This is a genomic window from uncultured Sphingomonas sp., assembly GCF_913062585.1.
GTDB lineage: Bacteria > Pseudomonadota > Alphaproteobacteria > Sphingomonadales > Sphingomonadaceae > Sphingomonas.
In genome coordinates, this window is the sequence record NZ_CAJXWX010000010.1 from 1 (window position 1) to 57,400 (window position 57,400).

At 66.3% G+C, this 57,400-nt stretch carries 48 protein-coding genes and 2 pseudogenes (1 of these 50 cut by a window edge); 23 read left to right on the plus strand and 27 right to left on the minus strand.

The genetic code is table 11. The annotated features are described in order from the left end of the window. Nucleotides 1–168: pseudogene (locus QZ546_RS08470) on the plus strand (IS91 family transposase); the annotation flags it as partial. Between the two features lie 403 nt (nucleotides 169–571). Here the strand turns inward: QZ546_RS08470 and QZ546_RS08475 are convergent. Further along, entirely contained in the window at nucleotides 572–2,455 is a 1,884-nt protein-coding gene (locus QZ546_RS08475) for a metallophosphoesterase (protein ID WP_294236156.1), read from the minus strand. Between the two features lie 171 nt (nucleotides 2,456–2,626). Here QZ546_RS08475 and QZ546_RS08480 point away from each other — a divergent pair, with 171 nt between their 5' ends. Then, the gene (locus tag QZ546_RS08480) at nucleotides 2,627–2,896 is read left to right on the plus strand and encodes a hypothetical protein (RefSeq protein WP_294236157.1); all 270 of its coding nucleotides are present in this window, start codon (nucleotides 2,627–2,629) and stop codon (nucleotides 2,894–2,896) included. A gap of 45 nt (nucleotides 2,897–2,941) precedes the next feature. On the opposite strand, the gene QZ546_RS08485 is transcribed toward QZ546_RS08480, so the two are convergent. After that, nucleotides 2,942–4,888: an FdhF/YdeP family oxidoreductase gene (locus QZ546_RS08485; protein ID WP_294236158.1), complete on the minus strand. Its 1,947-nt coding sequence runs from the start codon at nucleotides 4,886–4,888 to the stop codon at nucleotides 2,942–2,944. 62 nt (nucleotides 4,889–4,950) lie between these two features. On the opposite strand from QZ546_RS08485, the gene QZ546_RS08490 reads away from it, so the two are divergent. From QZ546_RS08490 to QZ546_RS08505, 4 genes are all read left to right on the plus strand, one after another. Further along, a complete protein-coding gene (locus tag QZ546_RS08490) occupies nucleotides 4,951–5,301 on the plus strand; it encodes an SRPBCC domain-containing protein (RefSeq protein ID WP_294236159.1) in 351 nt (116 codons plus the stop codon). Nucleotides 5,302–6,659: 1,358 nt separating this feature from the next. Next, nucleotides 6,660–7,508 (plus strand): CDP-alcohol phosphatidyltransferase family protein, encoded by an 849-nt coding sequence (locus QZ546_RS08495; RefSeq protein WP_294236160.1) that lies wholly within the window; start codon nucleotides 6,660–6,662, stop codon nucleotides 7,506–7,508. A gap of 6 nt (nucleotides 7,509–7,514) precedes the next feature. Beyond that, nucleotides 7,515–8,612 carry an inositol-3-phosphate synthase gene (locus tag QZ546_RS08500; protein ID WP_294236161.1) on the plus strand — a complete coding sequence of 366 codons (1,098 nt, stop codon included), beginning with the start codon at nucleotides 7,515–7,517 and terminating at the stop codon, nucleotides 8,610–8,612. Next, nucleotides 8,609–9,346 (plus strand): NTP transferase domain-containing protein, encoded by a 738-nt coding sequence (locus tag QZ546_RS08505; RefSeq protein WP_294236162.1) that lies wholly within the window; start codon nucleotides 8,609–8,611, stop codon nucleotides 9,344–9,346. Before QZ546_RS08500 ends, QZ546_RS08505 begins: the two co-directional genes overlap by 4 nt. 28 nt (nucleotides 9,347–9,374) lie before the next feature. On the opposite strand, the gene QZ546_RS08510 is transcribed toward QZ546_RS08505, so the two are convergent. Genes QZ546_RS08510 through QZ546_RS08520 form a run of 3 tightly spaced genes read right to left on the minus strand, consistent with a single transcriptional unit; the run spans nucleotide 9,375 to nucleotide 12,852 of the window. Then, entirely contained in the window at nucleotides 9,375–10,736 is a 1,362-nt protein-coding gene (locus QZ546_RS08510) for an amino acid permease (RefSeq protein ID WP_294236306.1), read from the minus strand. A gap of 2 nt (nucleotides 10,737–10,738) precedes the next feature. After that, entirely contained in the window at nucleotides 10,739–11,977 is a 1,239-nt protein-coding gene (gene kynU, locus QZ546_RS08515; RefSeq protein ID WP_294236163.1) for a kynureninase, read from the minus strand. Then, nucleotides 11,974–12,852 (minus strand): alpha/beta hydrolase, encoded by an 879-nt coding sequence (locus QZ546_RS08520; RefSeq protein ID WP_294236164.1) that lies wholly within the window; start codon nucleotides 12,850–12,852, stop codon nucleotides 11,974–11,976. The genes kynU and QZ546_RS08520 overlap by 4 nt, the downstream gene beginning before the upstream one ends. 184 nt (nucleotides 12,853–13,036) lie before the next feature. On the opposite strand from QZ546_RS08520, the gene QZ546_RS08525 reads away from it, so the two are divergent. From QZ546_RS08525 to QZ546_RS08555, 7 genes are all read left to right on the plus strand, one after another. After that, complete coding sequence (locus QZ546_RS08525; RefSeq protein WP_294236165.1) at nucleotides 13,037–13,843, plus strand: transporter; 807 nt, start codon at nucleotides 13,037–13,039, stop codon at nucleotides 13,841–13,843. A gap of 94 nt (nucleotides 13,844–13,937) precedes the next feature. Continuing rightward, entirely contained in the window at nucleotides 13,938–14,144 is a 207-nt protein-coding gene (locus QZ546_RS08530) for a hypothetical protein (protein WP_294236166.1), read from the plus strand. A gap of 819 nt (nucleotides 14,145–14,963) precedes the next feature. Continuing rightward, the gene (locus QZ546_RS08535) at nucleotides 14,964–15,863 is read left to right on the plus strand and encodes a hypothetical protein (RefSeq protein WP_294236167.1); all 900 of its coding nucleotides are present in this window, start codon (nucleotides 14,964–14,966) and stop codon (nucleotides 15,861–15,863) included. Beyond that, nucleotides 15,851–17,734, plus strand: a complete 1,884-nt coding sequence (locus QZ546_RS08540) for a glycosyltransferase family 2 protein (protein WP_294236168.1) — start codon at nucleotides 15,851–15,853, stop codon at nucleotides 17,732–17,734. Before QZ546_RS08535 ends, QZ546_RS08540 begins: the two co-directional genes overlap by 13 nt. Further along, a complete protein-coding gene (locus QZ546_RS08545) occupies nucleotides 17,731–19,233 on the plus strand; it encodes a hypothetical protein (protein WP_294236169.1) in 1,503 nt (500 codons plus the stop codon). The genes QZ546_RS08540 and QZ546_RS08545 overlap by 4 nt, the downstream gene beginning before the upstream one ends. Then, the gene (locus QZ546_RS08550) at nucleotides 19,230–20,183 is read left to right on the plus strand and encodes a response regulator (RefSeq protein WP_294236170.1); all 954 of its coding nucleotides are present in this window, start codon (nucleotides 19,230–19,232) and stop codon (nucleotides 20,181–20,183) included. Before QZ546_RS08545 ends, QZ546_RS08550 begins: the two co-directional genes overlap by 4 nt. After that, the gene (locus tag QZ546_RS08555; RefSeq protein WP_294236171.1) at nucleotides 20,183–20,986 is read left to right on the plus strand and encodes a hypothetical protein; all 804 of its coding nucleotides are present in this window, start codon (nucleotides 20,183–20,185) and stop codon (nucleotides 20,984–20,986) included. Before QZ546_RS08550 ends, QZ546_RS08555 begins: the two co-directional genes overlap by 1 nt. 121 nt (nucleotides 20,987–21,107) lie before the next feature. Here QZ546_RS08555 and QZ546_RS08560 read toward each other — a convergent pair whose 3' ends face one another. From QZ546_RS08560 to QZ546_RS08570, 3 genes are all read right to left on the minus strand, one after another. Further along, entirely contained in the window at nucleotides 21,108–22,256 is a 1,149-nt protein-coding gene (locus tag QZ546_RS08560; RefSeq protein WP_294236172.1) for a glutathionylspermidine synthase family protein, read from the minus strand. After that, nucleotides 22,253–22,630 (minus strand): hypothetical protein, encoded by a 378-nt coding sequence (locus QZ546_RS08565; RefSeq protein ID WP_294236173.1) that lies wholly within the window; start codon nucleotides 22,628–22,630, stop codon nucleotides 22,253–22,255. The genes QZ546_RS08560 and QZ546_RS08565 overlap by 4 nt, the downstream gene beginning before the upstream one ends. A 104-nt stretch (nucleotides 22,631–22,734) precedes the next feature. Further along, nucleotides 22,735–23,103: a glycine zipper 2TM domain-containing protein gene (locus QZ546_RS08570; RefSeq protein ID WP_294236174.1), complete on the minus strand. Its 369-nt coding sequence runs from the start codon at nucleotides 23,101–23,103 to the stop codon at nucleotides 22,735–22,737. A 114-nt stretch (nucleotides 23,104–23,217) separates the two neighbouring features. Between QZ546_RS08570 and QZ546_RS08575 the strand changes: the two genes are divergently transcribed. Further along, nucleotides 23,218–23,637, plus strand: coding sequence for a secondary thiamine-phosphate synthase enzyme YjbQ (locus QZ546_RS08575; protein ID WP_294236175.1), 420 nt, complete (start codon nucleotides 23,218–23,220; stop codon nucleotides 23,635–23,637). Nucleotides 23,638–23,762: 125 nt separating this feature from the next. Beyond that, nucleotides 23,763–24,344, plus strand: a complete 582-nt coding sequence (locus QZ546_RS08580; RefSeq protein WP_294236176.1) for a hypothetical protein — start codon at nucleotides 23,763–23,765, stop codon at nucleotides 24,342–24,344. A gap of 65 nt (nucleotides 24,345–24,409) precedes the next feature. Here the strand turns inward: QZ546_RS08580 and QZ546_RS08585 are convergent, their stop codons facing one another. The 4 genes from QZ546_RS08585 to QZ546_RS08600 all read right to left on the minus strand — a co-directional run bounded on the left by QZ546_RS08585 (nucleotide 24,410) and on the right by QZ546_RS08600 (nucleotide 28,997). Next, nucleotides 24,410–24,760 (minus strand): hypothetical protein, encoded by a 351-nt coding sequence (locus tag QZ546_RS08585; protein ID WP_294236177.1) that lies wholly within the window; start codon nucleotides 24,758–24,760, stop codon nucleotides 24,410–24,412. Nucleotides 24,761–24,983: 223 nt separating this feature from the next. Continuing rightward, entirely contained in the window at nucleotides 24,984–27,728 is a 2,745-nt protein-coding gene (gene secA, locus QZ546_RS08590; RefSeq protein WP_294236178.1) for a preprotein translocase subunit SecA, read from the minus strand. Nucleotides 27,729–27,837: 109 nt separating this feature from the next. Further along, on the minus strand, nucleotides 27,838–28,098 hold the full coding sequence (locus tag QZ546_RS08595) for a hypothetical protein (RefSeq protein ID WP_294236179.1): 261 nt from the start codon (nucleotides 28,096–28,098) through the stop codon (nucleotides 27,838–27,840). 56 nt (nucleotides 28,099–28,154) lie between these two features. Next, nucleotides 28,155–28,997: an energy transducer TonB gene (locus tag QZ546_RS08600; protein ID WP_294236180.1), complete on the minus strand. Its 843-nt coding sequence runs from the start codon at nucleotides 28,995–28,997 to the stop codon at nucleotides 28,155–28,157. A 79-nt stretch (nucleotides 28,998–29,076) separates the two neighbouring features. Between QZ546_RS08600 and argJ the strand changes: the two genes are divergently transcribed. Both argJ and QZ546_RS08610 read left to right on the plus strand, forming a co-directional pair. Continuing rightward, on the plus strand, nucleotides 29,077–30,303 hold the full coding sequence (argJ, locus tag QZ546_RS08605; protein WP_294236181.1) for a bifunctional glutamate N-acetyltransferase/amino-acid acetyltransferase ArgJ: 1,227 nt from the start codon (nucleotides 29,077–29,079) through the stop codon (nucleotides 30,301–30,303). 5 nt (nucleotides 30,304–30,308) lie between these two features. Beyond that, on the plus strand, nucleotides 30,309–30,920 hold the full coding sequence (locus QZ546_RS08610; protein WP_294236182.1) for a glutathione S-transferase family protein: 612 nt from the start codon (nucleotides 30,309–30,311) through the stop codon (nucleotides 30,918–30,920). A gap of 219 nt (nucleotides 30,921–31,139) precedes the next feature. Here QZ546_RS08610 and trxA read toward each other — a convergent pair whose 3' ends face one another. From trxA to QZ546_RS08655, 9 genes are all read right to left on the minus strand, one after another. Next, complete coding sequence (gene trxA / locus QZ546_RS08615; protein ID WP_007404159.1) at nucleotides 31,140–31,460, minus strand: thioredoxin; 321 nt, start codon at nucleotides 31,458–31,460, stop codon at nucleotides 31,140–31,142. A gap of 52 nt (nucleotides 31,461–31,512) precedes the next feature. Then, entirely contained in the window at nucleotides 31,513–34,968 is a 3,456-nt protein-coding gene (gene addA / locus QZ546_RS08620) for a double-strand break repair helicase AddA (RefSeq protein WP_294236183.1), read from the minus strand. A gap of 138 nt (nucleotides 34,969–35,106) precedes the next feature. After that, nucleotides 35,107–38,061 (minus strand): double-strand break repair protein AddB, encoded by a 2,955-nt coding sequence (gene addB / locus QZ546_RS08625; protein ID WP_294236184.1) that lies wholly within the window; start codon nucleotides 38,059–38,061, stop codon nucleotides 35,107–35,109. Further along, on the minus strand, nucleotides 38,054–38,809 hold the full coding sequence (locus QZ546_RS08630; protein WP_294236185.1) for a nucleotidyltransferase family protein: 756 nt from the start codon (nucleotides 38,807–38,809) through the stop codon (nucleotides 38,054–38,056). The genes addB and QZ546_RS08630 overlap by 8 nt, the downstream gene beginning before the upstream one ends. Next, nucleotides 38,806–39,774 carry a phosphotransferase gene (locus tag QZ546_RS08635; protein WP_294236307.1) on the minus strand — a complete coding sequence of 323 codons (969 nt, stop codon included), beginning with the start codon at nucleotides 39,772–39,774 and terminating at the stop codon, nucleotides 38,806–38,808. Before QZ546_RS08635 ends, QZ546_RS08630 begins: the two co-directional genes overlap by 4 nt. After that, nucleotides 39,771–40,217, minus strand: a complete 447-nt coding sequence (gene tsaE, locus QZ546_RS08640) for a tRNA (adenosine(37)-N6)-threonylcarbamoyltransferase complex ATPase subunit type 1 TsaE (RefSeq protein WP_294236186.1) — start codon at nucleotides 40,215–40,217, stop codon at nucleotides 39,771–39,773. Before tsaE ends, QZ546_RS08635 begins: the two co-directional genes overlap by 4 nt. Continuing rightward, nucleotides 40,214–42,601, minus strand: coding sequence for a PAS domain-containing sensor histidine kinase (locus QZ546_RS08645; RefSeq protein ID WP_294236187.1), 2,388 nt, complete (start codon nucleotides 42,599–42,601; stop codon nucleotides 40,214–40,216). The genes tsaE and QZ546_RS08645 overlap by 4 nt, the downstream gene beginning before the upstream one ends. Nucleotides 42,602–42,759: 158 nt before the next feature. Next, nucleotides 42,760–44,178, minus strand: coding sequence for an adenosylhomocysteinase (gene ahcY / locus QZ546_RS08650; RefSeq protein WP_294236188.1), 1,419 nt, complete (start codon nucleotides 44,176–44,178; stop codon nucleotides 42,760–42,762). A gap of 298 nt (nucleotides 44,179–44,476) precedes the next feature. Then, the gene (locus QZ546_RS08655) at nucleotides 44,477–45,040 is read right to left on the minus strand and encodes a YqgE/AlgH family protein (RefSeq protein ID WP_294236189.1); all 564 of its coding nucleotides are present in this window, start codon (nucleotides 45,038–45,040) and stop codon (nucleotides 44,477–44,479) included. Nucleotides 45,041–45,161: 121 nt separating this feature from the next. Here QZ546_RS08655 and QZ546_RS08660 point away from each other — a divergent pair, with 121 nt between their 5' ends. The 4 genes from QZ546_RS08660 to QZ546_RS08675 all read left to right on the plus strand — a co-directional run bounded on the left by QZ546_RS08660 (nucleotide 45,162) and on the right by QZ546_RS08675 (nucleotide 48,148). Next, a complete protein-coding gene (locus QZ546_RS08660; protein ID WP_294236190.1) occupies nucleotides 45,162–45,641 on the plus strand; it encodes a peroxiredoxin in 480 nt (159 codons plus the stop codon). 100 nt (nucleotides 45,642–45,741) lie between these two features. Continuing rightward, complete coding sequence (locus QZ546_RS08665; RefSeq protein ID WP_294236191.1) at nucleotides 45,742–45,963, plus strand: hypothetical protein; 222 nt, start codon at nucleotides 45,742–45,744, stop codon at nucleotides 45,961–45,963. 235 nt (nucleotides 45,964–46,198) lie between these two features. After that, nucleotides 46,199–47,635 (plus strand): AMP nucleosidase, encoded by a 1,437-nt coding sequence (locus QZ546_RS08670; RefSeq protein WP_294236192.1) that lies wholly within the window; start codon nucleotides 46,199–46,201, stop codon nucleotides 47,633–47,635. A 60-nt stretch (nucleotides 47,636–47,695) separates the two neighbouring features. Next, nucleotides 47,696–48,148, plus strand: a complete 453-nt coding sequence (locus QZ546_RS08675) for a hypothetical protein (protein ID WP_294236193.1) — start codon at nucleotides 47,696–47,698, stop codon at nucleotides 48,146–48,148. A gap of 276 nt (nucleotides 48,149–48,424) precedes the next feature. On the opposite strand, the gene QZ546_RS08680 is transcribed toward QZ546_RS08675, so the two are convergent. The 4 genes and pseudogenes from QZ546_RS08680 to QZ546_RS08695 form a co-directional block, all read right to left on the minus strand. Next, nucleotides 48,425–50,254 (minus strand): M2 family metallopeptidase, encoded by a 1,830-nt coding sequence (locus QZ546_RS08680; protein WP_294236194.1) that lies wholly within the window; start codon nucleotides 50,252–50,254, stop codon nucleotides 48,425–48,427. 76 nt (nucleotides 50,255–50,330) lie between these two features. Next, entirely contained in the window at nucleotides 50,331–51,092 is a 762-nt protein-coding gene (locus tag QZ546_RS08685) for an alpha/beta fold hydrolase (RefSeq protein ID WP_294236195.1), read from the minus strand. 383 nt (nucleotides 51,093–51,475) lie between these two features. Next, a pseudogene (locus tag QZ546_RS08690) lies at nucleotides 51,476–52,686 on the minus strand (IS701 family transposase). Nucleotides 52,687–52,996: 310 nt separating this feature from the next. Beyond that, the gene (locus QZ546_RS08695) at nucleotides 52,997–53,770 is read right to left on the minus strand and encodes a DUF4019 domain-containing protein (RefSeq protein WP_294236196.1); all 774 of its coding nucleotides are present in this window, start codon (nucleotides 53,768–53,770) and stop codon (nucleotides 52,997–52,999) included. A 195-nt stretch (nucleotides 53,771–53,965) separates the two neighbouring features. On the opposite strand from QZ546_RS08695, the gene QZ546_RS08700 reads away from it, so the two are divergent. Then, entirely contained in the window at nucleotides 53,966–54,499 is a 534-nt protein-coding gene (locus tag QZ546_RS08700; protein WP_294236197.1) for a hypothetical protein, read from the plus strand. A gap of 101 nt (nucleotides 54,500–54,600) precedes the next feature. After that, entirely contained in the window at nucleotides 54,601–55,242 is a 642-nt protein-coding gene (locus QZ546_RS08705) for a YitT family protein (RefSeq protein ID WP_294236198.1), read from the plus strand. 9 nt (nucleotides 55,243–55,251) lie between these two features. Here the strand turns inward: QZ546_RS08705 and QZ546_RS08710 are convergent, their stop codons facing one another. Together QZ546_RS08710 and QZ546_RS08715 are read right to left on the minus strand one after the other, a co-directional pair. Then, entirely contained in the window at nucleotides 55,252–56,160 is a 909-nt protein-coding gene (locus tag QZ546_RS08710; RefSeq protein ID WP_294236199.1) for an SGNH/GDSL hydrolase family protein, read from the minus strand. A 395-nt stretch (nucleotides 56,161–56,555) separates the two neighbouring features. After that, a protein-coding gene (locus tag QZ546_RS08715; RefSeq protein ID WP_294236200.1) for an aspartate-semialdehyde dehydrogenase crosses the window boundary here: on the minus strand, nucleotides 56,556–57,400 show its 3' portion. It continues 184 nt past the right edge of the window; only the last 845 of its 1,029 coding nucleotides appear in the window; its start codon lies beyond the right edge, outside the window; its stop codon occupies nucleotides 56,556–56,558.

Sequence of the window (57,400 nt, forward strand, 5' to 3'; positions counted from 1 at the left end):
GTCGCGCCATTGCCAGTCGATGCTCCGCCGACCAGCGAACTCGATGACGCCCGCCCGCCATGCCCATGCTGCGGCGGTCACATGGTCGTCATCGAAACCTTCGAACGCTGGCGACAACCCCGTGCACCGCCGCATGGCACCAGCGCGACCGGGAACACGACGCCATGACCCGGCATGGCCCGGACACATCCCGCCACGCGATTACCGCGCTTCCGGCGTTCAGGCCGCTCGCGCCGGCAGCATCGCCAGCCACATCGACGCGCGGCCAGACCGCCGGTCTTGCCCGACATCCATGGCCAAGGTTCTTCCCGAGTGCCGCATCGCGGTCCGATACGGCGCATCCCGCCCGACAGCACAGCGACCGGCCGACCACCCGAAAACCGCTTTCCCCATAGGCCATCGCCCGCGGCCCGCGGCTTCCTGCTTTGAAGGATATCGTACACCTGCCGGTGCCTGATTTCCTTCGCACTATTGGCCGTTTAGCGCGCACCGACCAGCGCCCGGAAGCCGACATCGCTTTAGGCCGAGGCGAAGGGTTACTCGCCACTCTATCGCGGCCGCTTTCATATCGTCACGTCAGGCCGAACTCGTCGAACTTGATCGGATCACGTGCCGGATAGCGCGTATCGAAGGCGTAGCTGCTGACGGTGCCGATGCCGGTGTCGAGGATGCTGAACGCGGTGATGTCGTTGCTCGATACAAACGGCACCGCCGTGGGTGCCCCCGCCAGTTCGACCATCGGTTGGCGCAGCGTGGGGATCACCGCCGGCCGGTCGTGCGGATCGTCCTCACGTGGATAGTCCTGCTGGTCCCAGGTGAAGCCGGTGCGCGAGGACAGCGCGCCGGCCGCCGGTAAGGCGGAGCCGCGCGGCGATTGCGTTCCGAAATAGGCACCGTAGGTGTTCCCGACGTTCGACGTCTCGAGATAATTCAGCGTGCCCACCTTCGAACGGCACCACAGATGCGAGTGGCCGACATGGACGAGTTGCACGCCGGCGCCGATCAGGAGCGGCTCGATGTCGCTCCGCCACAGGTCCTGCGACAGGGGATAATCGTACTTCACGAACCGCATGCGCCCGGCGTCGATGATCGGCTGGATCTGCCCGTTCCATGTCGCGGCATCGATCGGGAAGGCGAGCGGCCCCAGCGTCTGCACCGCACCCGCCGCGTCGGTATATTCGAAGCTCGCCTGCGTCTGTGCCATCACCGGGACGGCGTTGTCGCCCAGCCCGAACACGGACTGGTGGAACATCACGACCTTGTACTTGGCCGACCGGAATGCCTGGCTCGCCAGCACCTCTTGCAGCCAGGCGTATTGGCGTGACCCCTTGGCAAAGGGATGAAACTGGAAGTCGCCGAAGCCCCATTCCGCCGACTTGTTCATCGATCCGGGCGCTTCGCTGAGCTTGCCCTTGCCCGCAGCGCTCCAACTGCGCCAGATGCGATTGCCGTCCATCGCGATCAGGAACAGGTCGCCGATCCGTTGCGCGTAGTAGCGTCCACCCTCCGGACCCTGCGGCAACGTGAAGATCTCGTTGTACGAAACGATCTCGAAGGAATTGTCTTGGATCCAGCGCTCCCGGATCGCGGCGTCGCCGGAGGGGTTCACCGTCGCCTTGACCTTCTCGTACGCGATCTCGGCATACCAGCGCGGCTGCGGGTCGTTGAACATGGTGTTCAGGGTGTTGGCCGGGTTCCAGCGGCCGGAATATTCATGATTGCCCAGGATCGGATAGATCCAGCCGTTCTGGAGCAGCGCTCCGCCCGTATAGGTGGACTGCGGCTGCCATTTGCGCATCGTTCCCTGCAAGGCAGCGAAGAACGGTGGCAGGTTCAGCGCGCCATTGTCGAACCATTCGGACGCGCGATTGGGGACGTTGACGAGGTCGCCCGCGAAGAAGATGCCGTCGATCGGCGCCTGCGTTTCGAACACGCGCTCGTAATTGGCGGACGCCATCTTCTTGAGTTGCAGATCGGAGGTCAGCAGGATGCGGGTCTTCTGGCCGACGGCGGGCAGGGGCTGGAGGGTCGCCTCGACGCTGCGCATCGTTTTCGTGCCGTCGTTGCTGACCGCGACATAAGGCACCCGCTCGCCTGCTTTCAGCCCGGTGACCACGGCCTCGTGCTTCCACACGTCGCGTTGCGTGAGACCCGTGTAGCTGCGCCCGCCGACGGTGGAGGCGGCATCCTCGTACATCCGCGACAGCGGCGTCGAGGTCGCGCCGACCTGCATCGTGAAACCGGCACCGTAGCGAACGGCGTGATCGCGGCCCTTGAACTCGGTAAACCACACGACACGAACCGAGTCCGTTGTCGGCAACTGAAGAAAGGGTTCGCTCAGCACCAGCGGCTCGCTGAAAAACATCGCGCTCGGCAGTGCGGCGACGGTGGGCGTGGGGCTCGGAATGGGCGCCGGCGCCAGTCCTTCGCCGTCACGGTCGCACGCCGCCAACATGCCGCTTCCCGCAGTCGCGATCGCAAGAAGGCTCGCGCGCCGCGTAAACTCTCGTCTGTCCATATCACCACCCCGCTGACGCGTGGGTCGATGGACCATCATCTTTACGACACCGTGAAGAATTGATGTCCGCCGCAAGTCAGCGGATGGGAAGGGTCCACTATCGTCGACATGTTACGTTTCGCGACCCGACGTTGGCGGAGTTGCGCGAGATGCTGGCCGGTCTGCGATCATGGCCTCACCGGCGTTGGTATCGCTCGGATCGGCACGTTCTCGGTGATGGACGAAGTTGCCGACGGCCGCCTGATCCCGTTACTCGAACGTTTCAATCCGCAGGACCGCGAGCCGCTCCATCTCCTCTTCGTCGGCGGATCGACCATGCCGGCCCGCGTGCGCGCCCTGATCGATTTTCTCGCCGACCGACTGGGCGGTGGCCAGTGAGGTCGACGGCGCGCCAATTCCGACCGCGAGCGGAGTAGAGGGTGATCATGGATGGGCGGATGCCACGCGGCGTAACGTGACCGGCACCGATTTATAGGCCGGCGTGCCACTGTCCCGGTCGTGATCTTCCAGCGCGATCAGGTGATTGGCCTCGGGATAATAAGCCGCGACCGATCCGCGTGCGATGCTATGCGCAACCGCGACCTGACCGGCGAGGATCCGGTCCGGTCCGGCCACGACATCGACCATGTCGCCATGTCGCAGTCCGGCCTCGGCAAGGTCATCGGCATTGACGAAGACCACGTCCCGCCTCCCCGTGATGCCACGATAGCGGTCATTCTGGCCGTAGATGGTCGTGTTGTACTGATCATGGCTCCGGATCGTCGTCAGCACGAGAGGCGCATCGGCATTGCCGCCCGCCCCGTCGGCATCGGGATGGACGATGAAATGCGCCTTACCATCCGACGTGTTCCAGACGCGGTTCGAAGGGCCAACGGTCAGACGAAAGCCATGCTTCTGCCGGACCCGTGCGTTGAAGTCGGCAAAGTCGGGAAACACCTCCGCGATCTTGTCGCGGATGCGGTCGTAATCGGCGACCATCGCGCCCCAGTCGATCGCGGCCTCGCCCAGCGTCGCCCTAGCCAGTCCCGCTACGATTGCGGGTTCGGACAGCAGACCATCCGCCGCGGGCTTCAACCGCCCGCGTGAGGCATGGACCATCGACATGGAGTCCTCGACCGTCACGAACTGCGCGCCGCTTGCCTGCATGTCCTGCTCGGTGCGCCCAAGGCAAGGGATGACCAGAGTCTCGCGCGCCTGGAGCAGGCAGGTGCGATTGAACTTGGTCACGATCGTGACCGACAGGTCCATCTTGCGGAACGCCGCGAAACACGCCTCGGGGTCGGGCATCGCCACCGCCAGGTTGCCGCCCAGCGACAGGATCGCGCGCGAGCGCCCATCGCGCATCGCCTTCAGTGCCTCGACCGCATTATGGCCGTGACGGCGCGGGCTGCGGATGCCGAAGGCCTTGTCCAGCCGCGCGAGGAACGCCTCGGTCGGCAGTTCGGTGATCCCGACCGTCCGGTCGCCCTGCACATTGCTATGCCCTCGCAGCGGACAGATGCCCGCGCCCGGACGCCCGAAATTGCCGCGCAGGAGCAGCAGGTTGGCGATCTGCTGCACGTTGCGCGTGCCATGGCGATGCTGGGTGATGCCCATGCCATAGCAGATGATCACCCGCTCGGCCCGCGCATAGATATCCGCCATGCTCTCGATCTCGGCGCGAGGCAGACCGGAGCGGCGTTCGATCTCCGCCCAGTCGGTCGCGGCGATATCGGCGGCCAGCGCGTCGAAGCCGGTGGTGTGCTCGGCGATGAATTCGCGGTCGAGCCCCCCTGCCCCGCCCGCCGCCAGATCGGCGGCATCCATCGCGAACAGGGCCTTCATCATGCCCTTCAGCATCGCCATGTCGCCACCGACCCGGACCTGATGATAGGCGGAGGCGAGCGGAACGCCCCCCGGCCGGATCATGTCGCCGACATGCTGGGGCGACTGGAACCGCTCCAGCCCGCGTTCCTTTATCGGATTGGCGACGATGATCGCCGCGCCGCGCTTCGCCGCATCGCGCAGCGACGACAACATGCGCGGATGGTTGGTGCCGGGATTGTGCCCGATGCAGAAGATCGCATCGGCCTGCTCGAAATCCTCGAGCGTCACGGTCCCCTTGCCGATGCCGATCGACTGGGGCAGCCCGGTGCTGGTCGCCTCGTGGCACATGTTCGAACAATCGGGGAAATTGTTGGTCCCGAAGGCACGGACATAGAGCTGCCACAGGAACGCCGCCTCGTTGGAGGTGCGCCCCGAGGCATAGAATTCCGCCTGATCGGGATGGTCGAGCCGGTTGAGCGCCTCACCCGCCCGACGAAAGGCCTCGTCATAGCCGATCACCTCATAATGATCGGTCGCCGGATTGTAGCGCAGCGGATCGGTCACGGGCCATCTATCGTGCCTTCCTCGATCCCGAGACCGTCATGTCCTGGCGGCCGCCGAAGGGCATGACCGCAAAAATCTTCCACTTCGATCCACGGCCAGGCGGCGGCTACCGAATGGCATTCATCTACGAAGATGCCGATGCCGGCGAAGGCAACTCGAGCGCTGACGCGGACATCCTAGAGGGGCGGTTCATCGAGTTGGTTCCGGAAGAGAAGATTGTCGAGGCGGTCACTTTCGAGAGCGAGGATCCTTCGCTCGGCAGCACGATGACGATCACGACCCGCCTCACGCCGGTGCACGATGGAACGAAGGTAACCTTCGTCGCCGAAAATGTGCCTCCCGGGATCAGCCCGGTCGATCACAAGACCGGCATGGAGTCGACGCTGAAGAACCTCGCCAATCTCCTTGAGTGAAGCCGGCGTGGTGGCGGCGTTCTCCTCACTTGCTGGTGCTCCTCGATCTTGAGCATCGTTGCTCCGCTAGTGCGACGGCACGTTCGCAAGAAGGACCGGACCCAGTAGGCTGGAATTGGCCTATTTGTGCTCATTTGCGCCGAATCGGCACTCCAGTGCCCTACCCCTTGCGGAACGAATCGCGTCACTGCATGAAGATATCGGATCAGATGTAGAGACCGGATCGTGCTACAGAACCCTCGTGGTTTTGAACTGCCGGTCTAGCCAGATGGTTCATTTTTTGAGCGCGTTCGGGCTCAGGGTCGGCTCTTTGAACGAGTGAGGAGGGTGAACGACCAAGGCATTCGCCTGCGGATCGTGAACGGATGTGCCACAGGCTCTCTTGGATGTCCTGAACTGCCGTTCTCTCTGTCAGGCGGCTGCTCAAGCCGGATCGTGCTACAGGGCCTTTGTAGACCCTGAACTGCCGGATTTGCGCGGATAAATGCGTGTTTGATGTTGCTGCGCCGGGCTGGCCAAGGCTCCATGTGTCATTTCACCCGCGACTTCAGCCGAAATGGCGCATCGCGTAGGATGCGACGCGCCGATTCGATGCCAGATTTATTCTGTCAGGACGCTGCATTCAAAAATGCGGCGCGATATCGCGCGACCAACTGCCTCGACTCGACCGTTGGAAACCGGAAAAAGTTCGAAATGTCTCCTACTAGCGGAGCCACCGGCGCTTTTTTTATATGGAGCCCCCTTCAGCGGGCACCCTCACTTACATCAGACAGCGCAATTTTTACCGTTAAGCCGAATGGCTTGCGGAAATTTGCTTTGCGTTCGACATCTGCGCATGAGCCGTTCGACAGCACGAGATTGAGAGCCTTGCGCTCCGGTGATGTGTCTAGCGGGCAAAGTCGACCAGAGCTCCGGGCGGCGCGCTTTGAACTTCGCGCCGTGTCGTCGTGAACCTAAGCGCGATCTTTCCAGCTTCCAGTTGGATGCGTTCGCCTAGCGATGAGTGAAACGCTGCTCGACGGGTCGGATCTTCCAGACGAACAAACGCGTCGAGCGCGTGTCGGGCCGCCTCAAGGTCAACCCGGCCATCGCTATCCGCTACGGCCAGTGGGCGAGCCGTTTCCGCCGCGTGGCTCACCTCGCCATCGCCGCATACCGGTTCAAATTGCCCACGCCGCCCAGGCGGCAACGCCCTCGATTTCCGGCTTATTCGTCATCAAAATCCGCCCCCTACCCCATTGCTTCAACGGACCTCGCCGGATGCAAGCCCGCCATGGCCACCGGCCTGGCGCGACGCGTGACAAGCCTTTTGCAAATCGCTTGCTAATCCGAGAGCTTAGTCCATAGATTACAATTTAATGACGATTACCATCCCCGACATGTCACGGGACCGCCGGATAGAAGATCCGACAAATCTCTGGATCATTCATCCAGCGGCGCGCTTTCTGCTGCCCTGGTTCATCGCGCGTGGAATCTCGGCCAATGCCGTTTCCCTGGCCGGGCTGGCTTTGGGCACGGCAGCGGCGCTGGCCTACACCCAGTGGGAAATGTGGCCGTTCAGCTTCGTCGGCTTGCTGCTGTCGGTCGGCTGGCTTGTCGCCGATGGCTTGGACGGGATGATCGCGCGGGCCACCGGCACCGCCAGTCCGCTGGGGCGCGTGCTGGATGGGTTGTGCGACCATGGTGTTTTCTTCCTGATCTATGTTTCGCTGGCCTTATCCATCGGCACGTTGGAAGCTTGGGCGCTGGCGGTGGCTGCGGGCATCGCACATGCGGTCCAATCCAATATGTACGAGAGCGAGCGAGCCCGCTTTCACCGTCGTCGCGGTGCAGTGGCGACGATCGCCCCCCCTGCCCCCAGCCGCAATCCGCTTGTCCGACTCTATGACTATTGCGGGGGAATGTTGGACCGCGTCGCCGCGCGGTTCGATCACGCGCTGGGGCAGCACCCTGCGCCCTCCCAGTTTGCGGCAAGATATGCCGCCCTGGCCGTCAGGCCCATGCGGCTGATGAGCCTCTTGTCCGCCAATGTGCGAGTCTACGCCATTTTCCTTACCTGTCTTTTCGGCAATCCACGCCTGTTCTGGTGGTTTGAGCTCATCCCCCTGAACATCGTCCTCGTCTTCGGACTTTTCCAGCACCGCATCGTCGAAAATCGCCTGAGAACAGTGCCGGGAGATCCTTTTCCATCAAATAAGAGGAAATGAGAAGTAATGTCGGCCATCAACATCGCTATCGTCGGGATAGGAAACTGTGCCAGCTCTCTCGTCCAGGGTCTTTCCTATTATCGCGAGGGTGCAAACGAGACGATCGGGCTCATGCACTGGGACCTTGGCGGGTATAAGCCGACCGATATCCGCGTCGTCGCGGCGTGGGATGTCGATCAACGCAAAGTCGGCAAGGACGTATCGGAGGCGATTTTCGCCAAGCCCAATTGCACCACCGTCTTTTGCGAAACCGTGCCCCCCACGGGGACCAAGGTCCAGATGGGGCGTATCCTGGACGGCGTCGCCGAACATATGGCGGACTATGACGATCATCGGACCTTCCTGCCCGCGCAAGAGCAGGAGGCATCCAAGGCGGACGTGGTTGCCGCGCTGCGCGAGACCAAGACCGATGTGCTGATGAACTATCTGCCGGTGGGTTCGCAGGCCGCCAGCGAGTTCTACGCCGAATGCGCGCTCGAGGCGGGTGTGGCGTTCGTGAACAATATTCCGGTGTTCATCGCGAGCGACCCGGCGTGGGCGGAACGCTTCACCCAGGCTGGCGTGCCGATCATCGGCGACGACATCAAGGCGCAACTCGGCGCCACCATCGTTCACCGGGTACTGACCGATCTGTTCGCCAAGCGGGGCGTGAAACTGGAGCGGACCTATCAGCTCAACACCGGTGGCAATACCGACTTCCTCAACATGTCCAATCATCGCCGTCTCGCCTCCAAGAAAATCTCGAAGACCGAGGCGGTGCAGTCGGTCGCGGCCACGCGCCTGGACCATGAGAATATTCATATCGGCCCGTCCGACTATGTGCCCTGGCAAAATGACAACAAGATCTGCTTCCTGCGGATGGAAGGAACGATGTTCGGCGGCGTGCCGATGAACCTCGAATTGCGACTGTCCGTCGAGGACAGCCCCAATAGTGCCGGCGTGGCCATCGACATGATCCGGTGTGCCAAGCTGGCGAAGGATCGCGGTCTGGCGGGTCCGATCGACGCGGCGTCGGCCTATTTCTGCAAGCATCCGCGCTTCCAAATGACCGATGATCTTGCGGCGCAGGCGGTCGACGAGTTCATTGCCGTAGCGGCGGAATGATCGAGACCGGTATCGTTCTCGCGGCAGGCGAAGGCTCGCGCCTTCGCCCTTTCGCCCCGCTCAAGCCCCTCTGCCGCGTCGACGGGCGGACACTGCTTGCCCATGCCGTGCACGGTATGGCGCAGGCAGGGCTGGCGCGAACGGTCGTGGTCGTCGGCTATGAGGCGGAGACGATCGAAGCCTATGTCGCGGCGGAAGACTGGCCGATCGACGTCGAAACAGTGCAGGTAAAAGATCACCGGCACCCCAATGGTTCGTCGTTGCTCGCAGCGGAAGCGCTGCTGTGCGGTGAAGAGGCGATACTTGCGATGTGCGACCATCTGGTCGAACCGGCATTCTATCGGCGAATGGCCGACGCCGATACGGGCGGCGGCGCATCGCTGGGGATCGACCGGCGGCTTGATAGCGATTGGATCGATCTCGACGACGTGACCTGCGTTCAGACGAATGGCGACCGCGTGGTCGGCATCGGCAAGGGCCTGGCCGTTTATGATTGCTTCGATACGGGGGTGTTCAAGGTCGGCAGGGGCCTCTTCGACGCGCTCCGCAGCTTGGACACACCCTCTCTCACCGAGGGCATGCGGCGCCTGGCATCCGACCGGGCCGCTGGCATCAGGGATTGCAGCGATCTTGAATGGATCGATGTGGACGACGAGCGGGCATGGCGCATTGCGGAAACGTGGCTCGCATCACGTCGTCGTAGCGCGAGTGACGCTTACCATCGGCACCGATAGCGGTGAGGAGGATGCCGAGAGCGCACATTCATTCCCGTCGGAAGTTGCGGGGACCCGATCGCCTGACGAGAAGGTAGCTCAGCGACAGTAGAAGAAGAAACGGCACGCCATAGAGCAAGGTCGATGCGAACGGACCGGTGAAGGGCGTAGTGAGCAGGATGGCGGCCATCGCGGTCGCCCCGGCCACACTCGTCAACGGATAACCCCACATGCGAAACGCCTGCGCGCGCGGGCCTGAGCGCGCACGGAAAGCCAGATGCGTCAGGAAGATCATCATCCAGGCGAACATCGCGCCGAATGCCGAGATGCCGATCATCACCCCGAATGCCTGCTGCGGCTGGTACAGGTACAGCAATGTCGCCGGCGCTATCCCCAATGCGGATGCCAGCAAGGCCATTAGCGGCACCCCGTTGGCACTCAACCGACCCAGCGACCTTGGTGCCTGCCCCGCCCGCGCGAGGCTGTAGAGCATACGGGTCGCCGTGTAGAGCTGGCTGTTCATCGCCGACAGCGCGGCGATCAGCACCACGGCGTTGAGCACCCCCGCCCCGCCCGGGATGCCGATCGCCAGCATGACCGCCACGAACGGGCTCGACGCCGTCCCGGCCTCGGTCCACGGGACGATCGCGAGCATCAGCGCCAGCGTGCCGAGATAGAAGATCGCCAGCCGCAGCATCGTGGCCCGAAACGCCCGCACGATCGCCCGCTCGGGATCGACCGCCTCGCCCGCCGCGACCGCGATCATCTCGATGCCGAGATAGCTGAAGATGGAGACGATCACCGCGCTCCAGAGGCCGCCCGATCCATGCGGGAAAAAGCCGCCATGCGACACGTAATTCGCCAGGCCGATCGCAGAACCGGCAGGCGCCCGGGCGACCACCAGCGAACCGAGTAGCAAAAAGCCCAGGATCGCAACGATCTTGATCGCGGAAAAGGCATATTCGATGCGACCGAACAGGCCCACGCTTGCCGCATTGACCAGCAGCAATGCGACGCCGAAGAACAGCATCCAGATCCAGCCCGGCACCGTCGGCAGCCAGAACTGCATATAGATCGCGACCGCGGTCAACTCGGTCCCGACCGCCAGCACCAGCGCCGACCAATAGGCATAGCGCACCACGAACCCGGCCCAGGAACCAAGGTAAAGCTCGGCTAGGTCGCCAAAGGCACCGCTGGTCGGGTGCGCAACGGTCATCTCGGCGAGGCACCCCATCAGCAACAACGCGATGACCCCGCCGATCGCATAGCTGATCAGCACGGCGGGCCCGGCGAGGCCGATCGCCAGGCCGCTGCCCAGGAACAGGCCCGTGCCGATCGCCCCGCCGATCGCGATCATCGCGAGTTGCCCGGAACTCAACCGGCGATGCAGGGCGCCCCCGTCCGGTGCCATGGTCACGTCACCACCTCGCGTTGCTGAAGCCTTTCGTCTTTCCAGGCGCTGGTAGTCATCACGTCGCGGATGATCTCGACCGCGTCCCAGATATCGACGAACCGCGTGTAGAGCGGCGTGAAGCCCATGCGGAGCAGATCGGGTGCGCGGAAATCGCCGACGACACCGCGCTCGATCAGCGCGCGGCAGATCGGATAGGCGTGATCATGCGCAAAGCAGACGTGACTGCCACGCTCGCTCGCCTGGCGCGGAGAAGCCAGTGTGAAGCCGTGCCCCGCGCAGCGCGCCTCCATCAGCCGGATGAAGAAATCCGCCAGCGCCTGGCCCTTGGCGAACAGGTCCGGCAGAGCGACACCGTCGAACTGGGCCAGCCCCGCCTCGAGCGCCGCCATCGCCAGGATCGGCGGCGTCCCGCACAGGAACCGCGCCAGACCCGTGGCCGGTCGGTAGTCCTGATCGAACGCAAAGGGCCGGGCATGGCCCATCCAGCCGGACAGGACCGATGGCAGCGCGTCCTGCAACGCGCGCGCGACGAACAGGAAGGCGGGCGCGCCCGGGCCGCCGTTCAGATATTTATAGCCGCAGCCGACCGCCAGATCGGCCCCGCAAGCGACCAGATCGACCGGCACGGCACCGGCACTATGGCTCAAGTCCCACAGGATCAGCGCACCCATCCGGTGAGCGGCCTCGGTCACGGCGGCCATGTCCAGCCGGTTGCTGGAGCGGTAATCGACATGGGTCAGCACCACCAGCGCGACATCGCCGTCGATCTCGCTTTCGATCGCCTCGCGCGGCGCCGCGCGGACGGTCCAGCCGACGAGCGCCGCCACCGCGTCCGCCATGTAGCGATCGGTGGGAAAACCATCTGCCTCGATCAGGATCGTCCGCCTATCCGGGCGCAGGGCTGCGGCACCGGCGATCAGCTTGAACAGGTTCACCGATGTGGAATCGCACACGATGACCTCTTCAGGCCGCGCCCCGATCAGCGGCGCGATCATCCCGCCCAGCCGCTTCGGAAAGCCGATCCAGTCGTGGCGGTTCCAGCTCGTGATAAGGTCGCGCCCCCATTGGCCCGTCACGACGTCGGCCAGGTGCGACGCCGTCATGCGGGGCAGCGCACCGAGCGAATTGCCATCGAGGTAGATCACCCCCTCGGGGAGCGCGAACCGGTCGCGCATCGGCGCAAGCGGGTCGGCGGCATCGAGGGACAGCGCATCCTGTCGGGTGAATGGCACCGTCATCCTTGAGCGTCCTGCTCTTGAATCGCCAACAGGCGCAACGCCTCGGCAATGGCGGCATCGGCCGCCGGTCGGCCTGGGGTGATCAGCTCGAAATGCCCCTGGTCAGCGATTGTCAGCTTTTGCACCCTATCCCCCTGCTCCTGCATCTTGGCCGCATAATGATCGGCGAAGCAAGGCGGCGCGATCGTGTCGAGGTCGCCCGAGACCAGCACCTGCGCCACGCCGAGCGGCGCCAACGACACAGGCGACGTATCGTTATAAGGATCCGGGTGGGCCATCGTCGCGGGGCCGACAAGCCGATCCACCGTATCGGCGCCGCACGCCTCGGCCGCTGCGTGGCGCACCTCGGCCAGGTCGAGCAGACCGCCCAGGCTGACGACGCCGCTTAAGGCAAGCGGTCGATCCATCCAAAGGACGCTGCCTGCGGGAATGGCATGGCGCCCGGCCAGCCATGCTGCCAGATGCCCGCCCGCCGAATGGCCGACCGCCACGACGCGGGTCGGGTCCAGGCCCATGGCGAAACCGCAATCGCGCAGCAGGTCGGCCGCCGCCGCCACGTCCTGAAACGTGCCCGGATAGCCGCCCCCCGGCACGTCGATCCCGCGATATTCGACATTCCAGACCGCGACGCCCTTATCGACGAACGCCGCAGCCAATCGTCCCATGATGCCCGCCTTGGCGACCGACGTCTGCCAGCAGCCGCCGTGGATCAGCAATATGACCGGAAAGGGGCCCGCCGCTTCCGGCTTCCAGAGTTCGACATGCTGCAACGGATCGCTGCCATAGCTGAACGCGGCCGGAGGCTCGGGCTGCGATAGCTGCTGAAAATCCGCATAGCTCATGACCTGCGGCGTGACCGTGGAATCGAAACACATTGGCAATGGACTATGGCACCGCAGCCAACGGGCGCCAGCCCATTTCTGATGCCCTTGCAGCGCGAACGGCGGTCCATTTCGCGCGCAGAAGCGCCTCGATCGAAAGGCATCGGCCGCTTTACCGTTGCATCGCGCCGACAAACCGATGCAAGGCTTGTAGATCAAAGCGTTACGGGTGTCGGAGATGATGAAGGCGTGGGATTGGCTTCTGGGCGCTGCGATACTGACGATCGGCGCGCCTGCCCTTGCCGACGACGAACCCCGCTTCTGCCCCACCCGGCCGAACCTCGGCGGATCGAGCTGCACGACCGAGCCGGGGCGGGTCCATTTCGAAATATCCGCGCTGGACTGGCAGCGTGACGACCAACCGGACCAGCGCGAAGACCGTATCGTCACCGCCGACATTCTGACCCGGATAGGCATGGGCAAGAACACCGAGCTTCAGTTCGACTGGGTCGGCTATGGCCGGGACCGGACGCGCGACAAGGCCGCGGCTATGGTCGACACCGCAACGGGCACCGGCGATATGACCTTCGCGGTCCGCCAGCATCTGGCCGGCCAGAAGGGAAAGCCGTTCTCGGCAGGTGTGCAGGCCTTCGTGACCGCCGCGACGGGGCGCTATCCGATCGGGGCCGGAACCTGGTCGACCGGCATCATCGTCCCGGTCCAATATGAGCTTACGGAAAAGGTCGCAATTGCGGTGACCGGGGAAGCCGATGCGGCGGCGAACCGGTCCGGCAGCGGGCGGCACCTGGCCTATAGCGAAATCACCGGCCTGCGTTACAAATTCACCGATCAGGTGACCGCCACGGCCGAAGTGTCGCTGGAGCGCGACGACGAACCCGATCAGCATGAGACGTTGGCCATGGCCGCCCTGTCGGCGGCCTGGCGGCCGACAAAAGTCCTTCAGTTCGACATTCTCGCGGCGACGGGCCTCAACGCGGCTGCGCCCGATCTACGGGTCGTCACGGGTGGCGCCATTCTATTTTGATCGGATGCTGATGCAATTACGCAATCGAGACGGTCGCGGGTTCGCCCCGTGCATGATCGTCGGCGAGCGACGCGAAAGCGTCTGAATTCACGGCATGGCGCTGCACTTTGTGGGATTTCGCGGCGACGAATATGGCCGCGCGGTACGGGTCTTCGGCCAGCCGGACTATATTCACATCGGCTGGGACCGCTGGGCGAAATTGGAGATCATGCCCGGCGACCTGGCGGTATTTGCAACCGGGGCGGCAGAGGACGAACCATCCTTCCATAGTTTTCCGGACATTCGGGAAGGATGCTCATAGGATCAGAGGCCATGGCGCGGCCGTTCGCAGATGTGTCGTGCGACGACGTTCCACCGGCTTTTGCAACGCACCGTCACCAGTCGCCAGGACGGGCCCGTTAGATCCAGGAAGCGCTGCCAGGGTGCGGCTTTATGCTCCGGCCAATCTTCAATGGGTGTTTCGTTCGGGCTTGCGCTTGTCGGCTTAGTGGGATGATTAGGGGCGGACGAGGCTGTACCGCAAATCGTTGGCAATCAGGTCCGTCGGTTCGCCCCCTAAAATTCGATCCGTTACGAGAAAGAGGGGCAAGGTGTTCCCCCCAACTTCACGACCGTCTTCGGGCTGCCCCCCAGCCCCTGGGCCCAGCGTCGTGGGCCGATCTTGGCGCGCCGTATCGCTGCTTGGGCGGCGTGCATTTTCGTGTCCCCCCAGAAACGAACCCGTCGCGCGCGCACACTCCAACATTTCATCGAAAGCATCGTTCCTAAGACCATGGAATCACACGCCTGATGATAAAGAAAATTCCTTATAGCCAAGCATTTGGCGATTACGAAATAGCCAGATGCGCGCGCTTACGGAAAGGACAACGCAATAAGTAGAATTTAACTAACATATGACATTGACACGCATATGGTTTCCGCATCGCCATCTCACGACGCGAGTATTGCCCCGACCCGCGCCGGATCGGGCGAACTCCCCGCGCCCGTTCGCCCGCGGCCTTGATCGAAACCCATGTGGACCGTTCTCCATCTTGCGCTGCTGGCAGGTGCCGCCACGCCGTCTGGGGCGACCGAGTCCGCGCGCACGATAATTCGGCGCGACGTGATTGATCTGCGGGACTTGCCCGCACGCTCCCGATTGTCGGCCCTGACCGTCGATCTTCATGGTCGAACGGGCAGCGACGCCCGGCAACCCTGGGTGTCGCTGGCCGTCAACGGCGTCGTGATCGCGCGGACATGGCTGGGTCGTCAGGAGAGCGTCACGCTGCGCGCCGATGTCGACGAACGCCTGTTGTCGATGCGCAGCCTGGTCGAAGTGGCCGCCTATGTGCCGCAATGCGAGACGCCCTATTGCCGCGCCCTTGCCGCATCGGTGCGCGTCGTCGGTCCCGTACGCCAGCACTATGATGCCGCCCGCGCCGACGCCACCTTCGCGCATCTTGCCAGCCGCTATCGGGCCGGCCTGACCCTTTTACAGGGACCGGACGTCGATCCGGCCTTTGCTGCCCTGATCCGCGATGCCCTGGCGCCCAGAACCCGTCCGCTCGCGCAAGGCGGGGGGCTGGTCTATGTCTCGCGACAGCAGCCGCCCGATTTCATCGCGCCGATACGCTTCGATCTCGGCCCGGTGGGCCTCGTCCGTCAGGATGGCGTCCCGGTCGTCCCGCCGGACATGCTGGACAGGCTGACCGTGGTGCAGGTGCTGCGGACCGGCGACCATCCCGTCATCTGGGTACGCCCCGGCCGGGACGTGCCGCGCAAGCTGGATCTGGATAGCGGCGACATCGGTATTTTCGGACGCGGCGGAAGGCTGATGGCCTTTTCCTATTCCAGCGACGCACGGACCCTCCATCCCGCTTACGGCCCCGGCGTCGATGCCGACGGATCGCAGCGAGCGAGACGGATCTGGCGCTGGCTCCTCCTGATCGGCTGGGGAGCGGCCAGTGCCGGCCTGGGCTTGGTCTATCGCCGCCTGCCCCGGCGCGTGACGGCAACGGAGGCATCGGCATGGGCCGCCTGACGATCGGCGATTCCTGGACCGCCGACTTCCTGGTCGAAAACGGCTTCCTGTCGCTCGATCAGTTCGACGAAGCGCTCGATCTGATGGAGCAATGGGACCGTTCGCTGTCGGACGTGGTCATGTCGCGTCGCTGGATGACGCCGCAGGATTTTCATCGCGCGGCCGCGCGGCGCTTCGGCATGACCTTCGTCAACCTTCAGACCGATCCGCCCGACGAGACGCTGCTGATCGAGGCGGAAGTCGACGATTACATGCGCGAACTGACGATGCCGTGGCGGATGCAGGATGGGCGCATGGTCGTCGTGACCGCCCATCTGGGACCGGAATCGGTCCTATACGCGCGCCGCCGCTGGGGTTCCAAGATCGACATGGTCGTTACGGCCAAATTCGACGTCCTATGGTCCCTGCAAAAGGTCTTCAGCGCCCGCCATTCGCACCGGGCGGTTCACGAACTGGCGGATGCCGACCCGGAAATGTCGGCCCGCACGGTGTTCACCCGGGCGCAGTTGCTGGTCGCCTGGGCCGGGCTGACCCTGTTGTGCCTGGGACTGGGTTTTGCGCCCACCCCGACCCTGATCGTCGTCAACACGATCACCAGCGTCTTCTATCTGGGCAATTTCGTGTTCCGCGGCGTCCTAGTCTGGGCGGGCGGGCGGCGCAGCCAGGATCGCCACCGCGCGGTGGCGATGGAGGCGCGACTGCTGCGCGACGAGGATCTGCCGGTCTATACCGTGCTCGTCCCCATGTTCCGCGAGCCGGAAGTCCTGCCGATCCTGGCCGGCGCGCTGCGCAAGCTCGACTATCCGCTGGGCAAGCTCGACATCAAGATCGTTCTGGAAGAGGGCGACGACGAGACGATCGACGCCGCCAAGCGACTGGGCCTGGAGGGAATTTTTGAGATCGTGCGGGTGCCGCCGTCACAGCCGCAGACCAAGCCCAAGGCGTGCAACTATGCGCTGCGCTTCGCGCGCGGCGAATATCTGGTCATCTTCGATGCCGAGGACAAGCCGGAACCCGACCAGTTGCGCAAGGTTGTCGCGGCGTTTCGCCGGTCCCCTCCCGACGTCGCGTGCATCCAGTGCCGACTCAGCTATTTCAACGCGTCGGAAAACTGGCTGACGCGGATGTTCACGCTCGACTATTCCCTGTGGTTCGACCTGATGCTGCCCGGGCTCGAGCGGCTGGGCATCCCGATCCCGCTCGGCGGCACGTCGAACCATTTCAAGATCAAGGTCCTGCGCGAGCTTCACGCATGGGATCCGTTCAACGTCACCGAAGATGCCGATCTGGGTATCCGCATGACCCAGAAGGGGTACCGGGTCGGCCTGGTCGATTCGACCACCTATGAAGAAGCCAATGTCTCGCACGCCAATTGGGTGCGGCAGCGCTCGCGCTGGATGAAGGGCTATATGCAGACGTGCCTGGTTCATACCCGGCGCCCGCTGCACCTGATGAAGACGGTCGGTCCGCTGGGGACGCTCGGCTTTGTCAGCTTTCTGGGCGGAACGGTCCTTTCCGGCCTGCTCAATCCCATTTTCTGGGCGGTCTTCCTCTTCTGGGCCGTGACCCAGACGGGGGGCTTCGACATCGTCTTCCCGCCGATGCTGCTCTACACCAGCATGCTGAACCTGCTGATCGGGAACGGCATGTTCATCTATCTGATGATGCTCGCGCCGTTCCGGCGACGCTGGGTCGAACTGGCGCCCTATGCGCTGACGGTCATGTGGTATTGGGTGCTGCTGTCCGTCGCCGCCTGGAAAGGCGCGTGGCAGCTCGTCACCCGGCCATTCTACTGGGAGAAGACCCAGCACGGTCTGTCGAAATTCACCGCGGCCGAAGTCTCCAGCGCATTGGAGGAACAGGCGGCATGAGCGGCGTTCCGTTCCCCGGCGCCGCGACGCGCGGCTGGCGTCGGCGACTGGCGATGCCCGCCGGCATCGGCATTGCGCCGTCGACGCTCCTCGCCATTCTGGTCGCCGTGGCGGGCTATCGCCTGGCCGCGCGGATCAGCGAACTGGGACTGTGGCACGACGGCACCGCGCAACGGGCGGGGCGGGCGATCCTGTCGGCCGCGGGCCAGTCCGACCCCACCGCCCTTCTCACCAGCTATCCGCCCCTGCCCTATATGCTGCTCGTGATCGGCGAGATGCTGGGGCGGCCACTCGGCCTGGATCCGGTCGCGCTGGTCGATGCGGCACTGCTGGGTGGCCTGGCAGCGCGATACGGGGGATCGCTGGCAGAAAGGGGGGCGTCGACCGGCATCGTCATGCTCCTCGTCCTGCTGCTGGCGCTGCACCCGCTGTCGATCACCGCCATCACCCGGGGGCCGCAGGGCTTGCTGATGCTGTGGGGCAGCTGGGTGCTGGGGCGGAGCATGATGGACACCCGCACGGTCACCGGCATCAACGAGACGATCGCGCTGTCGCTGGCGCTGCCGATGCTCGCCATGACCGGCGCTCAGGGCGCGGCGATCGCGGTCGGGGCCATCCCCTTTCTGATCTTCGCGGTGCCCCGCGACCTGGCGGAGCGGCACTATCTCGGCACCTATCTGGTACTGCTGTTCCCGCTGGTCCTGTCCGGTCTGTCGCTGTTCGCGCTGTTCGTCATCATCCTCCATACCCCGCTGACGGTCATCATCGGGGATGTCTATCATGCAGTGCGTAGCGGCACGCCCCCTGGCTGGGCGATCGTGACGCTGGCCCCGATCGCCACGGCCGGCGTGGCGGTCATCGCCGTCCTGCTGTCGACGATGCGGACCGCGCCGCGTGCCTTGCGGGAAAGCGTCGCGGCCGGACTGGCGAGCCTGATGCTCGCGTCGGTCCTTGTCGTGGCGACCGGGATCGCCCGTCATCCTGGGGAACTCCTGGTCCCTGCCCTGGGCTTTGCCGCCGGGGTCTCGACCCGCTGGCCGGTGGAGAAGCTGGGGCAGGCAGGCCTGTCGATCCTCGTCGGGGCGCTGGTCGCGGCTCCGGTGATTCTGGGCACCGACGCCAAGGCGAACGGGCTCGTCATGCAGCTGATGGCGGAGCGGACCGGCGCTGTCTCGCCCGATCGTGCGGTCGGCCGCTATCTGGTGGGGCATCGGGGCGTCATGATCGACGCCCTGGCTCACCCGGCCGTGGTGGCCGAGCGCGGCAGCGCCGCCGACCTGCTGACCGACCGATCCCCCGTATTCGGCGTCTCGGTGCTTGCGCACCGCGTCTTCACGCCCGCCGTGGCGGTTCGCGCGCATCGCCCCGGCGAAAGCGACGACGCCATCAGCCGCAGTATGCCCAAATTGTTCGAGCAGGGTCCGCCCGGCTACCGGCTCGTCTTCGATCGGGACGGCTGGCGGGTATGGGCGCGCACAGAAAGGTCGAAAATCCCGTGAACAGCGCACGCATTCTACTGGTCGACGACAGCGCCGAGGCCCGTGACGCGGGCATCCTCGCGCTGGCCACGGGGGGATTTGCGCAGGTGGAGGGCGCCAGCGACGCGGATCACGCCTATGACCTGCTGGGCATTCAGGATGGTCCCGCGCCCCCTGCCTTCGACTGCATCCTGCTCGACATCCTGATGCCGGGCGTCGACGGCATAGAGGCCTGCGCCGCCATCCGGTCGTCGGGCCGGTATCGCGACGTGCCGATCATCATGGTCAGCGGCCAGAACGACGTGTCGTCGCTCAACCAGTCCTTTGTCGCCGGGGCGAACGACTATGTCACCAAGCCGTTCAGGCCGATCGACCTTCTCGCCCGGACCCGCGCCGCGCTGCGTTTCAAGCGGGAGATCGATCGCCGGCGCGCACGGGAAAAGGCCCTGCGCGACAAGACGACGGCGCAGGAGGAATCGCGCGGCTTTCTCCCCGACCTGTTGATCGCCAGCCGATCGCTCCTCGATGCCGAACTCCGTCTGGCCGCCGACAATGGCGTGGATACGACGCTATGTGCGCTGCAGGTTCGCGCGCTCGAGCCCTATCGCCTGGAGCATGGTGCCGCCGCGGCGACACGGCTGATGCGCCAATTGTCGATGGCATTGTGCGACGTGCCCGCACCAATGGGTGCGGTGCTCGGCCTGTTCGACGACGGGCTGTTCCTGTCCATCGCCCCCAATGTCGATCCCATGGGCATGGTGGCATTTGGCGAGGCCGCGCTGGCGCGGATCGACGCGCTGAAGCTCCCCCATGGCGCATCGGCACGCGACCTCCATGTCGCGCTGGATGCCGTCGTCGACATGGCCGGCGGCGACCGGCTGCTGCTGCTGCCCGGCGAGATGATCACGCTGCTCGAACAACAGCAGCGGCGCAGGCCCTCCCTTCCCCTCCCCGATATGGACGCCCTCTGATGAAACACGCCACCCGCTCCATCCTGGCCGTCGCCATCGCCTCGGCCGCGCTCGTCCATGCCACGGCGGCCGAGGCGTCGGCCTGGACGTTGCCCAAGGGCAAGGGACAGGTCCTGGTGACCGGCGTCTATTCGCACAGCGACCGGGGCTTCGACGCGAACGGCCGAACCATCGACATCCCCGATTATGACAAGCAGGAAGTCTATGTGCTGGGCGAATATGGCGTCACCGACGACCTGACGCTGATCGCCGCGCCGAGTTTCCGCCACGTCGGCATACAGGGGGCGACGGACGACACCACCGGGTTGGGCTATACGGAACTGGGGGGGCGTTACCGTCTCACCAGCGGATCCCGCTGGGTCGGCTCGCTGCAGGCGACGGCGCGGATCCCGGGAACGCGGCGCCGCGACGCCCTGGCGCAGGTGGGCAGCACCGACGCCGAATATGACGTGCGGGCGCTGGGCGGCGCGAGTTTCGTGATCGGGCGCATGGCCGGCTTCGTCGATCTGGAGGGCGGCTATCGCGTGCGGGCGGGGGATCCCCCCAACGAGTTCCGGGCCGACGCGACCCTGGGCATCCGTCCGGCCAAGCGCGTTCTGCTCTATACGTCCGTATCGAACAGCTGGTCCGACGGTGCCGGCAAGGGCGTCTTCAAGGCGTATCGCTATCACAATGCCTTTCTGAACGCCGCCTATGATCTGAACGATCGCTGGTCGCTTCAGCTGGGCGGGCTGGCGACGGTCGGCGGGGAAAATGCCCTGCGCGAGCGCGGCGGCACGGGAGGCCTGTGGTTCCGGTTCTGAACGCCGTGCTAGGATTTGGACGTCCGACCCGGATCGGTTCATCGTCGACCCGGTCCACCAGATACCGGGCCTGACCGCCACCGGCGCTGTCTTCACCCCGGACAGCGCCAGCCACCACGGATCACCCGTCGATCACATGCGGCACGAACCGGGCGGTGTTGGAGGTGATCAGCCCGTCCTCGCGGATGCCCATTCCCGCCGCCGCGCCGTCCACCACCCAGCTGCCCAGCACCGGAAAACACCCCGGCACCGCCTCGGGCAGACGGTAGAGCGACTGGTAGATATAGCCCTCTTCGCCATATTCCCCCGCCGTCTCCGCCACGATGGCCCCGGCGCGGCGGATCGAGACGTTGGCGCCCTCGCGCGACAATAAGGGCTTGGCGACGGCATCGCCGGCCGGCACCGTGAAGCTGGCGGGCAGAAGGTTCGGATGGCCGGGAAACAGGTCCCACAGCACGGGCAGGATCGCCTTGTTCGACCAGATCATCTTCCACACCGGCTCGATCCAGGTCAGGTCGCCACGCGCCAGATTGTGGAGCAGCGGGGTCGCGAATTCTTCCCGGACCAGCCATTCCCAGGGATAGAGCTTGAACATCGCCTCGATGCGCAAATCGGCTTCGTCGACGAAACACAGCGCATCATGATCCCAGCCGATCCGGTCCATCAGGATCGGCACGGTGGTAATCCCTGCAGCCTCGGCCGTATCGCGGATATAGGCGGCGGTGACCGCATCCTCGCCCGCCAGGTCCGCCACATGCGCAACGTGCAGCGTGGCGGGAAGATCGGGCGCGATCTCGGCCCAGCGGGCGACCAGCGCCTCGTGCAGGCTGTTGAACTGGTCGAGCGCGGGAAAGCATTCCTCCTTCCACGCCCATTGCACCACCGCCGCCTCGAGCAGCGAGGTCGGCGTGTCGCAATTGAACTCGAACAGCTTGGGCGGCCCCGATCCGTCATAGCCCAGATCGAACCGCCCGAAATTCAGCGCGGGCGGCTCCGCCTCCCAGGCTTCGCGGATGGGGTCGTGAAAGGCGGCGGGAATGGCGAAGCGGTCGAGCAGCCGGGGATCGCTGACCACCGCCTCGCCCGCCGCCAGGAACAGGCGATACAGCTCGACGGTCGCCCGCTCGATCGTGTCGACCTGTCCCGCCGTGAAGCGATAATAGGCGCTTTCGTCCCAATAGGGCCGCTCGCCCCCGTCATGCCAGATCAGGCCGAGCGCCTCGACCTTCGCGCGCCAGTCGGGACGTGGCGTCAACTTCTGACGGATCATGCGTGGATACTGCCGAAGCGCGCGGCGGAGGAGCCGAACCCACCCCGGCTGACCGCCGCCGACCGCGTCATCGCGCTGCCGGACGGTGCTGCGGCATAGCGCGCACCGGGTGCGGCCCGGAAGCTGCCGCCCGTCGCGCGCTCTCCGTAAAAGGGAATGGCACGCCCCCGCCCCAGGAAGTACCAGAAGGCTCCGCCGCCGCCGCCGACCCGCGTCTGGCGGCAGCGATCATCGGGCAGTCGCTTGCCCTGCGCATCGGTGCAGATGGCGGTATCCTGATCGGCGGTCCAGTTATCGTCCGCCTTGGCCCGGTTGCATCCGCTTGCCAGCAAGGCTGCGGCCATCGCAGTCGTCCATTTGAGATTCAAAGCCATTTCGTCCCTCCCCTTTATATCATGGGCCAGGACGCGGCATGTTGGCTAGGGGGACGCAAGAAGGGGCGCCGATGCCGGACATCGGCACCCCTCCGCTACGAAGCTTAGCGGCAGCGGACCTTGCCGCGATCGATGGAGCGGCCCAGCAGGGCGCCGCCACCCGCGCCCAGCAGCGTGCCGAGCGTGCCACCGCCGATCACATTGCCCAGCACGCCGCCACCGACCGCACCAATCACTAGGCCGGTGGTGCCGTCATTGCGCTTGCAATAGGTACGACCATCGCGGCCACGAAAAATCTGGTCATCGCGGGTCAGGCGACGCTCGCGATAATTGCCACGGCGATAATCGCGCGATGCATCCCAGTTGTCACGATCGCCGTGCCAGCGATAGTCGCGATCCTGCGCGACGGCGGGCGTGGCGGCGATCGGGGCGGCAACGGTAACGACGGCCAAAGCGGCGAGCAGGGCTTTCATGGCAGGTCTCCTTATCCTCAAGCCCGCACAACGCTTACCGAATGAACCCGTTCAATTCACTTCGTCCGATCACCCGGGCTGGCACCGATCCCTCCGCTCGGGCATTGAGCGGTCATGCGCCAAGCCACCACGATCCTGTCGGTCGACACCCATGGTCAGGGCCTGACCGAAATCACCCGCCCCGTTACCGCCTGGGTCCGCGAACAGGGGATGGAGGAGGGTCTGCTGACCCTGTTCTGTCGTCACACCTCGGCATCGCTCATTATTCAGGAAAATGCCGCGCCCGAGGTGAAGACCGATATCCTTGCCTATTTCGCCCGACTCGCGCCCGAAGATGCCCACGCTTATGCCCATGATGACGAAGGGCCCGACGACATGCCCGCGCATCTGCGTACCATTCTGACCGGCGTCCACCTGTCGATCCCGCTGATCGGCGGACGGCTGGCGCTGGGGACTTGGCAGGGCATCTATCTGTTCGAGCATCGCCGCGCGGCGCATCATCGGCAAATTGCAATCCATATGGCCGGCATGTGACGCACTATTCATCGCGGGAGCCAAACCGTTCATCGACCGTTCTGGCGAGATAGGCTAAACGGGCATCAGCTACAGGGCTGTTGCCGTCCGGCCTGGTCGGGCGGCAAGGAAAGGAAGAAGTGTCCATGCAATTCGGTCGGAAGATCGCGCTCGCGCTGCTCGGCGCCAGCACCCTGATGGTCGCGGGATGCGCGACCGAAACCACCTATCGCCCGGCAACGGGCACGGGCTTCTACCGCACCGGCTATTCGGACCAGCAGCTGGAGCCCGGCCGCTTCATCGTCAGCTTTGCGGGCAACACCGTGACGTCTCGCGATACGGTCGAACGATACCTGCTGTTCCGCGCCGCGGAACTGACGCTGGCCAATGGCTATGACTATTTCGTGATGGCAGACCGCGACACCCAGCTGCGTTCGCGCACCTATTCGACCCCCGGCGCCTTCGGCCCTGGTTTCGGCGGCTGGGGCGGCGGCTGGTGGGGTCCTTCGTGGCGCTATTATGGTCGCGGTTTCGGTTGGCGCAGCTGGGATCCCTTCTGGGGCGATCCCTTCTTCGGCAACAACATGGATATCAACACCATCGACCGCTACGAAGCGACGGCCGAGGTCGTGATGCGCAAGGGCCCGATCCCGCGCGACAATCTCCGCGCCTTCGATGCCCGTGCGATCGTCAACACGATCGGGCCGACGGTCGTCATGCCGAAATAATCGGGCTCCATCACCGAGCCATCGGGGCGGTCACCCATTGCGGTGGCCGCCCTTTTTCTTTGGGGTCAGGGCTGCCCACCGCGCACCCGGCGCGCATTGACCAGGCCGCGCAGTGCCTCGGTCCGGTTCTGCAACTCGGCCTGTTCCGATGGCGACAGGCCATCCGAGCCGAAACGGTCCTGAAGCGACCCGATCGCCGCATTCTCCCGCCGGAAGGACCGCGTCTCCTCACGCGTGATGTCGCCGCTGCGCTGCCCCTCACGGATCGCCCGGCGGATGGCGCGGCGGTCGGCATCGACACTGGGCTGGCCGGGCATGGCGAGAATATCGGCCGGCGGCCCGGCACTGACGAACTGCGCGGGAGCGGTGGTGGGCAGTGCGGCTGTCATGACGCCCAGAATCACATAGCGCTTCATGCGTGTTCCTCCCTCTCGATGGAGGATCGCGCCACTTGGCTGAACGGAGGCTGTCTATTCCTCCCCTGCAAGGGGAGATGGCGACGGCGGGGTGTCCATGCTCGTCGGAGCGCCCCTCCACCACCGCTTCGCGGCGGTCCCCCTCCCCATCGGAGATGGGGAGGAATGAAAAGGGCGGCGAACCGAAGCCCGCCGCCCTCCTATCCTGCCTATTCCAAAACGATCAGGCCGTCACCGCCCCGTGGCAATGCTTGTACTTCAGCCCCGAGCCGCAGGGGCACGGCGCGTTGCGGTTGACGCGGCCTTCCCACTGGGCGGGATCGGTGCCCAGGTCCATGCCCTCGGGCTGGGGGATCTGCATCGGCGGCATCTGCGGCTGGAGCAGCCCACGCGCGGCGGCATCCCAGTCGTTCGTATTGTCCTCGCCGGTGAACGGATCGAAGTGCGAGGTGATGAAGTCCGGCAGCGGCGGCAGCTCCGGCGGCGCCTGGATCTGGAACTGGGCATAGGCGATGGTGCGCGTCACATCCTCGCGGATATTGTCGAGCATCCGCTGGAACAGCGAAAACGCCTCGTGCTTATATTCGTTGATCGGTGTCTTCTGCGCATAGGCGCGCAGGTGGACGACCTGGCGCAGCGCGTCGAGCGTCGCCAGATGCTCCTTCCAGTGATGGTCGAGATTCTGGAGCAGGATCGACTTTTCGACGCTGGTCCAGGTATCGGGCTCCAGCTCCTTGGCCTTGGCCTCGACCGCTGCATCGGCCTCGGCGTTCACACGCTCCAGCACGATTTCGGCGTCGATCGCTTCCTCGGTCAGCCAGTCGTCGACCGGCGGCTCCAGGTTCAGCAGGTCCTTCAGCTGCTGCTTCATGCCCGCCACATCCCATTGCTCGGGATAGCTATTAGGCGGGCAGGCGGCGCCGACGATCGCGTTCACGGTTTCGGCACGCATGTCGGCGACGACATCGCCCACCGTCTCGGCATCCATGATGTCGGCGCGCTGTTCGTAGATGACCTTGCGCTGGTCGTTCATCACGTCATCATATTCGACGACCTGCTTGCGGATGTCGTAGTTGCGCGCCTCGACCTTCTTCTGCGCGGTCTCGATCGCCTTGGTCAGCCACTTGCTGCCGATCGCCTCGCCATCCTCGATATTGTTGCGCATCATCTTGGCGAACAGCGTGTCCGGGCCGAAGATACGCAGCAGATCGTCGTCGAGGCTGAGGTAGAAGCGCGACAGGCCCGGATCGCCCTGACGCCCCGAACGGCCGCGCAGCTGGTTGTCGATGCGGCGGCTCTCGTGCCGCTCGGTGCCGAGCACGAACAGGCCGCCCGCCTCCAGCACTTTCTGCTTTTCGGCGATGATCTCGGCGCGGATGCGAGTCGCCGCTTCCTCATATTCGGGCGTGCCCTCGACCAGCTCGGGATGCTCGTCGAGCATACGGAATTCGAGGTTGCCGCCCAGCTGAATGTCCGTGCCGCGACCCGCCATGTTGGTCGCGATCGTCACCGCGCTCAACCGCCCCGCCTGCGCCACGATATGCGCCTCCATCTCGTGATAGCGCGCGTTCAGCACCTTGTGCGGCACGGCTTCCTGGGTGAGGAATTCGCTGAGCAGTTCGGACTTTTCGATCGACACGGTGCCGACCAGCACCGGCTGCCCCTTGGCGGCATGGTCGCGGATCTTCTTGGCGATCGCCAGGAACTTGTCCTGGGTGTTCTTGTAGAACTCATCCTCCTCATCGACGCGCGCGATCGGCAGGTTGGTCGGGATGGTGACGACGTTGATCTTGTAGATGTCGTAAAATTCGCCCGCCTCGGTCGCGGCGGTGCCGGTCATGCCCGAAATCTTCGGGTACATGCGGAAATAATTCTGGAAGGTGATCGAGGCCATGGTCTGGTTCTCGGGCTCGATATTGACGCCCTCCTTCGCCTCGACCGCCTGGTGCAGACCTTCCGACCAGCGACGCCCGTCCATCATGCGGCCGGTGAACTCGTCGATGATGATGACCTTGCCGTCCTTCACGATGTAATCGGTGTCGCGCTTGAACATCATGTTCGCACGCAGCGCCTGGTTCAGATGGTGGACGACCTGGGTATTCTCGAAATCGTAGAGATTCTCGCCCTGGAGCAGCCCGGCCGCCTCCAACAGGCGCTCGGCGCGCTCGGTGCCGTCCTCGGTCAGGATGATCGACTTCTGCTTCTCGTCCTTCTCGTAATCGTCGGCGGTCAGCTGCTTCACGATCGCATCGACGCCGATATACAGCTCCGACTTGTCGTCGGTGGGCCCCGAGATGATCAGCGGCGTGCGAGCCTCGTCGATCAGGATCGAGTCGACCTCGTCGACGATCGCGTAGTGGAAGGGGCGCTGCACCATCGACGAGCGCTCATACTTCATATTGTCGCGCAAATAGTCGAAGCCGAACTCGTTGTTCGTGCCATAGGTGATATCGGCCTCATAGGCCGCACGACGCTGCGCATCGTCCAGATTGGGGATGATGGTGCCGGTCGTCATGCCCAGGAAGCCATAGATTCGGCCCATCGTCGCCGCATCGCGGCTGGCGAGATAGTCGTTGACGGTGACGACGTGCACGCCCTTGCCGGGCAGTGCGTTCAGATAGGTGGCGAGCGTCGCGACCAGCGTCTTGCCCTCGCCCGTGCGCATCTCGGCGATCTCGCCCCGATGCAGCACGATACCGCCGATCATCTGCACGTCATAGTGACGCTGGCCCAGCACGCGCTTGGCCGCCTCGCGCACGGTGGCGAAGGCCTCGGGCAGCAGGCTGTCGAGCGTCGCGCCCTGGTCCAGCTGCTCGCGGAACTTGACCGTTTGCGCGGCGAGCTGCGCGTCGGTCATCGCCTCCATCTGCGCCTCGAAATCGGCGATCTTGGCGATCATGGGCTTGAGCGACTTGACGTAACGGTCGTTGGACGAACCGAACAGGGACTTGGCGAGGCCGCCGAACATAAGCGATTTCCTGACTGAAATATCGTGAGATGGGCGCAGCGCCGCAAAACGGCCGGGCGCGCGCGACTGCCATGGCAGGGAAGGAGGTCGGCCGAAGCCGACACCGGGGCTATTCGCGCCGACGGCCCATGAAGATCGCGGCGACGGGCCGGGGCGTGGTCGCCCGGAACGCACCCGTCAGCCGAATGCTATCGACCAGCGTGGCAAGCGCCTGCACCGGTCGGGTCGCGGCGCGGGCGACAGCGGCCTGCTTGGCGGCCGTCACGATGCAACGCTCGGCAACGACCCCGCGCGCTTCCTGCCCACGCGCGCTCGCACCCACGCCGGTCAGCGCGGACAAAAGAGCGGAAAGGAGCAGAAGCAGGTTCATGCGAGACTTGTCTTAGGCAGATACGCGCGGCGCGTCCATCCGTTGCATCACCACCTTCAGGGGCGGGGCGGCAGGATCTGATAGGCAATCTGAACATAGTCATAACCCGATTTGGGCATGTTCGGTTCGATCGCGAAAAGCTGATCGCGCTGACAGAGTGTCGGGATATGCTCTGTATCGACTGGCCCCACGCTGACCGTCCATCGGCAATCCACCGCCTTGCCGGTCGCGTCGATCGTGAAATCGACCCGAAATCGCTGGAGGACGGTCATGTCTTTCGGGATCGGGCCGCTGAGCAACGGCCCGTCGCCAAAGATGCGTTCGGCGATGGCGAAGTAACGGAAGCGCGGCGGCGTGGTCGCCCCGCTGCGTTGCATAACCGCCGCCTGCAGACCTTCAGTCGATGACGGGCAAGGTGGATTGGTGACCGCGAAATTGACCGGCAGCGTGTGAACCTGGCACTCGGTCGGATGGCCATCGACATCGACGATCATCTCGGAAAGGGTCGCCCCCGAATGGGCGACTTCCGTCCCATTGGGGGCATCTTCGGGAATCTGCCACCGGATACGCAATGTATGATGACTGGCAACCGCCCTGCCGCCGCGATCCCTGGCAGCGCGGAACAATCCTGGCGTGGAAACGACGATGTGACAGGTCTGTTCGTCCAGCGAAGCCGATGCGGATTGGCTGATCGTGCAGCCGGTCACGCGACCTTGGGCGTCAACGGTGAGGTCGGCGATTACCAGCCCCTCTTCATGCGCACGCTGGGCCGCCGGCGGATAATTATCCGGGCCGAACGCCGCCGCCATGTCACCGACGATTTCAGGCTTGGGCAGCTTCTCGACCTGCACCGGCGTTCGCAGCTCCATCGCCATCTGCCCGAGCGCCAGCATCGTCATATTGATTCCCCCACCAAAATCGGCGACCTCACCATCAACCCGTTGCAGCGCGCGCGCGCAAGCGGCAAAGCATCGCCCCATGAGCACCGCCACCTCGCCCCTCGCCCAGCCCTTTCCCGCTTTGCCCGCGATCGACGGCGTGACGCTGCGCGTCGCCCGCGCGCAGTATAAGAAATGGGACCGCTGCGACCTGACCTTCGTGACGCTGCCCGAAGGGACCAGCGTGGCGGGCGTGTTGACCACCAGCAAATGCCCGTCGCCGGAAGTGGAATGGTGCCGCAAGGCGCTGGTCCTGGGTCAGGCCCGCGCGCTGGTCGTCAATGCGGGCAACTCGAACGCCTTTACCGGCCACCGGGGCCGCGCCGCCGTCGAGGCGATCGCCGCGCGCACCGCCGCGGCGATGGACTGCCAGCCTTCGGACGTGTTCGTCGCGTCGACGGGCGTGATCGGCGTGCCGCTGCCCATCGACAAGGCCGAGGCAGGCTTGGACGCCGCCTTCACCGCCGCACCCTGCGGCTGGGAAGACGCCGCCGCGACGATCATGACCACCGACACCTTCGCCAAGGGCGCGACCACCACCGCCGTGGTCGATGGTCGCACGGTGACGCTGGCCGGGATCATCAAGGGATCGGGCATGATCGCGCCCGACATGGCGACGATGCTGGGCTTCATCTTCACCGATGCCGCCGTGTCGCCCGAGTTCCTCCAGTCCGCGCTGAGCGCCGCCAATGGCCGCAGCTTTTCGTGCATCACGGTCGACGGCGACACCTCGACCAGCGACACCGTCCTCGCCTTCGCGACGGGCAAGGCGGGCAATGCGCCGCTGACCGATGACGAGAGCGACGGGTCCGATGCCTTCCGCGCAGCGCTCGCCGATCTGTGTCACCAGCTTGCCCTGCTGGTCGTCCGCGATGGCGAAGGCGCGAGCAAGCTGATCGGGATCCGGGTCGAGGGCGCCGAGAGCGACCGTTCGGCGCACCGTATCGCCATGTCGATCGCCAACTCGCCGCTGGTGAAGACCGCCATCGCGGGCGAGGACGCCAATTGGGGCCGCGTCGTCATGGCGGTCGGCAAGGCGGGCGAACCGGCCGAGCGCGACAAGCTGTCGATCCGCTTCGGCGAGACGTTGGTGGCGAAGGAAGGCCTGGCGGTCGAAGGCTATGACGAAGCCCCCGTCGCCGCGCATCTGAAGGGACAGGAGATCGCGGTCGGCGTCGACCTGGGCCTGGGCGAGGGCGTCGCGACGGTTTGGACCTGCGACCTGACGCACGGCTATATCTCGATCAACGCCGACTATCGGAGCTGAGGCCGATGCTGACCATCTGGGGCCGGATCAACTCGCACAACGTCAAGAAGGTCGTCTGGCTGGCCGAGGAAATGCGGCTGGCCTATGACCGGCGCGATGTCGGCGGACCGTTCGGGATGGATGCGGCGTACCGGGCGCTAAACCCCAATGCGCTGATCCCGACGATCGAGGATGACGGCTTTGTCCTGTGGGAGTCGAACGCCATCCTGCGCTATCTGGCGGCGAACCATGGCGGCGAGGCTTTCTATCGGGTCGAGCCGAAGGCCCGCGCCTCCGCCGAGCGGTGGATGGACTGGGGCTTCACCTGGGCCGATGCGATCCGGCCGATCTTCTTCCAGATGGTCCGCACGGCCCCCGACGCGCGCGACATCGCGCTGATCGAGCGGAGCGTGGCGCGGGCGGCGGGGCTGTCGGCGATCCTGGACGATGTTCTGGGGCGGCAGGAATGGCTGTCGGGAGATTCGTACGGGATCGGGGATATTCCGGTCGCGGCCTATGCGAATACGTGGTTCCAGCTGCCGGTCGAGCGGCCTTCGCGGCCTAATCTGGAGCGCTGGTATGCAGCGTTGCAGGACCGTGCGCCGTTTCGCGATGTGGTGATGATCCCGCTGAGTTGATCGGCGGCGAGCGGTGGTCTCGGTGAGACCCCAGGCCCTCCCCCATCCCCTCCCGCTTGCGGAAGGGGCGTGCCTTCCGAGACGCGCCGGACAAAAAAGCCCCTCCCGCAGACGGGAGGGGTTTGGGGAGGGGAGTGCCGCGAGCTTAGGTCTCGGTGAGACTTCCTACCCTCCCCCATCCCCTCCCGCCTGCGGGAGGGGCGTGCTTCCTCGAAAAGCTTACAGCGCGCCTTCCAGCCACGCCTTGATCCGGCCCTTGGGCTCGGCGCCGACCTTGGTCGCCGCCGCCGCGCCGCCCTTGAACAGGATCATCGTCGGGATGCCACGCACGCCATAACGGCCGGGCGCGTCGGGATTATCGTCGATGTTCAGCTTGGCGATCGTCACCTGCTCGCCCAGTTCCTCGGACAGTTCCTCCAGCGACGGGCCGATCATCTTGCACGGTCCGCACCATTCAGCCCAGAAATCGACCAGCACCGGCTTGTCGGAGTTCAGGACGTCCGCCTCGAAGCTGGCGTCGGTGATCTGCTTGGTTGCCATAGTCTCAATACTCCTTGGATTGTCATCCATCTAGGATGCGGGCGACGGTCGCTCAACCTCCCAGCGCCAAGCTTTGCTCCCGATCGCGATAGCCGGGCTTGTGCGCGGCCAGCAACGCGTCGGGCACGGTGATGAGGCGTGGCCCCGCCGTGTAGAGCAGCGCCACCGACACCCGCCGCCCGGGAAAGATGACCTCCAGCGCGGCGGCATAGCCCGCCATCTGCGCCAGGTGGAACGCCGGCACATCGTCGATCCCGCCAGGCGCGCGCCGCCCGGTCTTATAGTCGATCAGCCGCACCTCCTCCGCACCGATCAGCAGCCGGTCGACCCGCCCCGACACGACCAAGCCATTGGCCAGCGTGGCCGCGATCGGCGCCTCGGCCAGCGATCCGGGCCCGAAGAGCGGCGCATAGGCCGGATCGTCGAGGATCGCGAAGACCGCCGCCGTAACATCGGCGCGTAGGGCCGCATCCGTGACCCCCGCCGCCTGGACCAGCCAGCGCTCGGCCGCCTCTCGCCGCGTATCGGGCGCGACCGGCGGCAGGCGTTCGAGGAGACAGTGGATCAACCGCCCTCGCTCCGCCGCCGCGCGCATCGCGGGCGTGGGGGGCGGGTCGGCGACCATGTCCTCGCCCAGCTGCGACGGCGCGAGCGGACGGGGCGGGCGCGACTCCTGCGACGCAGGTTGATGGACCCAGTCGGGCAGCGCGACATGCTCGTGCGCATTTGCGACGGCCGCACCGGGGCGCGGCGCGACCGGCGCCTGCGGCATCCGCCCAAGGAACGTCCGCGACTGTCCGTCGCCCGGCTCGACCTCGGGCACGCCGAGCGCGGTCATTGCCCGCGCGCAGGTGGCGTACCAGCTGTGCATCGGCGGCACCCCCGCCGCCCGCTTGCCCAGCGCGCCCGCGACGACCAGCTGCTCCTCCGCCCGCGTCGCCGCGACGTAGAAGAGCCGCCAATGCTCGGCCAGCTCGCGCGCGGCGATCTCGGCCGCGACGGCATCGAGCGGCCCGCCCCGCTCCTCGGCACGCGGCGGGAAGACCGGGATCGGCAACGCACCCGGCTCGGGCGTCCAGCGCAGGATCGGCCGTGGGCTCGCGGTCGGATCGGCGGTCGCGTCAGCCAGGATGACCAAAGGCGCCTGCAGCCCCTTCGATCCATGCGCGGTCATCACCCGCACCGCGTCGAGCGGCGCCGAGGGATCGCGCACGATCTCGACATCGCCGCGATCAAACCAGTCGAGGAAACGCTGGAGCGAGGGCGTCGTCGTACTCTCGAAGGTCAGCGCGGCGTTGAGCAGCTCCTCGATCGGATCGCGCGCCTCGGTACCCAGCCGCCGGATCAGCTTGCGCCGACCATCGAGCGGGCCCGACAGCAATTCCTCCAGAAACTGGTAGGGCGTCGAAACGTCGGCCCGCGCGAGCATCTGGCGAAGCGGGGCGAGGTCCTCAGGCGGCAGGGTCCGCGTCAGATGCGCCCAGAGCGATCCTCGCTCCCGGTGCCCCGCCGCCATCAACCGCTCCTGCGACCAGCCGATCAGCGGCGATACCAGCAGCGACGCCAGCGACAAATCATCCTCGGGCTGGAGTGCGAAGCGCACCGTAGCGAGCAGATCCTGCACCGCCAGCGGCGCGTTCAGCCGCAGCCGGTCGACGCCCGCCACCGGCACCCCCTCGGCATAAAGCCGCGCGACGATCAGCGAGGCGAGGTCGCCGCGCCTTTTGACCAGGATCATGATGTCCTGCGGCTCCAGACGACGGCCCTTGCTCTCCAGCATGGCGCCGTCGTCCAGCCAGCGACGGACCGCCCGCGCGATGTCGGTCGCGACCTTGCGCACCGCATCGTCGATCCAGCCTTCTTCGTCCTCGTCGCTGCCGCCAGCTACGACCGGCGGCCAGAGCGTGACGCGGCCGGGGCCCTTCACCTCGCTGGCATGGCGCTCGACCGCGTGGCCCATCCCCATGCCGGGCTCGCCCAACGCCTCGATCGCGGCGTCGACGAATTCCAGGATCGGCGTGGTCGAGCGGAAGCTGTGGGTCAGCGACAGCTGGTTGAACGGCAGGCCGCGCTCGTCCTCGGGCCAGTCGTCGTCGCCGGCAACCTCGTCGGCGCGGCGCGAGAAATGCAACTCGGCCGCCTGGAAGTTGATCGGATCGGTGCCCTGGAACCCGAAGATCGCCTGTTTGTGATCGCCGACCGTGAACAAAGTCCGCGTCGAGGGCGCATAGAGCCCGCGCCCGACAAAGAATTCGTCGGCCAGCGCACGGACGATCCGCCACTGATGCGCATTGGTGTCCTGCGCCTCGTCGATCAGGACATGCTCGGTCACCTGGTCGAGCTTGTAGCGGACCCATTCGCCGATGCCGGGCCGCTCCAGCAGCTCGACGGTGGTGCGGATCAGGTCGTCGAAATCCACCGCGCCGATCGCACGCTTGGACAGGGTATAGGCACGCGCATAGTCGCGCCCGACGGTCAGCGCGTCCGCGAGCAGATCGGCATGACGCGCCCGCGCCGCCAGGCCCAGCAGATAGCGGCACGCCTCGCCCAGCTCGCGCGCCATATCCTCATAATCGGGATCGGCGTCGGTCAGTTTCTTGGAGGCCTTGCGCGGCTCGCCCTTGGCGGTGAAGACCGTGCCCATCAGATCCTCAAGCAGGGCGACCCGCCCCGCCCGGTCGCTACCGATCCAGCGCTCGAGCGTCGCCGCCGCCTTGTCGCCGGTCGCTGTGCCCCAGGCACGGTTCGCGCCCGCCAGCCGGATGACGGCGTCCTCGTCGATGTCCTCGACCCCGTCCGCAATGGCCTCGTCGATGTCGCCCGAGGGCAGATCGAGCGCACGGCGCAGCCAGGGCTGGATGCCGGTGGGCAACGCCTCGAGCGCGCCGGGCGCGCGGGCGCAGGCGGCGAGAAACGCTTCCGCACCGCCCTCGCCCAGCCGCAGCGACAGCGCACCGACCGTCTCGACCGGGCCGACCCGGCCTTCGCGTTCGGCGGTCTCCAGCATCCGCGCCAACGCCTCGCGCGCCAGCACCGCCTCCTCGCGCGCTTCCAGCGGACGGAAGCCGGGGGCGAGCCCCGCCTCGACCGGGAAGGCCGCGAGCAGACCCTGGCAGAAGCCGTGGATGGTCTGGATGCGAAGCCCGCCGCCCGGCGCGTCAAGCACGCGGGCGAACAGCGTCCGCGCGCGGTCGCGCAAGGCAGGGGTCGGCGTCTCGCCCAGCGCCTTCAGGTCGCGGAACAGCTCGGTCTCGGGCATCCGCACCCAGGCGGCGAGGCGGCCGTTGATCCGCTGCGCCATCTCGGCGGCACCCGCCTTGGTGAAGGTCAGGCACAGGATCGCCTCGGGCGCGACGCCGCGTAGGAGGAGGCGGAACACGCGCGCGGCGAGCACCTGCGTCTTGCCGGTCCCCGCCGAGGCGGACAGCCAGACATGCGCCGCCGGATCGCTGGCGGCGGCCTGGTCGCCCTTCAGCGGGGGAAGGTTCGCCATGGGGCGGGCGCTCATGCGGCGTACTCCCGGCCACGGGAGTCCCGTGCGCTTCGACGTCGCTCAGCGCGAACGGCGGTAGGAACAAAGCCCCCGCTCCGTTCAGCCTGAGCGAAGTCGAAGGCCACGCCATCACGCACGAACGGAACCAAGGATTTACCGATCACGGCCATACCATTCATCCCGCCGCATCAGTTGGTCATATTCCGCATAGGGCGCATATTCGGGCACCAGCTTGGCAGTGAACGGCGCATCGCCGGTCAGCCATTGCCCTGCCGCATCCGCAAAGTTTGCCGCCGCAATGGACACGAACTCGTCGGTGCGGATCCGCTCGCGCTTCCCATCGGGGTCGACCGGCGTGGCGATATAGCCCAGCCCCTCGCGTCCGCGTCCCAGCGACCAATATTCGAAACCGCCCGCCTTGCCGGACACCCCCTCGAACCCGCCGCGCTCGGCGATCAGGCCGAGGAGACCCAGCTGCAAGCTGAAGCCCTCGCGCACCGCCGTCGTGGAGGGCGGCTTGCCGGTCTTATAGTCGATCACCACCAGCGCGCCGTCCGGCGCCTTGTCGATCCGGTCGAACCGGCCGCTCAGCGTCACGCCCGCCAGCTTGGCCTCGCCCTTGCCTTCCGCGCTCAGGACATGGCGGCCCTCCCCGGCCTTGACCGCGACCTCGGCGGCGATCCAGTCGATCGCCTCGATCAAACGGGGCTGCCACAGCGCGCGCATCATCGGATGGGTATTCTGGTCGCGCAGCATCGCCAGCGCACGGGGGCGCAGCGCATCGACGGCGCAGCGATCCTCCTTCCACCACATCTCCAGTATGTCGTGGACGGCGGTGCCGCGCCAGGCGGCGCTGGGGTCCGCATCGACCGGGTCGAGCGGCGAAAGGCGCAGCACGCGGCGGGCATAGAAGGCGTAAGGATCGGCCTTCAGCCGGTCGACTTCCGTCACCGAGATCGCAGTGGGGCGCAGGGCGGCGGGGGGCTTGGGCGCGGGTCGGTCAGCCGGAATATAGTCCTCCGGCTTATCCAGTTCGACCGCCCAGGCCGCGAGACTGGGATGCGCCTCGAACCGCTCGCCCGCCATCGCCTGAAGCCGCAACCAGAAGCGCGACGCCAGGGTCGGCCCGCTCGCATCGCGGCGTGCTCGGGTCAGGATCGCGCGCGGCGCGCCCATCGCCTGCGCCAGATCATGCGCGGCGATGCCGATCCGCTGCTCCAGCCCCACCAGCCCCAGCAAGGAACGGATGCGAGGTGCCAGCCAGGGGTCAGGCGCGGGCCGCCCCGGCCAGACGCCTTCGTTCAAGCCGCCCGCGATCATCAGGTCGGCGGTCTGGAGACGCGCTTCGATCGGGCCGTAAATGGCGAGGCGGGGATGCTGGCCTTCGCGCGGGATGGCGCGGATGGCGATCTCGTCGAACAGGCTGCGCATCAGCGCGGGCAACTCGGCCGGGTCGACGCGGGCGGGACCGTGATCGGCCTCTTCCTCATAACCCGCCAGGAATTCCGCCGCCGCGCGCCCCTGCGGCCCGGTCCATAGCGCATCGCCGCACAGTGTCTGCCCGCATTCGCGCAGACAGGCGAGCAGGCCCCGCAAACTCTGCGGCCCGTCGCCAAAGGTCCGCCCCACCGCCTCCAGCATCGGCGCGGCCTTGGCCCAGAAGGCCGACGCGGTCGGCTTGTCGGCGAGATGCGCGGCGATTCCGTCCAGCCCCGGCGCCGGACGCGGCCCCCGCAGCGCCCGGTCGAGCGCGCGAACCCCGTCGAGCCATTCCACCCGCTCCATCTCGCCCCGGATCAGCGGATGCTTGAGCAGCGCAAGCAGCGGCAACGGCGCGAAATGCTGCGCCGCCGCCTCGGCCAGTTGGAGGAGGAAGGTGCCGGGCAACAGGATCGACAGCGGCCGTCCCGCCGTGTCGTCGATCAGGATATTCCAGCGCCGACAATGCGCCGCCACTCGCCGCGCCAGCGCGCGGTCGGGGGTGACGAGCGCAGCGGTGCGGCCCGGCTCCTCGATCGCCTCGCGCAGCGCCAGCGCGATGGCCTGCGCCTCTTCGGCGGGTGTGGCGAGTTCGAGGGTCGAGACGCCCGACAGCCGCCGGTCCTCGGCGGGCAGGTCGGTCCATTTGCCAGTGAAGTCGGCGGGCGCCATGGCATTGGCGATCGCCCGCCCGCGCGCCGCGCCCGCATCATAATCGCCGCCGCCGCGCCACACCGTCACCTCGTCGCGACCGACGCCCATACGGTCGAGCAACAGCTTCAGTGCATATTGGGGATGGGTCTCGATCGCGCGACGAGTGCGGCCCGTATCCGGATCGGGCTTATGGGGGCCGAGCGCGTCCCATTCCGCGTCCGGCATGGTCAGGTCCAGCCCGGCGAACACCACCGAGCCGCCCGGCATCTCCGACACGCAGCGCAGCAGCCGCGCGACCGCGGGCGCGGTATCGGTGACGCCCGCCGCGCAGACGAACCCGGCGGGCTGCGCCTGGGCCCAGCGCTTCGCGGTCCGGTCGAGCAGCAGGGTACGCCGCTTCGCCGCGTCGATCCGCCCCATCCGCGCCAGCACGGCGGGCCAGCGGTCGAGCACGACCGAGAAGGTCGCCAGCGCCGACTGCCAATGCTCGGTCAGGTCCGGCCCCAGGTCGAGTGCGGCGAGTGCGGCCGGATCGACCTCCTCGACCAGCATCTGGTCGAGCGTGCGGGCGAGGTCGCCCGCCAACCGCACCGCTTCGGCCGCCGTCACCGGCTGTCCGGCGCGCTGTCGTTCCTGCTCGACCAGCCGCGCCAGGATCATCCGGCGCGCCGACGGCGCGATGGCGGGCGGCGGGGGCGCGTCGGCATCGGCGGGATCGAGCGCGGAACCCGCCGCCTCGCCCAGTTCGGGATCGCCCAGCGCCACCATACGCGGCAGGATCAGGCCGCCGCCGCTCGCGCGCACAAAGGCCTCGGTCACCGCACGGACACCGCGATTGGTCGGCAGCAGGATCATCCCCTGCGCCAGCGTCAGCGGATCGCCGCCAGCGCGCCGCATCAGCCCGGCGACCAGCGCATCGGCGAAACCGCGATGCGCCGGGATGGTGTGCAGTCGGGGCCGACGCAGCTCAGCCATCCGCGAGGATCAGCTCCGTCTGCGGAATGGCGCGCGGCGTGCCGACGTCGAACCACAGGCCCTGGTGCACCTGGCCATAAGCGCGTCCCGCTTGGATCGCACGGTCCCAGAACAGGTTGGTCGAAAAGGCACCCTCGGGCGCATCGGCGATCAGGCGCGGATGCAATATCTGGATGCCGGTATAGGAAAAGGGCGCGACTCGGCCGCGCTGACGCCGGGCGGTGATCCGTCCATCGGGGCCGAGATGGAAATCCCCCCGCCCCTGATGGTTATGCGCACGCGCCAGCGGCACCATCAGCAGCAGCGCATCCATGACGCCCGCGTCCCAGCGCGAGGCGAGCAGGCGGATCGCATCGACCGGGCCGTCGATCCACAGATTGTCGCTGTTCACCACCAGGATCGGATCGTCGCCCAGCAAGGGCTTGGCCTTCACCAGACCACCGCCGGTTTCCAGCAGCTGGTCCCGCTCGTCGGAGATGATGACCTCGATCCCCGGAAAGCGGTCCTTCAAATGCGCTTCCAGCTGGTCGGCGAGATAATGGACATTCACCACCGCCCGCTCGACGCCCGCCGCGACCAGCCGGTCGAAGACATGGTCGATCAGCGGCTTGCCCGCCACCGATACCAGCGGCTTGGGGCGCGTCGCGGTCAGCGGGCGCATCCGCTTGCCGATGCCCGCCGCCATCACCATCGCGGTGCGCGGGACCTGGCCCGAGGGGGTCGGGCGGAGCGAGAGCTGGCGGGTCATCGAGACAGCACCTTCGGATCGCCGCGCAGTTCGGGCGGCACATTGTCGTCGAACCAGGCCGCGACCGGCGCCAGCACCGGCTGCGACAGGTCGCGCTCCAGATAGGCCCAGACGCGCGGACAGAGCGCAGCGTAACGCGGCTTGCCGTCGCGCTTCCACAGCCGGGTGAAGATGCCCAGGATCTTCGCGTTCCGCTGCGCGCCCAGCACATGATAGGCGTTCAGGAAGGCGTCGCCCTCGCCCGTCGCGGCCAGATAGCGCGCCAGCATCGCCTGCTCGATCGAGGGCTCGACATCGCGCCGCGCGTCCTGAAGCAGCGAGACGAGGTCATAGGCGGCGTGCCCCGCCAGCGCATCCTGGAAGTCGAGCAGGCCGAGCGTCCGCATCGGCCCGACCAGCATCAGATTCTCGACATGATAGTCCCGCAGCACGGTGACGGGATTGTCGGCGATGGCATGGGCGAACACCCGGTCCCAAGCGGCGCGATAGCCCTCGACATCGACGTCCAGTCCGACGGCGGGCGTGTACCATTCGGGGAACAGCCCGGCCTCGCGATGGAGGACGGCGGCGTCATAGGGGGCCAGGCCCTCGGGCGCATGGCCACGCAGGGCCGCCAGCAGGTCGACCGCGTCGCCATAGAGCTTCGCCGTCGCATCGGGATCGGCCTCGATCGCCTCGCGCATCCGGTCGTCGCCGAAATCCTCGATCAGGACCAGCCCGCGCACCTCGTCCGCGCCCAGGATGGCGGGCGCGGCAAAGCCCCGGCCGACCAGCCAGCGCGCGATCGCGATGAAGGGACGCGGGTCCTCATGCGGCGGCGGCGCATCCATCAGGACGGCGCTGCGCCCCCGAAGCGTCACCCGGAAATAGCGGCGGAACGAAGCATCACCGGCAAGCGGGGCGATCACCGCCCCCTCCCATCCCAGCGTCGTCAGAAAGGCGGCGGCATCCGCCGGCGGGGTCATATCGGCCATCGGCCTTCCCAGCCCGAGGGCACCTGCGCTGTCAAGATACGTCCGCCGTCCGGATCCATCTCCAGGGTCAACGCCAGCGCCTGGGGCCAGGCCCCCGCACCCGCCCGGTCGGGCCATTCGACGATCAACGCGGAGTCCCACAAGGCCTCGTCCAGGCCGAGTTCGTCCATCTGCTCGGGCCCGTCGAGCCGGTAGAGATCGACATGCAGCACCGGGATCGCCGTCTCGGGCGGGGCATAGGGCTGGACGATCGCGAAGCTGGGGGACGGCGCTTCGCCGGGCAGGCCGAGTGCGGCGAGCAGCCCGCGTGCCAGGCTCGTTTTCCCTGCGCCCAGCGTGCCGGTCAGCGTCACCACGTCGCCCGGTCGGACATACGCGGCCAGGCGGCGGCCGAATTCCTCGGTGGCGGCGGCATCGGCCAGCCGGATCGTCATGACTTGTCCTTTTCCGCGACGCGCCGAGGCAGTTCGACCGTCACCAGCGTCCCCGCGCCCGGTTCGGACAATAGGGTGACAGTGCCGCCATGCGCCTCGACAAATTGTTTGGCCAGCGGCAACCCCAGGCCGAGCGCCCGCTCGCCGGTCGCCATGATCCCCGGCTCGGCGAACCGGTCGAAGGCGCGGGCGACCGCCTGTTCGTCCATGCCCTGCCCGTCATCGGACACGATGATCCGCGCCCGTGCCGAATCGCCGTCCGCATGGAGCAGGATACGCCCGCCCTCCGGCGTCTGTTCGACCGCGTGGCGCAGCAGATGCTCGATCACTTCCTGCAAGCGGCGACGGTCGCCGGTGACGCGGCCCAGCGAACGCTGGATCTCGACCGCGAAGTCGAGCTTGCGCCGTCCCGCGATCGGCCGGATCGTATCCGCCGCCGCGCGCGCGACACGCGCGAGTTCGACATCCTCACGCGCGATTTCCGCGTCCACCTGGCTCCGGGTCAGGTCGAGCACATCGTCGACCAGCAGCCCCAGCCGCTCGGTCGATTCGAGGATCGCTTCGACATAGCCGGTCGCGGTGTCGGGCAGCGGCCCGGCAAAGCCGCCATGCAGCATCTCGGCAAAGCCGCTGATCGAGGTCAGCGGGGTGCGCAGCTCATAGCTCATATTGGCGACGAAGGCGGTCTTGACCTTGTCCGCCGCCTCCAGCGCATCGGCGCGGTCGCGCAGCGCCTGCTCGGCCCGCCGGCTGTCGGTGATGTCGAGCAGGGTGAACAGCGCATTGCCATCGGGCAGCGGCACGCCCGCAAATTCGAAATGGCGCCCATCGGCAAAGGCCACACGCCCACCGCGCTGTTGCCGTTCCAGCGTGGCGGAGCGGACCAGGTCGACGATCAGGCCCGACCGCCCCGGCGTCGCGAGCTTTCCGGCGATCCGCTCGGCGAACGCGTCGACGCGCGGATGGCTGGACAGGAACTCCTCCTCCAGCCCCCAGAGCGCCCGGAAACGGTTGTTCCACAACTGCAGCCGGCCGTCGGCGGCGAAGACGCCCAGCGCCTCGAACAGATTGTCGAAGGTGGCGGTGCGGACCCGCAGCAGCGTGTCGCGCGCGGAGGCGAGTTGCACCTCCTCGGTCCGATCCTCGAAGATCAGCAGCAGCCCGCCGTCGGGCAAGGGCTGCGCCACGACGCGCAGGTGCGTGCCGCCGGGCAGATGCCATGCCTCCTCGATGCCGCCGCCCGCCTGGCGGAACCACTCGATCCGCTCGGCCTTCCAGCCGGGGAAGTCGCGGACCTCCGGGCTGCGATTGGCTTCGCGCATCCGCTCCAGGATACGGTCGAATTCGGGGTGATCGGCCAGCCATTCGGTGCGCATCGCGAACATGCGCCGGAACGGCTGGTTGCAGAAGACGAGCCCGCGATCGGGGCCGAAATGGGCGACCGCCGCCGACAGCCGGTCGAGCATCGCGCGCTGCGCCTCGGCAAAGCGCTTGGCGCCTGCGCGCGACTGTTCCAGATCCTCGATATCGACCGCGAAGCCCGCAATGCCCCCCGTCGGCAAAGGCACGTCATAGATGCGCAGCGCCCGCCGCGCGCCGTCGATGGTGGCGGGCAGCACCTGCTCGTGCGGGCGTCCCTGATCGCGCGCCGCCGCCGCGCCCGCCAGCGGCCCGCCGCGCCCCGATCCCTCGACCAGTTCCAGTCCGCGCCCGACCACGTCCGACGCATCGCGCCCCTCGACCGCCTCGACATAGGCGGTGTTGACCATGGCGAGGCGCAGATCGGCGCCGCGATACCACATGGGCAAAGGCGCGGCCTCGATCAGGCCGGTCAGCGCCTGGAACGCATCGCTCAGCCGCCGCGCCTCGGCATCCAGCCGGGTGATCTCGTCCTGCGCCTCGGTCATGTCGAAGACCCAGATCACGACCTCGCCCGCCGCGCCCTGATCGGCGGGGGCCCGTGCGCCGTCGAACAACAGGGTCCGTGGCGAACCCTGGGGCCGGACGATCCGGCGGAAGCGGCGTCCGGTCTTCTGCGCGGCGTTGAGATCGGCGGCCAGCAACGCGCTATCCTCCGCGCCCAGCCCCGCATCGTCGCTCGACAATTCCTCCAGGAAACGCGCCGCGTCGACCAGCCCCAGCCAGTCGGCGAGGCGAGCGGGCATATCCACCCGGCCATCGGTGCGGATCACCATGGCCTGCGCCGGGCCGGCCCGCAGCAGCGCGTCGAGCCGATCGCGCTCCGATCGCACGGACGAGGCGTCCGCACGCGCCCGAATACCCAGGAACAGCAACACCATGCCCAGGACGATCAGGCCACACGCGCCTGCGCCCAGCAGAACCGCCTCGACGCTACCGATCGTGATCGTCCGGGACAGGATCATCGAAAAAGGTCTGGGCCAGGACGCTGCATCCGTCCATCTCTAGCGCGATCGGCAGGCGATACGCCATATCGAAGACGCCCCCACGGCGTGGTCCCACGAAAAAGGGGCCGCCCTTTCGGACGGCCCCTGATCTTCCTGGCGAATGCCGGGACGCTGGATCAGTAGCGATAGTGATCCGGCTTGAACGGACCCTCGACCGGCACGCCGATATAGGCGGCCTGCTTCTCGCTCAGCTTCGACAGCTGGACGCCCAGCTTTTCGAGATGGAGCGCGGCGACCTTCTCGTCGAGGTGCTTCGGCAGCACATAGACTTCGTTCTTGTAGTTCTCGCCCTTGGTCCACAGCTCGATCTGGGCGAGCGTCTGGTTGGTGAACGAGGCCGACATCACGAAGCTGGGGTGGCCGGTCGCGCAGCCCAGGTTCACCAGGCGGCCCTTGGCCAGCACGATGATCTGCTTGCCGTCCGGGAACTCGACCAGGTCGGTGCCGGGCTTCACTTCGGTCCACTTGTAGTTCGACAGCGCCGCGATCTGGATCTCGGAGTCGAAGTGGCCGATGTTGCAGACGATCGACATCGGCTTCATCGCCTTCATGTGATCGGCGGTGATGACGTCGGCGTTGCCGGTGGCGGTGACGAAGATGTCGGCCCGCTTCACGGCCTCATCCATGGTCACGACCTCGAAGCCCTCCATCGCCGCCTGCAGCGCGCAGATCGGGTCGATTTCGGTCACGAGCACGCGTGCGCCGCCGTTGCGGAGCGACTGGGCCGAGCCCTTGCCCACGTCGCCGAAACCGGCGACCGCGGCGACCTTGCCCGCCAGCATGACGTCGGTGGCGCGACGGATCGCGTCGACCAGCGATTCCTTGCAGCCGTACAGATTGTCGAACTTCGACTTGGTCACCGAGTCGTTGACGTTGATCGCGGGGAAAGGCAGCTCGCCCTTCTTCGCGATCTCGTACAAGCGGTGAACGCCGGTGGTCGTCTCTTCCGACACGCCCTTCAGGTTCTTGACGGTCTGGGTCAGATAGCCCGGCTTCTTGGCGATGAATGCCTTGACCGAACGCTGGAACTCGACCTCTTCCTCATTCTCCGGCTCGCCGAAGGTCTGACCGGCTTCCAGCTTGGCGCCCCACAGCGCGAACATGGTCGCGTCGCCGCCATCGTCCAGGATGATGTTGGCGGTGGTGCCGTCACCGGCCTTGTCCCAGTCGAAGATGTCGCCGACATAGTCCCAATATTCGGCCAGCGTCTCGCCCTTCACGGCGAAGACGGGGATGCCCGCAGCGGCGATCGCGGCGGCGGCATGGTCCTGGGTCGAGAAGATGTTGCAGGTGGCCCAGCGCACATCGGCGCCCAGCGCGGTCAGCGTCTCGATCAGCACGGCGGTCTGGATCGTCATGTGCAGCGAGCCGGTGATGCGCGCGCCCTTGAGCGGCTGCGCCGCGCCGAATTCCTGACGCAGGGCCATGAGGCCGGGCATCTCGGTCTCGGCGATCTTGATCTCGGCGCGGCCGAAATCAGCCAGGCTGATGTCCTTGATGACGTAATCGTTCTTGGTGGCGGCAGTCGTGGACACGACGAAACTCCGTGCAAAATGGGGCCGACCAAGACGTGGCGCGCACGCCGATCGGCACGGCGCCCGCCTTAGCGGCGATCGCCTTAGGGATCAAATATAAAGATATCTTTATATGCTTGAGTGTTCGTTGGCAGGAGGCATGAGTGCATCCCATTCCTCCCCTTGCAGGGGAGGTGGCAGGCCGAAGGCCTGACGGAGGGGTATCGCGCTATCGAAAGGGGGACACCCCTCCACCAGCTTCGCTGGTTCCCCTCCCCTTGCAGGGGAGGAATTTTCGCGGTGCCCACCAGTCATCGGCTCAGGCCGTGCCGCCGCCCGTCACCAGCAGGCGGGGGTCGATGCCCGCCGTGCCGAATGCGGACTGCCAGCGATCCTCGGCCGCCACATCGTACAGCACGTCGCGCTTGCCGCCGACCGTGAACCAGCAGCCCGGCTCGCGCAGTTCCTCCTCCAGCTGGCCCGCATCCCATCCGGCATAGCCCAGCGCGACGACCCAACGCGCCGGCCCCTGCCCCTCGGCAATGGCGCGCAGCACGTCGACGGTGCTCGACAACACCCATCGACCGCCGACATCGACGCTGTCGCGCCCCTGCCAGTCATGGCTGTGGAGGACGAAGCCGCGACGCGGTTCGACCGGGCCGCCATAATGGACCGGTGCGTCGGGCGCGTCGCCATGCGCGATCTCGAACTGGTCTAGCAGCGTGTGAAAGCCGATGCCGTCGATCGTCGCGCCGAGCCCGATGCCGAGCGCCCCGCCCTCGTCATGCGCGCACATGGCGATGACCGCGTGGTCGAACCGGGGGTCGGCCATGCCCGGCATGGCGAGCAGGAATTGGCCGGAAAGATAGGTCAGTTGATGCACGCCCCGACTATAGGGATCACGGCCGCACCTCGCCATGCTTGAAATCATGGCGCATTCGGCCCCATGAACGCGCCTCGAAGGCCCGGCACTCCGCCGGGAGGTTTCCTGCAGGATGAGCATCATGACGATCAAGGTCGGCGACCGCCTCCCCAACACCACGCTGGTCAAGGTAACGCCCGAAGGGCCCGAACAGGTGACGACGACGGATTTCTTCGCCGGCAAGCGCGTCGCGCTGTTCGCGGTGCCGGGTGCCTTCACCCCCACCTGCTCGGCCCAGCACCTGCCCGGCTTCATCGCGCAGGCCGATGCGTTGAAGGCCAAGGGCGTGGACGAGATCGCCTGCACCTCGGTCAACGACGCCTTCGTCATGAAGGCCTGGGGCCAGACCAACGCCGCAAGCGCGATCACCATGCTGGCGGACGGCAATGCCGACTTCGCCAAGGCGATCGACCTGACGATGGACGGGTCGAAATTCGGCATGGGCACGCGCAGCCAGCGCTACACGATGCTGGTCAACGACGGCGTGGTCGAACAGCTGTTCGTCGAGGCCCCCGGCGAGTTCAAGGTAAGCTCGGCCGAGCATCTGCTCGAAGCCCTCTGATCCGGCGAAACGCAGGCCCCAACGGATCGGGGGTGGAACAGTGCTGGCCGGCGCGACGTTTTTGCGACGTACACGTGAAGGCACGAAAGGAGTACCGGCCATGACCACCTATGTCCCCCCCGAGAAGCAGACGGCGACGGCCAAGAGCTTCACCGAAAAGGCGCAGGGCGCGGCCAAGGTCGCTGGCGACAAGGTCAAGGAACACCCCTACGCCGCCGCCGGGATCGCAGCCGGCGTCGCAGCGGCGGTCGCGGGTGCCGCGTTCGGCGCATCGAAGCTGCGCGGCACGTCCGATGACGAGAATTCGTCGCAGGGCGCCTGAGCGAGCACAATCTGGAGGGCTTGCCCCTCCACCATCCTGTGGATGGTCCCCCTCCCCAAGCCGAGCTCGGGGAGGAATTGGGGAATAGATCGCGCGTACCCCATCCCATCGCCCGTTCAGCCTGAGCGAAGTCGAAGGCCACGGGATTGATTTTCTACCCAGTCCGAGCGGCGGCGCTCGCTGCGCTGCAACGCTCCGGCTTGCCAGGGCCGCCAACCCGGCTAAGCTCCCGGCGATGACTCACGCTGTTTCCATCGTCGAAGAGCTCGACCGCCTCTACACCGCCTCCGTCACGCGTCTGAAGGATGCGCTGACCCTCTATCTGCGCGATGGCACCGCGCCCACGCTCGAAGATCGCGCGCATGGCTGTTTCGCCTATCCCGAAATCCGCCTGATCTTTCGCGGTGACGGGGGACGCCCGACTCCGATGCGCTCCTTCGGCCGCCTGGTGTCGCCCGGCGACTATCGGATCAGCGTCACCAAGCCCGCTTTGTTCAAGGACTATCTGGTCGAACAGCTGACCCTGCTGATCGAGGATTATGACGTCACCGTCGAGGCGGTGGCGGGGCGGCAGGAAATCCCCTTCCCCTATGTGCTCGACCCCGGTCACGCGCTGAGCCTGGACACGGTGTCGGCGGCCGAGCTAGCGCGGTTCTTCCCGGCGACCGAGTTGGCGCATATCGGCGACGAGATTGCCGACGGGCTGTGGATGACGGCCGACGGCAACCGGCCGCTGGCGCTGTTCGACGGGTTGCGCACCGATTTTTCGCTCGCCCGTCTGCGCCACTATACCGGCACGCCGCCCGAGCATTGCCAGCGCTTCGTGCTGTTCACCAACTATCACCGCTATGTCGACGAGTTCGTCCGCTGGGGCGCGTCGCAGCTGGGGGACGGCTCGCGCTTCACGGCCCTGTCGGGCGCGGGCGGCATCGTGATCGAGCGGCCGGAGGATGTCGACAAGATCGTCACCGACAGCGCGTGGCGGCGGCACCAGATGCCCGCCTATCACCTGGTCGCAAAGGATGGCACCGGCATCACGCTCGTCAATATCGGCGTCGGCCCGTCCAATGCCAAGACGATCTGCGATCACCTGGCGGTCATGCGGCCCGAGGCGTGGCTGATGATCGGGCATTGCGGCGGGCTTCGTCCCAGCCAGCGGATCGGCGACTATGTGCTGGCGCACGCCTATCTGCGCGACGACCATGTGCTCGACGATGTGCTGCCGCCCGAAATCCCCGTGCCTGCCATCGCCGAGGTGCAGGTCGCGCTCGCCAAGGCGGCCGAGATCGTCTCGGGCCAGTCGGGCGACGAGCTGAAGCGCCGCCTGCGCACCGGCACGATCGTCACCACCGACGACCGCAACTGGGAGCTGCGCTATTCCAAATCGGCGCTGCGTTTCTCACTCAGCCGCGCGGTCGGCATCGACATGGAATCGGCAACGATCGCGGCCCAGGGCTATCGCTTCCGCGTCCCGTACGGGACTTTGCTCTGCGTGTCGGACAAGCCGCTCCACGGCGAGCTGAAGCTGCCGGGCCAGGCCAATCGCTTCTATGAGCGCGCGATCAGCGAGCATATGCGGATCGGCATCGAGACGTGCGAGCAGCTGCGTCGCGAGGGCAACAAGCTGCACAGCCGCAAGCTGCGCGCGTTCAACGAGCCGCCCTTCCGCTGATCGGCAACCGGCGATAGGGTGCGGGCGTTACGGTGACGAACCGAAACAGGGAATTTTGAGATGGTCGACACCACCGACCCGAAAAAGCCACGCCCGCCCCGCCGCCGCGCCGCCCCCAAGGCGGCGGGAACGCCCACGCCGCGCAAGCGTCCGGTGCCCAAGCCCATAGAGCCGCCGGAGGACAAACCCGTCGAGGCGACCGAGGCCAGCCCGACCGAGGAACTCGCCCCCGAAGCGCCGAAGCCCGCCAAGCCCAAGGCCCCGCCCAAGCCGCGCTCCACCAAGCGAACGGCACCGCGTAAGTCGCCGCCGCGCAAGCCCGCCGCCATCGAACCCGCGCCTGCGCCGGTGCTGGGCAAGCATGGGCTCGACCGGGTCGGCGGCAAATGGGGCGTGGCATCGATCTTGGGGAGCCTGGCCGCGGCGGCCGGGCTGACGGCGGCGCTGCTGTCGCTTAAGGGGAGCACGCCGAAGCGAGACAAGAGCAAAGCCGAGGACAGCAAGAAGGATTGATCCTCGACCTCCGTTCAGCCTGAGCGAAGTCGAAGGCCATGGGGAGGCCCGTATGCTTGGCACATATCCGAGCGTGGGCTTCGACTTCGCTCAGCCTGAACGGGCGTTGGGTTAAAAGCCCCTCCACCACCGCTTCGCGGTGGTCCCCCTCCCCAAGCACAGCTTGGGGAGGATTGGGTGAGGTGCGCAAATCCTCCCCATCTTCGATGGGGAGGGGGACCGCTCGCGAAAGCGAGTGGTGGAGGGGCCGGCAACGCCAGCCGCCCCCTCACACCGTTACCAACCCTGAGGCTTACCCTTGTTCTGCTGGTCCAGCCACGTCTTCAGCGGCGCAAAATACTCGACCAGCGCCTTGCCCGACATCTCGCGGCTGCCGGTGAAGACCTGTAGCGCGTCCGGCCAGGGCTTGGACTGGCCCATGGCCAGCATCGCGTTCAGCTTCTCGCCGACCTTCTTGTTGCCATAGAAGGAACAGCGATGGAGCGGCCCCTTCCACCCGGCCTGGTCGCACGCCGCCTTGTAGAACTGGAACTGCAGCACCCGCGCCAGGAAATAGCGCGCATAGGGCACGCCCGCCGGGATATGGTACTTGGCGCCCGGATCGAACTTCGTCTCGTCGCGCGCGACCGGTGGCACCACGCCCTGATATTTCAGGCGCAGCGCGTCCCAGCCCGCCTGATACTGGCTGGACGGGATCTGGCCCGAGAACACGCCCCAACGCCATTTGTCGATCAGCAGGCCGAAGGGCAGGAACGCCACCTTGTCCATCGCCTGGCGCAGGAGCAGGCCGATATCCTTGTCCGCGCTCGGCACGCGTGTCGGGTCGAGCAGGCCGATCTTCACCAGATAATCGGGCGTGATCGACAGCGCGACGGTATCGCCGATCGCCTCGTGGAAACCGTCATTCGCGCCGTTCTTGTAAAGGAAAGGCTGGTTCTTATAGGCGCGCTGATAATAGTTATGGCCCAGCTCGTGATGGATGGTCACGAAGTCGTCGGCATTGACCTTCGTGCACATCTTGATGCGGATATCGTCCAGATTGTCGATGTCCCAGGCCGAGGCATGGCAGATGACCTCGCGATCGGCTGGCTTCACAATCTGCGAGCGCTGCCAGAAGGTCTGCGGCAGCGGCGCGAAGCCCAGCGACGAGTAGAAGCCCTCGCCCGTCTTCACCATCCTGATCGGGTCATAGCCCTTGGCCTTCAGCAGATCGCCGGTGTCATAACCGACATCGCCCGCGCCCTTGGGCGCGACCAGATCATAGATATTGCCCCATTCCTGCGCCCACATATTGCCGAGCAGGTCGGCGCGGATCGGGCCTGTCTTCGACTGGACGGCATCGCCATATTTTTCGTTCAGCTTCCAGCGGACATAGGTGTGCAGCGCCTTGTAGAGCGGCTCCAGCTCGCCCCAGATCTTGTCGGTCAGCTGGGCGAACTGCTCGGGGCTCATGTCGTAACCCGAACGCCACATCGCGCCCGCATCGGCATAGCCCAGTTCCCGGGCACCCTGATTGGCGAGGCCGGTCATCTGCGCATAATCGGCGCGCATCGGTGCGCCGACATTGTCGTTCCAGCTGACCCACATCTCCTTCAACTTGGCGGGATCGCGCTCGCTGCCCATCGCGGCCTCGATATCCGATCCGTTGATCGGCTGGCCGTTCCGCAGCCCCTTGCCCTTGCCATAGGAGGACGACATGCGCGTGGTCAGCATCGACAGCTGCGCCGCCGCGCCCGGCGTGGTCGGCGCAGGGAGCGTGATGCCGCCGCGCAGCAGGTCCAGCTTGCGCTTTGTGTCATAGGACAGGCCCGGCAGCGCCTGATACCGCGCCGCCTGAAGCCCGTAGCGGACGGCCAGGTCGGTCATCTCCGCGCCCGAGGCGGCGGCGAGCGCATCGGTATCGTCGGTGATATAGGTCGCGTTGACCCAGGCGACCTGCTGCGCGCCGATGGACTTTTCGGCCAGCGTCTTCTCGGCCTCGGCGACAAAGGCATCGGCGGCGGCGACCGTCGCTGGCGGCTGGGTTGCCGGAGCAGCGGTCTGGGCCTGAGCAGCCCCCGCCAGCACAAAGGCGAGTACGGTGCCGGAAACGGCGGAACGGATCATGCTATCCCCCTAACATTCTGAAACGCCCTCGAAACGGGGCGGATGGCGCGCAGTTGCGCGGCTTTGACCGCCGCCGTCAAGCGCTCAGGAACTGGACGATCGCCTCGCCCAGCTCAGACTTCGTCACCGCACTCATGTGATTTCCCGGAATCTCGGCATAACGACCAAGCGGCAAGGCGTCGGCCAGCTCGACCGCCGCGCCATTGTCGAAATCCTCGACGCCCGCCACGACGAGGGCGGGCAGCTCGAACCCCTGGATCGCGTAAAGCGGCGTGTCGGCGAAGGTCTTCAGAATGTGGAGCAGCGCGACCGGATCGCCGCCGGTGGTCTTCAGGAACGCCTCGGCCATCCATTCGGGGGTGCCGCGCGGATGCTCGCCCAGGCGCGTCAGGATATTGGTGAAATGCGCGACCCGGCGGTCGGTGTGGAGCAGCCCCTCCAGCCCCATGCCCGCGAAGATCGCCTTGCCCGGCTCCGCGCCGGTGGCCAGCATCCGCGACACGGTACGCGCGCCCAGCGAATAGCCGCCCAGGTCGTAATCGGTCAGCCCGAGATGCTCGACCAGCGCATGGCCGTCACGGGTCAGTGCGTCCTTCGGATAGGCAGCGGGATCATGCGGCTTGCCGCTCTGCCCATGCGCCCGCAGGTCGGGCATGATGACGCGGTAGCCCTTGGCCGCGATGGCGGCGGCGTGGCCATAGCGGATCCAGTTGGTGTACGCGTCCGAGAAATAGCCATGGATCAGGACGAGCGCCCGCCCCTCGCCCATTTCGCGCCACGCGATCGGCGTCCCGTCAAAGCTGTCGAAGAAGCGGGTTTCGGGAGCGGTGTCGGCCAAGGGTTCGGTCTCCGATAGGCAAGCTGTATGTCAGCCTCCTAGTACGGATCGACGGGGAAGTGCACGCGATCATGTCGCTTTAACCCCGCTCGCACTGCGCGAAGTCGAAGTGCACGCCCCGGCCTGACCACAAACGGCACCCCGTGGCCTTCGACGTCGCTCAGGCTGAACGACCGTGGAATTCGCTCAATGGAAGCGAAGGCGGCCGAACGATCATGCCCTGACCTAGCATTACAGTTGCGTTTTTGATCGGACATGCGCGCGTCGAGCGGCAGCTTGATGGGCGCGTCGCCAACATGACCATGCGATGACGTGACGAGGCTCGAGGCGCCGCTGGGCCAGCCGGATGACGACGCGACGGATTTCCTGGACGGACCAGCGTATCAGGTCCGTGGTTTCGTTCGAGCTCTTTTTGGGGGCGCGGCATTGGCGCGGGTGCGAATGGCCGCCAGCATCGCGAAGGCCAGCATGACGAGCGAGACGTGCCGGTGCCAGCCATGCCAGGAGCGGGTTTCGTTGTGGTCGAGGCCGAGTTCATTCTTGGCGGTCTCGAAGCTGTCCTCGATGGCCCAGCGATGCCCTTCCACCCCGACCAGGGTTTCGATGGTCGTGCCGGCCGGGCTACCTAAGTCGTGAAGAAGGCAAGGTCATCACCCGCAACGTGGCGGCGGATCAACAGCCCTCTGGTCCATGTCCCGACTGCGCCGTCGACATATTCGTCGGCTTCGAGGTCGGCGAGTTCGAAATAGGCCCAGTCATGAACGCGCTCGCCCTTGGTGCCCTGACCCGCGGACAGACGCTGCCAGGCAGCAGGATCGAGGTCATTTGCGATCTGCGCGGCGGTGCCCGCGACGACCGGCTTGTCGCCCCACGAGCCAAAGCGATGGTCGCCCTTCACGCCCAGCACATAGCCCTTGCCGGCACGGCGCAAGGTCTGCTCGATGTCGCCGACGCCGTAGACCGCATCCGTCGCGACCCAGGCAAACGGCATGTCGGCGGCGATCGCGCGCTCGATCATTTGCACCGCCAGCGCCGGCTTGGTGGCGAATGCCGTGCCCTCCGGCACATGCGCGGCCGCCAGGCGGGCCGGGTCAGCCGTCCAGCTCTTGGGCAGGTAAAGCGCCCGGTCAACGAAAGCATGGCCCCTGGTCGAGACATAAGCGGCGAATACGCCGATCTGGCAGTTGGTCACCTTGCCGGCCGACCCAGTGTACTGGCGCCCCACGCCGCATGACGCCTTGCCCTGTTTCAGGAACCCGGTCTCGTCGATGACCAGCACCGCATCATCGGTGCCAAGATGTTCGACGGCATAGTCGCGCACGATGTCGCGCAGCGCATCCGCATCCCACCGCCCGCGGCCCAGGATCGCCTGCTGCCGCCATGGCCCGGCATCGCCCGCCGCCTCGGCGCGCATCCACCCGGTCTTGCGGCGCTCGTCGCCCAGCAATCCATCCAGGAAGCTGTTCGCCGATGCCGCCACACGCGCCTGGCTGAACAAGGGCCGCATCCGCGCCTTCACCTCGCTCAGCGATGATGCCCAAAGCTCCAGCGTAGCCTCGATCGATGCCCCCGTCACCACGACCTCCCTCGTCATGGTCACCCATTGATTCAGAACATAATCAAGAACGCAACTGTAATGCTAGGCCGGATCGACATTCGGCCATGCCTATTCGTCCCTCGCCCCTCTCAGAGGGGAGAGGGTTGCGCAGACTTGGTCTTTGCGTAGCAAAGGCTTAGTCGGAGCTGGGTGAGGGGTGGGCGCTCGGGGACCGAGCGCGCGAGCCCGCAGGGCTCGCTCAACCCCTCACCCAAGCTGCGCTAGCCAGCACGCTGGCAAGCTTCGCTAACCCTCTCCCCTGTCCAGGGGCGAGGGAAAGAAGAAGCGTTATGAATGTCGATCGGCCCTAGCCCACATAAATCCCGGCAACCCTCCAATCCCCATTCTCGCGCTCCAGCGTCACCGTTTCGACAACAGGGGCCGAGGTGCCGAAGCGCGTGCTGAACCGCACCATCTTATAACCGGCGGGCGGTGCGGGAATGTCGTCCTGGCTCAGCAGCGTCCGTGACACGACCGGACCCAGTGGCGTCCGCACCTTTTCGGAGGTCGCGGCCCAGACCTGCTCGGTGTTGAGCTTGCGGAAGCTGTTCGTGGTCAGGCGATAGCTGTCGGCCCAGCGGCCTTGGTCGATGAATTGCACGAAACGCTGCGCCGCCTCGACCACCGCTGGATCGGTGGCCGCCGATGGGGCCGCTTGCGGCGGTGCGGCGGTCATATGGGTCAGGCCGCCAAGCGCGAGCAGGCCAAGGACGAGGGTCATGAGTGTCGCTCCGATGATGATCCGGGGGCGGCGGATGCCGGCCTCCACGCCGACGACCGGCGCCGGGCCTTCATCCGTCATCGGCCAGGGCCGGTCGTCCCCGATCCTTGTGTCCCCCAGATATTCGGGGGGCGGCAGCGGCGTTTCCCCCTCCACCGCCAGCAGCATGCGTGCCGCCTCGCGGCTGCTCGACACGGCCAGCTTGCGACGGGCATCGCGGAGACGTTCGTTGATCGTGTGGACCGACAGGTTCAGCTCGCGCGCGATCGACTTGGCGTCGTGCCCCCGCACAATCAGGCGCAGCGTCTGCTTCTCCCGGTCGGTCAGCGCGCCGACACCCGCTTTGGCCTGCATGGTCATGGCGCCGACTATGCCGGAGCGACGATGATCGGCCACCCTCAAATAATTGTACCTCCCTGTCTGTGCGGATCACCGAGCCGCCCTGAGTCCCGGTGTCACCAGTCCTCCACAAAATGGCGGGAATCCGTGCTTTTTTCTGATCGTGCATGGGCCACCGACATGGACAAAAGGGGTACAAGCAGTTAGCCGCCGCCCATGGCAGCATCCCTGTTCCTTCTTGTCGCGGTGATCCTGGCCTTCGCCGGTGGCGGTGGCCCCTGGATGCTGATCGCGACCGTGGCAGCGGCGACGGCGGCGGGGACGCGGCTGCCCGATCTCGACACGCCGCTCCAACTCCAGCACCGTAGTGCGCTGGTCCACAGCATACTGCCCTTTTATATCGCGACGCTCGATGCGCGGACCTGGCCGGTCGCGGCGGGACTGGGGTTCGGGGTGGGCTTCCATCTGGCCGCCGACCTGTTTCCCGGCACGATGCGGGGCTTTGCGACGATCAAGCTGCCGCTGATCGGGTCGATCGGCGCCTTTCCGTCCTATGCCTGGATCGCCGTGAACGCGCTGGCCAATCTGATCAGCGCGCTCCTCATATTGGAGCGGATCGCAGCAGACCGGGTAGCGGCCTGCGCGTTAGGCGCGACGGCAGTGCTGGGCGGGGGCTATCTACTACGCGCCCAGGGTGGGCTTTATGCGCTGGCGGGGATCGTCGGACTGGGCTGGTGGTGGCTGCGTTAGGGGATGATTGGCCTTCGCGGCGAATTGCGATAGATGCTCTGCCACTGCCGCCGAGAAGCAGGATCAACGGGAGCGGATGCCGGACCATAAACCGGATCCCCATGACCGCAGCCACCGCGCCCGACGCCCAGCCTCTGCCCAGCCCGATCGGGCGCCCCCACAGCCTGCTCGAGGATGCCTATGCGATCTTCATCGGCTGCACGCTGCTGATCGTCGGGCTGGTGTTCCTGAAGGCGGCGGGGCTGGTGACGGGCGGGATCGCAGGGGTCGCACTGCTCCTGTCCTATCTGATCCCGCTCCCGGCGGGCGTGCTGTTCACGCTGGTCAACATCCCCTTCTTCCTATTCGCGCACAAGGTGATGGGCGCGCGGTTCGCGGTGAAGACAGTGCTGGTCAATATCGGCATCGGTATCGCCTCGGCGGTCACGCGCGTCTCGGTGCATGTCGATGCCGTCCACCCGGCCTTTGCCGCGCTGGTCGGGGGAACCGTAATCGGGATGGGCATCCTGTCGCTCGCCCGGCATCAGGCCGGGGTCGGGGGGACCGGGGTCATCACCATCTGGCTCTATCGCAAGCGGGGCTGGAACATGGGACTGACCCAAGTCGCGCTCGACGTGGTCATCCTGTCGATGGCGATCCCCGTCGTCACCGGCCAGCAGCTTATCTGGTCCGCCATCAGCGCGGCGGCGATCAGCCTGATCCTCTTCGCCTGGCATCGCCCCGGTCTCTACACCGGCGGCTGACCCAAGACTTCAGGTGGCCGATCGCAGCATCGTTGCCACCTGCCCGCCGATCGCCTCGGCACCCGCCGCATTGGGGTGGATATTGTCCTGGAACATCGTCTTGCGGTCGACCTGCGTGACGGTGACGGGCACCCCCGCCTGCGACAACATCGCGAACAGCCGGTCCCTGGCGGCCTGACGCGCAGGCGTCAGCGGCTCGCGACCGTCATGGTACAGGACCATCAGGCGCAGATGGTCGCGCGCCGCCTGATCGACGAACTGGCGCACCTGCTGCTGGACGCGCGCTTCCCAGACCGGATCGACGGTCGCCCCGTCGCCCGATCCCGCATCGGCCCCGCTGCGGCCCAGCCCCAGGCGCGGTACGACATAGCGGGTCGCGACCTCCCATAGCGCGAAGGGCGGATTATGGCCGGGGAAAGCAGGATTGCGTCCGATCTGGCTCGAATCATTGGGCCCCTGATCCAGGTCCATATGGTTGATCGTCCACACGATCGTTTCGGCACCCAACAGGCCATGCTGGTGCAGCCAGCGCACCTCGTCGAACAGCGACCAGCCGCCCGCCGACACGTTCACGATCTCCGCGCGACGGCCCTGTTCGGCCAGGCGCCGCTGGGCGACCGCGGGAAAGGTCTGGTCGTCGTTCATCATCGCGCCGCCATAGGCGACCGAATCGCCCAGCACGATGATGCGGTGCGTATCCGCCGCCGGACGCGCCGCGACCTCGGGACCGCGCGTGCCGATCCGGTTGACGGTGATGGTGTGGCCCAGCCGTTCGAGATGCTGGTCGGGCACCATCTCATAGCCCGATTGCGCCGGACGATAGAGAAGCGGCCGGCCGAAGCCATAATGGCGCGCCGCCAGTTCGGCCGCCACGCACACCAAAATCAGGGCGATCACGCCCCGCAACGCCCAGCGCATAACCCGCTCCGATGGATGCCGGGCGGGATCGCTGCGAAGGCGATCCGGCCCCTGTCATGCCATCGTTAGGTCGGCGTAACGAAGTGGTCGTGCGGCGATGCCTCCGTTTCGGCTGCATCTTCAGGCACGGTCGCCACTCGGGGGGGGGCCATTGCTCCCTCGCCCCTCTCTGAGGGGAGAGGGTTGCGCAGAGTTGGTCTTTGCGAGAGCAAAGGCTTAGTCGGCGCTGGGTGAGGGGTGGGTGCGCGAAGCGCGCGCGAGCCGAAGGCTCGCTCGCCCCCTCACCCAAGCTGCGCTAGCCAGCAAAGCTGGCAAGCTCCGCTAACCCTCTCCCCTGTCCAGGGGAGAGGGAAAGAAAAGACCGCCTTGAATGCAAGCCAAGGCAGGCCGGATCGTCAGTCGCCCTTCTTCAGGTGACGGCGGCCGAGCAGTTCGGCGATCTGCACGGCGTTCAGCGCGGCGCCTTTCCGCAGATTGTCCGACACGCACCACAGCGACAGGCCGTTATCGACCGTCGAATCCTCGCGGACACGGCTGATGAAGGTCGCATAGTCGCCGACGCATTCGACCGGGGTCACGTATCCGCCGTCCTCGCGCTTGTCGATCAGCATGACGCCAGGCGCCTCGCGCAGGATGTCCTGGGCTTCCTGGGCCGAGATCTCGTTCTCGAACTCGATGTTCAGTGCCTCGGAATGGCCGACGAACACCGGCACGCGGACGCAGGTGGCCGTCACCTTGACCTTGGGGTCCAGGATCTTCTTGGTCTCGGCGACCATCTTCCACTCTTCCTTGGTCGAGCCGTCGTCCAGGAAGCTGTCGATGTGCGGGATCACGTTGAAGGCGATCTGCTTGGTGAACTTCTTGGGCTCGGCGGGGTCACCAACGAAGATGTTGCGGCTCTGCTCGAACAGCTCGTCCATGCCCGCCTTGCCCGCGCCCGACACCGACTGATAGGTGGCGACGACGACGCGCTTGATCGTCGCCTTGTCGTGCAGCGGCTTCAGCGCCACGACCATCTGCGCGGTCGAGCAATTGGGGTTGGCGATGATGTTCTTGGCCGTGTAGCCGTCGATCGCGTCCGGGTTCACCTCGGGCACGATCAACGGCACGTCCGGGTCCATGCGATAGAGCGACGAATTGTCGATCACGACGCAGCCCGCCGCCGCGAACTTCGGCGCATAGACTTTGGTCGCGTCGCTGCCGATCGCGAACAGCGCGATGTCCCAGCCGGTGGGATCGA

What these genes read in the sequence shown, in the direction of transcription:
- QZ546_RS08475 (WP_294236156.1), bottom strand. Translation starts at nt 2,455, where the DNA reads ATGTTGGCGGCGTGCGACCGTGACGGCGAAGGACTGGCGCCGGCGCCC.
- QZ546_RS08480 (WP_294236157.1), top strand. Translation starts at nt 2,627, where the DNA reads ATGTTACGTTTCGCGACCCGACGTTGGCGGAGTTGCGCGAGATGCTGG.
- QZ546_RS08490 (WP_294236159.1), top strand. Translation starts at nt 4,951, where the DNA reads ATGACCGCAAAAATCTTCCACTTCGATCCACGGCCAGGCGGCGGCTAC.
- QZ546_RS08495 (WP_294236160.1), top strand. Translation starts at nt 6,660, where the DNA reads ATGACGATTACCATCCCCGACATGTCACGGGACCGCCGGATAGAAGAT.
- QZ546_RS08500 (WP_294236161.1), top strand. Translation starts at nt 7,515, where the DNA reads ATGTCGGCCATCAACATCGCTATCGTCGGGATAGGAAACTGTGCCAGC.
- QZ546_RS08505 (WP_294236162.1), top strand. Translation starts at nt 8,609, where the DNA reads ATGATCGAGACCGGTATCGTTCTCGCGGCAGGCGAAGGCTCGCGCCTT.
- QZ546_RS08510 (WP_294236306.1), bottom strand. Translation starts at nt 10,736, where the DNA reads ATGGCACCGGACGGGGGCGCCCTGCATCGCCGGTTGAGTTCCGGGCAA.
- kynU (WP_294236163.1), bottom strand. Translation starts at nt 11,977, where the DNA reads ATGACGGTGCCATTCACCCGACAGGATGCGCTGTCCCTCGATGCCGCC.
- QZ546_RS08520 (WP_294236164.1), bottom strand. Translation starts at nt 12,852, where the DNA reads ATGTGTTTCGATTCCACGGTCACGCCGCAGGTCATGAGCTATGCGGAT.
- QZ546_RS08525 (WP_294236165.1), top strand. Translation starts at nt 13,037, where the DNA reads ATGATGAAGGCGTGGGATTGGCTTCTGGGCGCTGCGATACTGACGATC.
- QZ546_RS08530 (WP_294236166.1), top strand. Translation starts at nt 13,938, where the DNA reads ATGGCGCTGCACTTTGTGGGATTTCGCGGCGACGAATATGGCCGCGCG.
- QZ546_RS08540 (WP_294236168.1), top strand. Translation starts at nt 15,851, where the DNA reads ATGGGCCGCCTGACGATCGGCGATTCCTGGACCGCCGACTTCCTGGTC.
- QZ546_RS08545 (WP_294236169.1), top strand. Translation starts at nt 17,731, where the DNA reads ATGAGCGGCGTTCCGTTCCCCGGCGCCGCGACGCGCGGCTGGCGTCGG.
- QZ546_RS08555 (WP_294236171.1), top strand. Translation starts at nt 20,183, where the DNA reads ATGAAACACGCCACCCGCTCCATCCTGGCCGTCGCCATCGCCTCGGCC.
- QZ546_RS08560 (WP_294236172.1), bottom strand. Translation starts at nt 22,256, where the DNA reads ATGATCCGTCAGAAGTTGACGCCACGTCCCGACTGGCGCGCGAAGGTC.
- QZ546_RS08565 (WP_294236173.1), bottom strand. Translation starts at nt 22,630, where the DNA reads ATGGCTTTGAATCTCAAATGGACGACTGCGATGGCCGCAGCCTTGCTG.
- QZ546_RS08570 (WP_294236174.1), bottom strand. Translation starts at nt 23,103, where the DNA reads ATGAAAGCCCTGCTCGCCGCTTTGGCCGTCGTTACCGTTGCCGCCCCG.
- QZ546_RS08575 (WP_294236175.1), top strand. Translation starts at nt 23,218, where the DNA reads ATGCGCCAAGCCACCACGATCCTGTCGGTCGACACCCATGGTCAGGGC.
- QZ546_RS08580 (WP_294236176.1), top strand. Translation starts at nt 23,763, where the DNA reads ATGCAATTCGGTCGGAAGATCGCGCTCGCGCTGCTCGGCGCCAGCACC.
- QZ546_RS08585 (WP_294236177.1), bottom strand. Translation starts at nt 24,760, where the DNA reads ATGAAGCGCTATGTGATTCTGGGCGTCATGACAGCCGCACTGCCCACC.
- secA (WP_294236178.1), bottom strand. Translation starts at nt 27,728, where the DNA reads ATGTTCGGCGGCCTCGCCAAGTCCCTGTTCGGTTCGTCCAACGACCGT.
- QZ546_RS08595 (WP_294236179.1), bottom strand. Translation starts at nt 28,098, where the DNA reads ATGAACCTGCTTCTGCTCCTTTCCGCTCTTTTGTCCGCGCTGACCGGC.
- QZ546_RS08600 (WP_294236180.1), bottom strand. Translation starts at nt 28,997, where the DNA reads ATGACGATGCTGGCGCTCGGGCAGATGGCGATGGAGCTGCGAACGCCG.
- argJ (WP_294236181.1), top strand. Translation starts at nt 29,077, where the DNA reads ATGAGCACCGCCACCTCGCCCCTCGCCCAGCCCTTTCCCGCTTTGCCC.
- QZ546_RS08610 (WP_294236182.1), top strand. Translation starts at nt 30,309, where the DNA reads ATGCTGACCATCTGGGGCCGGATCAACTCGCACAACGTCAAGAAGGTC.
- trxA (WP_007404159.1), bottom strand. Translation starts at nt 31,460, where the DNA reads ATGGCAACCAAGCAGATCACCGACGCCAGCTTCGAGGCGGACGTCCTG.
- addA (WP_294236183.1), bottom strand. Translation starts at nt 34,968, where the DNA reads ATGAGCGCCCGCCCCATGGCGAACCTTCCCCCGCTGAAGGGCGACCAG.
- addB (WP_294236184.1), bottom strand. Translation starts at nt 38,061, where the DNA reads ATGGCTGAGCTGCGTCGGCCCCGACTGCACACCATCCCGGCGCATCGC.
- QZ546_RS08630 (WP_294236185.1), bottom strand. Translation starts at nt 38,809, where the DNA reads ATGACCCGCCAGCTCTCGCTCCGCCCGACCCCCTCGGGCCAGGTCCCG.
- QZ546_RS08635 (WP_294236307.1), bottom strand. Translation starts at nt 39,774, where the DNA reads ATGACCCCGCCGGCGGATGCCGCCGCCTTTCTGACGACGCTGGGATGG.
- tsaE (WP_294236186.1), bottom strand. Translation starts at nt 40,217, where the DNA reads ATGACGATCCGGCTGGCCGATGCCGCCGCCACCGAGGAATTCGGCCGC.
- QZ546_RS08645 (WP_294236187.1), bottom strand. Translation starts at nt 42,601, where the DNA reads ATGATCCTGTCCCGGACGATCACGATCGGTAGCGTCGAGGCGGTTCTG.
- QZ546_RS08660 (WP_294236190.1), top strand. Translation starts at nt 45,162, where the DNA reads ATGACGATCAAGGTCGGCGACCGCCTCCCCAACACCACGCTGGTCAAG.
- QZ546_RS08665 (WP_294236191.1), top strand. Translation starts at nt 45,742, where the DNA reads ATGACCACCTATGTCCCCCCCGAGAAGCAGACGGCGACGGCCAAGAGC.
- QZ546_RS08670 (WP_294236192.1), top strand. Translation starts at nt 46,199, where the DNA reads ATGACTCACGCTGTTTCCATCGTCGAAGAGCTCGACCGCCTCTACACC.
- QZ546_RS08675 (WP_294236193.1), top strand. Translation starts at nt 47,696, where the DNA reads ATGGTCGACACCACCGACCCGAAAAAGCCACGCCCGCCCCGCCGCCGC.
- QZ546_RS08680 (WP_294236194.1), bottom strand. Translation starts at nt 50,254, where the DNA reads ATGATCCGTTCCGCCGTTTCCGGCACCGTACTCGCCTTTGTGCTGGCG.
- QZ546_RS08695 (WP_294236196.1), bottom strand. Translation starts at nt 53,770, where the DNA reads ATGACCATGCAGGCCAAAGCGGGTGTCGGCGCGCTGACCGACCGGGAG.
- QZ546_RS08700 (WP_294236197.1), top strand. Translation starts at nt 53,966, where the DNA reads ATGGCAGCATCCCTGTTCCTTCTTGTCGCGGTGATCCTGGCCTTCGCC.
- QZ546_RS08705 (WP_294236198.1), top strand. Translation starts at nt 54,601, where the DNA reads ATGACCGCAGCCACCGCGCCCGACGCCCAGCCTCTGCCCAGCCCGATC.
- QZ546_RS08710 (WP_294236199.1), bottom strand. Translation starts at nt 56,160, where the DNA reads ATGCGCTGGGCGTTGCGGGGCGTGATCGCCCTGATTTTGGTGTGCGTG.